General features: G+C 45.8%; 56 protein-coding genes and 1 riboswitch (2 of these 57 running past the window's edge). Of the genes, 36 read left to right on the top strand and 20 right to left on the bottom strand.

Annotation, left to right across the window (positions count from 1 at the left end; all coding sequences use genetic code 11):
- The 3 genes from gatA to ACKA06_RS01965 all read left to right on the top strand — a co-directional run.
- On the top strand, positions 1 to 1,083 hold the 3' portion of the coding sequence (gene gatA / locus ACKA06_RS01975; RefSeq protein ID WP_032085467.1) for an Asp-tRNA(Asn)/Glu-tRNA(Gln) amidotransferase subunit GatA. 378 nt of this gene lie to the left of the window's left edge; 1,083 of the gene's 1,461 nt are visible here — the last part of the coding sequence; its start codon lies beyond the left edge, outside the window; its stop codon occupies positions 1,081 to 1,083.
- A 12-nt stretch (positions 1,084 to 1,095) separates the two neighbouring features.
- Positions 1,096 to 2,526 carry an Asp-tRNA(Asn)/Glu-tRNA(Gln) amidotransferase subunit GatB gene (gatB, locus tag ACKA06_RS01970; protein ID WP_032085468.1) on the top strand — a complete coding sequence of 477 codons (1,431 nt, stop codon included), beginning with the start codon at positions 1,096 to 1,098 and terminating at the stop codon, positions 2,524 to 2,526.
- Between the two features lie 327 nt (positions 2,527 to 2,853).
- The gene (locus ACKA06_RS01965) at positions 2,854 to 4,467 is read left to right on the top strand and encodes a M4 family metallopeptidase (RefSeq protein ID WP_411158957.1); all 1,614 of its coding nucleotides are present in this window, start codon (positions 2,854 to 2,856) and stop codon (positions 4,465 to 4,467) included.
- Between the two features lie 366 nt (positions 4,468 to 4,833).
- Here the strand turns inward: ACKA06_RS01965 and ACKA06_RS01960 are convergent, their stop codons facing one another.
- Positions 4,834 to 4,986 carry a hypothetical protein gene (locus ACKA06_RS01960; protein ID WP_156416147.1) on the bottom strand — a complete coding sequence of 51 codons (153 nt, stop codon included), beginning with the start codon at positions 4,984 to 4,986 and terminating at the stop codon, positions 4,834 to 4,836.
- A gap of 101 nt (positions 4,987 to 5,087) precedes the next feature.
- On the opposite strand from ACKA06_RS01960, the gene ACKA06_RS01955 reads away from it, so the two are divergent.
- The 5 genes from ACKA06_RS01955 to ACKA06_RS01935 all read left to right on the top strand — a co-directional run bounded on the left by ACKA06_RS01955 (position 5,088) and on the right by ACKA06_RS01935 (position 8,291).
- Positions 5,088 to 5,516 (top strand): DUF4257 domain-containing protein, encoded by a 429-nt coding sequence (locus tag ACKA06_RS01955; protein ID WP_032085470.1) that lies wholly within the window; start codon positions 5,088 to 5,090, stop codon positions 5,514 to 5,516.
- Positions 5,482 to 5,667 carry a hypothetical protein gene (locus ACKA06_RS01950; RefSeq protein ID WP_032085471.1) on the top strand — a complete coding sequence of 62 codons (186 nt, stop codon included), beginning with the start codon at positions 5,482 to 5,484 and terminating at the stop codon, positions 5,665 to 5,667. The genes ACKA06_RS01955 and ACKA06_RS01950 overlap by 35 nt, the downstream gene beginning before the upstream one ends.
- Before the next feature lie 375 nt (positions 5,668 to 6,042).
- Complete coding sequence (locus ACKA06_RS01945) at positions 6,043 to 6,609, top strand: thioredoxin family protein (protein WP_411158929.1); 567 nt, start codon at positions 6,043 to 6,045, stop codon at positions 6,607 to 6,609.
- Positions 6,610 to 6,842: 233 nt separating this feature from the next.
- Positions 6,843 to 7,223: a helix-turn-helix domain-containing protein gene (locus ACKA06_RS01940; RefSeq protein ID WP_032085473.1), complete on the top strand. Its 381-nt coding sequence runs from the start codon at positions 6,843 to 6,845 to the stop codon at positions 7,221 to 7,223.
- Between the two features lie 270 nt (positions 7,224 to 7,493).
- Complete coding sequence (locus tag ACKA06_RS01935; RefSeq protein WP_058299098.1) at positions 7,494 to 8,291, top strand: arylamine N-acetyltransferase; 798 nt, start codon at positions 7,494 to 7,496, stop codon at positions 8,289 to 8,291.
- Positions 8,292 to 8,361: 70 nt separating this feature from the next.
- Here ACKA06_RS01935 and ACKA06_RS01930 read toward each other — a convergent pair whose 3' ends face one another.
- The gene (locus ACKA06_RS01930) at positions 8,362 to 8,817 is read right to left on the bottom strand and encodes a DUF2269 family protein (protein ID WP_032085475.1); all 456 of its coding nucleotides are present in this window, start codon (positions 8,815 to 8,817) and stop codon (positions 8,362 to 8,364) included.
- 728 nt (positions 8,818 to 9,545) lie between these two features.
- Between ACKA06_RS01930 and ACKA06_RS01925 the strand changes: the two genes are divergently transcribed.
- Positions 9,546 to 10,460 (top strand): diacylglycerol kinase, encoded by a 915-nt coding sequence (locus ACKA06_RS01925; RefSeq protein ID WP_197669982.1) that lies wholly within the window; start codon positions 9,546 to 9,548, stop codon positions 10,458 to 10,460.
- 392 nt (positions 10,461 to 10,852) lie between these two features.
- On the opposite strand, the gene ACKA06_RS01920 is transcribed toward ACKA06_RS01925, so the two are convergent.
- Positions 10,853 to 11,203 carry a hypothetical protein gene (locus ACKA06_RS01920; protein ID WP_032085478.1) on the bottom strand — a complete coding sequence of 117 codons (351 nt, stop codon included), beginning with the start codon at positions 11,201 to 11,203 and terminating at the stop codon, positions 10,853 to 10,855.
- 294 nt (positions 11,204 to 11,497) lie between these two features.
- Between ACKA06_RS01920 and ACKA06_RS01915 the strand changes: the two genes are divergently transcribed.
- Both ACKA06_RS01915 and ACKA06_RS01910 read left to right on the top strand, forming a co-directional pair.
- Complete coding sequence (locus ACKA06_RS01915) at positions 11,498 to 11,803, top strand: antibiotic biosynthesis monooxygenase family protein (RefSeq protein ID WP_032085479.1); 306 nt, start codon at positions 11,498 to 11,500, stop codon at positions 11,801 to 11,803.
- Positions 11,803 to 12,174: a globin family protein gene (locus tag ACKA06_RS01910; RefSeq protein WP_064562578.1), complete on the top strand. Its 372-nt coding sequence runs from the start codon at positions 11,803 to 11,805 to the stop codon at positions 12,172 to 12,174. The genes ACKA06_RS01915 and ACKA06_RS01910 overlap by 1 nt, the downstream gene beginning before the upstream one ends.
- Positions 12,175 to 12,245: 71 nt before the next feature.
- On the opposite strand, the gene ACKA06_RS01905 is transcribed toward ACKA06_RS01910, so the two are convergent.
- Positions 12,246 to 12,407, bottom strand: a complete 162-nt coding sequence (locus ACKA06_RS01905) for a hypothetical protein (RefSeq protein ID WP_411158928.1) — start codon at positions 12,405 to 12,407, stop codon at positions 12,246 to 12,248.
- Positions 12,408 to 12,471: 64 nt separating this feature from the next.
- Here ACKA06_RS01905 and rlmD point away from each other — a divergent pair, with 64 nt between their 5' ends.
- Complete coding sequence (gene rlmD / locus ACKA06_RS01900; protein ID WP_032085481.1) at positions 12,472 to 13,845, top strand: 23S rRNA (uracil(1939)-C(5))-methyltransferase RlmD; 1,374 nt, start codon at positions 12,472 to 12,474, stop codon at positions 13,843 to 13,845.
- A 68-nt stretch (positions 13,846 to 13,913) separates the two neighbouring features.
- Here rlmD and ACKA06_RS01895 read toward each other — a convergent pair whose 3' ends face one another.
- Entirely contained in the window at positions 13,914 to 14,030 is a 117-nt protein-coding gene (locus ACKA06_RS01895; protein ID WP_411158927.1) for a hypothetical protein, read from the bottom strand.
- A 12-nt stretch (positions 14,031 to 14,042) separates the two neighbouring features.
- On the opposite strand from ACKA06_RS01895, the gene ACKA06_RS01890 reads away from it, so the two are divergent.
- From ACKA06_RS01890 to ACKA06_RS01880, 3 genes are all read left to right on the top strand, one after another.
- The gene (locus ACKA06_RS01890; protein WP_197669986.1) at positions 14,043 to 14,537 is read left to right on the top strand and encodes a spermine/spermidine synthase domain-containing protein; all 495 of its coding nucleotides are present in this window, start codon (positions 14,043 to 14,045) and stop codon (positions 14,535 to 14,537) included.
- A gap of 73 nt (positions 14,538 to 14,610) precedes the next feature.
- Positions 14,611 to 14,841, top strand: a complete 231-nt coding sequence (locus tag ACKA06_RS01885; RefSeq protein ID WP_032085482.1) for a helix-turn-helix domain-containing protein — start codon at positions 14,611 to 14,613, stop codon at positions 14,839 to 14,841.
- A 240-nt stretch (positions 14,842 to 15,081) separates the two neighbouring features.
- The gene (locus ACKA06_RS01880) at positions 15,082 to 15,276 is read left to right on the top strand and encodes a YwbE family protein (RefSeq protein ID WP_032085483.1); all 195 of its coding nucleotides are present in this window, start codon (positions 15,082 to 15,084) and stop codon (positions 15,274 to 15,276) included.
- Positions 15,277 to 15,381: 105 nt separating this feature from the next.
- On the opposite strand, the gene ACKA06_RS01875 is transcribed toward ACKA06_RS01880, so the two are convergent.
- Genes ACKA06_RS01875 through pxpB form a run of 3 tightly spaced genes read right to left on the bottom strand, consistent with a single transcriptional unit; the run spans position 15,382 to position 18,307 of the window.
- Positions 15,382 to 16,566, bottom strand: a complete 1,185-nt coding sequence (locus ACKA06_RS01875) for an NRAMP family divalent metal transporter (protein WP_064562563.1) — start codon at positions 16,564 to 16,566, stop codon at positions 15,382 to 15,384.
- A 35-nt stretch (positions 16,567 to 16,601) separates the two neighbouring features.
- A complete protein-coding gene (locus ACKA06_RS01870) occupies positions 16,602 to 17,603 on the bottom strand; it encodes a 5-oxoprolinase subunit C family protein (protein WP_032085484.1) in 1,002 nt (333 codons plus the stop codon).
- Entirely contained in the window at positions 17,600 to 18,307 is a 708-nt protein-coding gene (gene pxpB, locus ACKA06_RS01865) for a 5-oxoprolinase subunit PxpB (RefSeq protein ID WP_411158926.1), read from the bottom strand. Before pxpB ends, ACKA06_RS01870 begins: the two co-directional genes overlap by 4 nt.
- A gap of 326 nt (positions 18,308 to 18,633) precedes the next feature.
- Here pxpB and ACKA06_RS01860 point away from each other — a divergent pair, with 326 nt between their 5' ends.
- Complete coding sequence (locus ACKA06_RS01860; protein WP_052011266.1) at positions 18,634 to 19,794, top strand: MFS transporter; 1,161 nt, start codon at positions 18,634 to 18,636, stop codon at positions 19,792 to 19,794.
- Positions 19,795 to 20,174: 380 nt separating this feature from the next.
- Entirely contained in the window at positions 20,175 to 22,919 is a 2,745-nt protein-coding gene (locus tag ACKA06_RS01855) for a GTP-binding protein (RefSeq protein WP_411158925.1), read from the top strand.
- 584 nt (positions 22,920 to 23,503) lie between these two features.
- Here ACKA06_RS01855 and ACKA06_RS01850 read toward each other — a convergent pair.
- Genes ACKA06_RS01850 through ACKA06_RS01835 form a run of 4 tightly spaced genes read right to left on the bottom strand, consistent with a single transcriptional unit; the run spans position 23,504 to position 27,327 of the window.
- Positions 23,504 to 24,040, bottom strand: coding sequence for an RNA polymerase sigma factor (locus ACKA06_RS01850; protein ID WP_411158924.1), 537 nt, complete (start codon positions 24,038 to 24,040; stop codon positions 23,504 to 23,506).
- A gap of 30 nt (positions 24,041 to 24,070) precedes the next feature.
- Positions 24,071 to 26,071, bottom strand: coding sequence for a DUF6449 domain-containing protein (locus tag ACKA06_RS01845; RefSeq protein ID WP_411158923.1), 2,001 nt, complete (start codon positions 26,069 to 26,071; stop codon positions 24,071 to 24,073).
- A complete protein-coding gene (locus ACKA06_RS01840) occupies positions 26,043 to 26,945 on the bottom strand; it encodes an ABC transporter ATP-binding protein (RefSeq protein ID WP_411158922.1) in 903 nt (300 codons plus the stop codon). The genes ACKA06_RS01845 and ACKA06_RS01840 overlap by 29 nt, the downstream gene beginning before the upstream one ends.
- Positions 26,938 to 27,327, bottom strand: coding sequence for a GntR family transcriptional regulator (locus tag ACKA06_RS01835; protein ID WP_198258846.1), 390 nt, complete (start codon positions 27,325 to 27,327; stop codon positions 26,938 to 26,940). The genes ACKA06_RS01840 and ACKA06_RS01835 overlap by 8 nt, the downstream gene beginning before the upstream one ends.
- 269 nt (positions 27,328 to 27,596) lie before the next feature.
- Here ACKA06_RS01835 and ACKA06_RS01830 point away from each other — a divergent pair, with 269 nt between their 5' ends.
- From ACKA06_RS01830 to ACKA06_RS01820, 3 genes are all read left to right on the top strand, one after another.
- Positions 27,597 to 28,385, top strand: coding sequence for an ABC transporter ATP-binding protein (locus ACKA06_RS01830; protein WP_411158921.1), 789 nt, complete (start codon positions 27,597 to 27,599; stop codon positions 28,383 to 28,385).
- 3 nt (positions 28,386 to 28,388) lie between these two features.
- Positions 28,389 to 30,011 carry a hypothetical protein gene (locus ACKA06_RS01825; protein ID WP_411158920.1) on the top strand — a complete coding sequence of 541 codons (1,623 nt, stop codon included), beginning with the start codon at positions 28,389 to 28,391 and terminating at the stop codon, positions 30,009 to 30,011.
- Positions 30,012 to 30,248: 237 nt separating this feature from the next.
- Positions 30,249 to 31,061 carry a ZIP family metal transporter gene (locus tag ACKA06_RS01820; RefSeq protein ID WP_058299079.1) on the top strand — a complete coding sequence of 271 codons (813 nt, stop codon included), beginning with the start codon at positions 30,249 to 30,251 and terminating at the stop codon, positions 31,059 to 31,061.
- A 160-nt stretch (positions 31,062 to 31,221) separates the two neighbouring features.
- On the opposite strand, the gene ACKA06_RS01815 is transcribed toward ACKA06_RS01820, so the two are convergent.
- Complete coding sequence (locus ACKA06_RS01815) at positions 31,222 to 32,187, bottom strand: nuclease-related domain-containing protein (protein ID WP_411158919.1); 966 nt, start codon at positions 32,185 to 32,187, stop codon at positions 31,222 to 31,224.
- A 306-nt stretch (positions 32,188 to 32,493) separates the two neighbouring features.
- On the opposite strand from ACKA06_RS01815, the gene ACKA06_RS01810 reads away from it, so the two are divergent.
- Positions 32,494 to 33,042 (top strand): histidine phosphatase family protein, encoded by a 549-nt coding sequence (locus ACKA06_RS01810; RefSeq protein WP_411158918.1) that lies wholly within the window; start codon positions 32,494 to 32,496, stop codon positions 33,040 to 33,042.
- Positions 33,043 to 33,214: 172 nt separating this feature from the next.
- Here the strand turns inward: ACKA06_RS01810 and ACKA06_RS01805 are convergent, their stop codons facing one another.
- Positions 33,215 to 33,538 carry a general stress protein gene (locus ACKA06_RS01805; RefSeq protein ID WP_032085495.1) on the bottom strand — a complete coding sequence of 108 codons (324 nt, stop codon included), beginning with the start codon at positions 33,536 to 33,538 and terminating at the stop codon, positions 33,215 to 33,217.
- Between the two features lie 112 nt (positions 33,539 to 33,650).
- Here ACKA06_RS01805 and ACKA06_RS01800 point away from each other — a divergent pair, with 112 nt between their 5' ends.
- The 8 genes from ACKA06_RS01800 to ACKA06_RS01765 all read left to right on the top strand — a co-directional run bounded on the left by ACKA06_RS01800 (position 33,651) and on the right by ACKA06_RS01765 (position 43,216).
- On the top strand, positions 33,651 to 34,010 hold the full coding sequence (locus ACKA06_RS01800) for a thioredoxin family protein (RefSeq protein ID WP_156522393.1): 360 nt from the start codon (positions 33,651 to 33,653) through the stop codon (positions 34,008 to 34,010).
- Positions 34,011 to 34,257: 247 nt separating this feature from the next.
- Entirely contained in the window at positions 34,258 to 34,557 is a 300-nt protein-coding gene (locus ACKA06_RS01795) for a hypothetical protein (protein ID WP_032085497.1), read from the top strand.
- An 85-nt stretch (positions 34,558 to 34,642) separates the two neighbouring features.
- Positions 34,643 to 34,747, top strand: a riboswitch (TPP riboswitch).
- A 68-nt stretch (positions 34,748 to 34,815) separates the two neighbouring features.
- Positions 34,816 to 35,412, top strand: a complete 597-nt coding sequence (gene thiT, locus ACKA06_RS01790) for an energy-coupled thiamine transporter ThiT (RefSeq protein WP_411158917.1) — start codon at positions 34,816 to 34,818, stop codon at positions 35,410 to 35,412.
- Between the two features lie 118 nt (positions 35,413 to 35,530).
- On the top strand, positions 35,531 to 36,292 hold the full coding sequence (locus tag ACKA06_RS01785) for a threonine/serine exporter family protein (protein ID WP_058299075.1): 762 nt from the start codon (positions 35,531 to 35,533) through the stop codon (positions 36,290 to 36,292).
- Between the two features lie 31 nt (positions 36,293 to 36,323).
- Positions 36,324 to 36,779, top strand: coding sequence for a threonine/serine exporter family protein (locus ACKA06_RS01780; RefSeq protein ID WP_032085500.1), 456 nt, complete (start codon positions 36,324 to 36,326; stop codon positions 36,777 to 36,779).
- Between the two features lie 124 nt (positions 36,780 to 36,903).
- Entirely contained in the window at positions 36,904 to 39,078 is a 2,175-nt protein-coding gene (locus tag ACKA06_RS01775) for a beta-propeller domain-containing protein (RefSeq protein ID WP_411158916.1), read from the top strand.
- A gap of 681 nt (positions 39,079 to 39,759) precedes the next feature.
- Complete coding sequence (locus ACKA06_RS01770) at positions 39,760 to 41,472, top strand: ABC transporter ATP-binding protein (protein ID WP_052011267.1); 1,713 nt, start codon at positions 39,760 to 39,762, stop codon at positions 41,470 to 41,472.
- Positions 41,435 to 43,216, top strand: a complete 1,782-nt coding sequence (locus ACKA06_RS01765) for an ABC transporter ATP-binding protein (protein WP_411158915.1) — start codon at positions 41,435 to 41,437, stop codon at positions 43,214 to 43,216. Before ACKA06_RS01770 ends, ACKA06_RS01765 begins: the two co-directional genes overlap by 38 nt.
- Positions 43,217 to 43,637: 421 nt before the next feature.
- Here ACKA06_RS01765 and ACKA06_RS01760 read toward each other — a convergent pair whose 3' ends face one another.
- Positions 43,638 to 44,060 carry a pyridoxamine 5'-phosphate oxidase family protein gene (locus ACKA06_RS01760; RefSeq protein WP_411158914.1) on the bottom strand — a complete coding sequence of 141 codons (423 nt, stop codon included), beginning with the start codon at positions 44,058 to 44,060 and terminating at the stop codon, positions 43,638 to 43,640.
- A gap of 166 nt (positions 44,061 to 44,226) precedes the next feature.
- Here ACKA06_RS01760 and ACKA06_RS01755 point away from each other — a divergent pair, with 166 nt between their 5' ends.
- Entirely contained in the window at positions 44,227 to 44,877 is a 651-nt protein-coding gene (locus tag ACKA06_RS01755) for a uracil-DNA glycosylase (protein WP_411158956.1), read from the top strand.
- 15 nt (positions 44,878 to 44,892) lie between these two features.
- Positions 44,893 to 45,420, top strand: a complete 528-nt coding sequence (locus tag ACKA06_RS01750) for a DUF421 domain-containing protein (protein ID WP_032085504.1) — start codon at positions 44,893 to 44,895, stop codon at positions 45,418 to 45,420.
- 85 nt (positions 45,421 to 45,505) lie between these two features.
- On the opposite strand, the gene ACKA06_RS01745 is transcribed toward ACKA06_RS01750, so the two are convergent.
- Positions 45,506 to 45,754 (bottom strand): alpha/beta-type small acid-soluble spore protein, encoded by a 249-nt coding sequence (locus ACKA06_RS01745; protein ID WP_032085505.1) that lies wholly within the window; start codon positions 45,752 to 45,754, stop codon positions 45,506 to 45,508.
- A 231-nt stretch (positions 45,755 to 45,985) separates the two neighbouring features.
- On the opposite strand from ACKA06_RS01745, the gene ACKA06_RS01740 reads away from it, so the two are divergent.
- Both ACKA06_RS01740 and ACKA06_RS01735 read left to right on the top strand, forming a co-directional pair.
- Positions 45,986 to 47,395, top strand: a complete 1,410-nt coding sequence (locus tag ACKA06_RS01740) for an alanine/glycine:cation symporter family protein (protein ID WP_232353907.1) — start codon at positions 45,986 to 45,988, stop codon at positions 47,393 to 47,395.
- A 186-nt stretch (positions 47,396 to 47,581) separates the two neighbouring features.
- Complete coding sequence (locus ACKA06_RS01735) at positions 47,582 to 48,751, top strand: acyl-CoA dehydrogenase family protein (protein ID WP_411158913.1); 1,170 nt, start codon at positions 47,582 to 47,584, stop codon at positions 48,749 to 48,751.
- 47 nt (positions 48,752 to 48,798) lie between these two features.
- Here the strand turns inward: ACKA06_RS01735 and ACKA06_RS01730 are convergent, their stop codons facing one another.
- From ACKA06_RS01730 to ACKA06_RS01720, 3 genes are all read right to left on the bottom strand, one after another.
- Positions 48,799 to 49,872: an aromatic acid exporter family protein gene (locus ACKA06_RS01730; RefSeq protein ID WP_411158912.1), complete on the bottom strand. Its 1,074-nt coding sequence runs from the start codon at positions 49,870 to 49,872 to the stop codon at positions 48,799 to 48,801.
- 119 nt (positions 49,873 to 49,991) lie between these two features.
- Positions 49,992 to 50,318: a cyclic-phosphate processing receiver domain-containing protein gene (locus ACKA06_RS01725; protein WP_411158911.1), complete on the bottom strand. Its 327-nt coding sequence runs from the start codon at positions 50,316 to 50,318 to the stop codon at positions 49,992 to 49,994.
- A 189-nt stretch (positions 50,319 to 50,507) separates the two neighbouring features.
- Positions 50,508 to 51,443 (bottom strand): glycerophosphodiester phosphodiesterase, encoded by a 936-nt coding sequence (locus tag ACKA06_RS01720; RefSeq protein WP_411158910.1) that lies wholly within the window; start codon positions 51,441 to 51,443, stop codon positions 50,508 to 50,510.
- A gap of 282 nt (positions 51,444 to 51,725) precedes the next feature.
- On the opposite strand from ACKA06_RS01720, the gene ACKA06_RS01715 reads away from it, so the two are divergent.
- Together ACKA06_RS01715 and ACKA06_RS01710 are read left to right on the top strand one after the other, a co-directional pair.
- Positions 51,726 to 52,772 carry an ATP synthase beta subunit C-terminal domain-containing protein gene (locus tag ACKA06_RS01715; RefSeq protein WP_411158909.1) on the top strand — a complete coding sequence of 349 codons (1,047 nt, stop codon included), beginning with the start codon at positions 51,726 to 51,728 and terminating at the stop codon, positions 52,770 to 52,772.
- A gap of 29 nt (positions 52,773 to 52,801) precedes the next feature.
- A complete protein-coding gene (locus ACKA06_RS01710) occupies positions 52,802 to 53,737 on the top strand; it encodes an acetamidase/formamidase family protein (protein ID WP_411158908.1) in 936 nt (311 codons plus the stop codon).
- A 97-nt stretch (positions 53,738 to 53,834) separates the two neighbouring features.
- On the opposite strand, the gene ACKA06_RS01705 is transcribed toward ACKA06_RS01710, so the two are convergent.
- Positions 53,835 to 54,437 carry a YczE/YyaS/YitT family protein gene (locus tag ACKA06_RS01705; protein WP_058299067.1) on the bottom strand — a complete coding sequence of 201 codons (603 nt, stop codon included), beginning with the start codon at positions 54,435 to 54,437 and terminating at the stop codon, positions 53,835 to 53,837.
- 101 nt (positions 54,438 to 54,538) lie between these two features.
- On the opposite strand from ACKA06_RS01705, the gene ACKA06_RS01700 reads away from it, so the two are divergent.
- On the top strand, positions 54,539 to 56,661 hold the 5' portion of the coding sequence (locus ACKA06_RS01700; protein ID WP_411158907.1) for an ATP-dependent DNA helicase. It continues 157 nt past the right edge of the window; 2,123 of the gene's 2,280 nt are visible here — the first part of the coding sequence; the start codon lies at positions 54,539 to 54,541; its stop codon lies beyond the right edge, outside the window.

The following is a 56,661-nucleotide window of genomic DNA, read 5'->3' as shown; positions in this document are numbered from 1 at the left end:
TTCGCCATGGGTTCATCCACTGAGAACTCAGGTTTTCAAAAGACAAGCAACCCTTGGAACCTTGAAACGGTTCCCGGCGGATCTTCAGGCGGTTCAGCAGCTGCGGTTGCAGCCGGGGAAGTTCCATTCTCACTGGGTTCAGATACAGGCGGATCAATTCGTCAGCCTGCATCTTTCACAGGTACTGTCGGTTTAAAACCAACTTACGGACGTGTATCCCGTTTCGGTCTTGTCGCATTCGCGTCTTCTCTTGACCAAATCGGACCGATCACACGGAATGTTGAAGACAATGCATACTTGTTACAAGCCATTGCTGGTCTTGATCCTAACGATTCCACTTCAGCGAACGTTGAAGTACCTAACTATGCAGAAGCATTGACAGGCGATATCAAAGGTCTGAAAATCGCGGTGCCGAAAGAGTATCTTGGTGAGGGTGTCGGGGAAGAAGCACGCCAATCCGTTCTTGCTTCACTTAAGGTGCTGGAAAGCCTTGGAGCGACTTGGGAAGAGGTTTCACTCCCTCACTCCAAATATGGTGTAGCGACATACTACTTGCTCGCTTCATCGGAAGCGTCTGCAAACCTTGCCCGTTTTGACGGTGTCCGCTACGGCTACCGCACGCCGAACGCAGACAACCTTCTTGATCTTTACAAGAAGACGCGCGCCGAAGGATTCGGGGACGAGGTAAAACGCCGTATCATGCTCGGTACGTTCGCCCTCAGCTCGGGATACTATGATGCTTATTATAAAAAAGCGCAGCAGGCACGTACGCTGATCAAGAAAGACTTTGAAGACGTATTTGAAAAATATGATGTCATTGTCGGCCCGACAACGCCGACTCCTGCATTCAAAATCGGTGAAAAGATCGATGATCCGCTTACCATGTACGCGAATGATATCCTGACGATCCCTGTCAACCTTGCAGGTGTGCCGGGAATTTCCGTTCCGAACGGTTTCTCTTCAAACGGACTTCCGCTTGGACTGCAAATCATCGGGAAGCACTTTGATGAAAGTACAATTTACCGCGTAGCTCATGCATTCGAACAGGCTACAGATTTCCATACAAAAAAACCACAACTGTAAGGGGTGAAATCAATGAACTTTGAACCAGTAATCGGACTAGAAGTCCACGTAGAATTAAAGACCGACAGTAAAATGTTCTCACCGGCGCCGAACCACTTCGGGGCAGAGCCTAACACGAACACGAACGTCATCGACCTTGGATACCCGGGGGTACTTCCGGTGGTGAACAAGCGTGCCATTGAGTTCGGAATGAAAGCGGCAATGGCCTTGAACTGCGAAATCGCACAGGATACCAAGTTTGACCGTAAAAACTATTTCTATCCGGATAACCCAAAGGCATATCAGATTTCTCAATTCGACAAGCCGATTGGTGAAAACGGCTGGATTGAAATCGAAGTCAACGGTGAGAAAAAACGCATCGGGATCACCCGTCTTCACCTGGAGGAGGATGCAGGTAAGCTGACTCACTCCGGCGACGGATATTCCCTTGTCGACTACAACCGCCAGGGTACGCCTCTCATCGAGATTGTATCAGAGCCGGATATCCGTACCCCGGAAGAGGCGTATGCGTATCTTGAAAAGCTGAAATCCATCATTCAATATACAGGTGTTTCAGACTGTAAGATGGAAGAAGGTTCCCTGCGCTGTGACGCGAACATTTCCCTCCGCCCGATCGGACAGGAGAAGTTCGGTACGAAAGCGGAGCTTAAGAACCTGAACTCCTTCAACTTTGTTAAAAAAGGACTGGAATACGAAATCGTCCGTCAGGAAAAAGTCCTCCTATCAGGCGGCCTGATCCAGCAGGAAACACTTCGTTTCGACGAATCAACGGGTAAAACGATCCTCATGCGTGTAAAAGAAGGATCGGATGATTACCGTTACTTCCCTGAACCGGATTTGTTGAACCTCCACATCGACCAGGAATGGATGGACCGTATCCGCGCCGAAATCCCTGAACTTCCTGATGCTCGTAAACAGCGCTATGTGGAAGAATTGGGACTGCCTGCATACGATGCGATGGTACTGACACTGACTAAAGAAATGTCTGATTTCTTTGAAGAAACGGTGGGTGAAGGTGCAGAAGCGAAGCAGGCTTCCAACTGGCTGATGGGAGAAGTATCAGCCTATATGAATGCCCAACAAAAAGAACTTCACGAGCTGAAGTTGACTCCTTCAGGTCTTGCCGGCATGATTCAGCTGATTGAAAAAGGAACGATTTCTTCCAAAATCGCGAAGAAAGTCTTCAAGGAGCTTGTAGAAAACGGAGGAGACCCTGAACAGATCGTGAAAGATAAAGGCCTTGTTCAAATCTCTGACGAAGGGGCCCTTCTAAAAATCGTCACCGAGACACTGGATAACAATCCACAGTCGATCGAAGACTTCAAAAACGGTAAAGACCGTGCAATTGGATTCCTTGTCGGACAAATCATGAAAGCAACAAAAGGCCAGGCAAACCCGCCGATGGTTAATAAATTGCTTCAGCAGGAAATCCAAAAACGATAAATCCAATCATTTGAAGGCCCGTCCCTCACCGCTTTAAAGCGGAAGAGGGACGGGCCTTTTTATGTGGGATTTGATGGAAATCAGAAAAGAATGTACTTGTAGCAGGTTTTTTTGTTCAAGTTTTCCTGAAATGAACGATTTTTTAGCTTTTTTTGTAGGTATTGAGATATAGGTTTGAGAAAGTTATTTTTTGGGTATTTAGGCTCATTCGTTTGGTGTCAGTCTTGTACTATAGTTTTATCTACAGTTTGAAAAGTTAGAAAATTCTAAAAAGAGGTGTTGTAATTGAAGAAAAAAGTCGTAGCGTTAGGGTTAACTGCAGGTCTGATGATGAGTCCCGTATTATCCGCGGATGCATTGGGTGCACCCGATCTGAGCCAGAAAGTGAACTTCAATGAGAAGATTGGAGCCCCGCAATTCATTTCAGGGAAGCTGACCCAGCCTTTTTCCAATGCTCCTGAAAAAATCGTGATGGATTATTTCAATCAAAAACAGGATGTATTTAAGTTCAAGGGCGATGCAAGCCTTTCTTTTAAAGTAGTAGAAAAGAAAAAAGATAAACTCGGATATACATATCTCCGCGTTCAGCAAATGTACAAAGGGACACCGGTATATGGAGCCGTTTTGACTGCGCATGTCAATAAAGATGGCGTATTGACGGCAGTATCCGGGGCACCGGTTCCGAATCTTGCAGACAAGCAGTCTCTTAAAGCTTCTAAGAGCCTGTCGAAAAATGATGCCCTCGCTGCAGGGGAAAAGGATTTAGTGGCTGAAATCGGCAGTGAGCCGGCTTATGAATATGTCCCTAAAGCAAAAACAGTGATTTATGTAAAAGGCGGGGAGGCACATCAAGCTTATCTCGTAAACTACAATTTCTTAGATCCGAAGCCGGGTAACTGGAACTATTTCATCGATGCGGCAAGCGGGGAAATTTTGGATAAAGTGAATGAGATCCATGAAGCCGGCGGAAAGCCTGGTGGTAATGGTATTACAGGAACTGACGCGGTAGGTACTGGTACAGGAGTACTTGGCGATTCGAAGTCTCTGAATACAACTTTTTCTTCCTCCACTTATTATTTGCAGGATAATACAAGGGGCGGCGGTGTATTCACGTATGATGCGAAAAACCGTCAAAGACTGCCTGGGTCTCTCTGGGCGGATGCGGACAATAAATTCAATGCTTCATACGACGGTGCTGCGGTCGATGCCCATTATTATGCAGGAGAAACATACGATTATTACAAAGACGTCCACAATCGCAACAGCTATGACGGCAACGGGGCAGCTCTGAAATCAACGGTCCACTATTCACGAAGCTATAACAACGCATTCTGGAACGGCCAGCAAATGGTTTACGGTGATGGGGATGGATCTACATTCGTTCCACTATCAGGAGGACTTGACGTCGTGGCACATGAACTGACCCACGCCGTGACGGATACAACGGCTGACCTTATCTATCAAAACGAGTCAGGTGCCATCAATGAATCCATGTCCGACGTATTCGGAACACTGCTTGAATACCACACAGGGAACAACCCGGACTGGGAGATCGGGGAAGACATCTATACGCCGGGAGTGAGCGGGGACGCACTTCGCTCCATGTCAGATCCGACGAAATATAATGACCCTGACCATTACTCAGTCAGATACACAGGTACCGGCGACAACGGCGGTGTCCATATCAACAGCGGAATCGGGAATAAAGCGGCTTATCTGTTGAGCCAGGGCGGTACACATTATGGAGTGAACGTAGCGGGTATCGGGACGGATAAAGTAGGCGATATCTACTACCGTGCACTTACGCAGTATCTGACTCCATCTTCAAACTTCAGCCAGCTTCGTTCAGCTGTGGTACAGTCCGCTTCTGACCTTTATGGTTCAGGAAGCTCCGAAGTGGCAAGTGTCAATGCTGCATTTGACGCTGTGGGGGTAAACTAAGTTAAGGTAGATGAAAAAGGGAGGGCTTAGGCTCTCCCTTTTTTATGTATAGTGAGGTTGAAAGATGAGGGTTCTGTTCAAAAGAGAAGTTTTTTTTATGATGGAGGTGGACAATTCCTGGACCGAATCCAGTCCGCCGAAGTTGACTCAACAGAAAATCAATCACCAAAATCCAATCCGTCAGTCAATCCGCGCCGGCTCTCGGTACAGGATACTAACTGTCCACCCCGTCCACATCAAAAAACCAAGTATCTCATACTTGGCATACAAAACCCCATTCCCATGAAAGGACAAAATTAAATTGAAGCCTCTATATATTCCTATTTGTAAGAAATCAGGCCGTCAAAATCGTTTACCGGAAAAAATCTATGCCTGCTTTCTGCCTTTTTCCAGGATCTTTTTTGCCATGCGGTAATACATATCTGCTTCCGCTTTGGATTCGGCGCTTTTTAACTGCATCATATAGTTCTGAAATCGAAGTTTGTCGACAGACGAGACTTTCATCACAATTTTCCTCATTTTTGCTCTCCTTTGGTGGACAAATATGTGTCCAATTATCTATTCTGAATATTCTGTAAATAATATATAATAATAGTAAATGATTCCAGAGGGTGGATAGAATGTCCTTAATTGAAGTGATCTTGTTGCCAATGTTGATGGGCGGTATCGGGGGCTTAGGACATATTCTGATTTTCAAAAATGGTCATTTCACCTTTCCACGGAAATTTATCGACGACAAGGGTGAGAAGCATTATCTTTTTGGCTCAACGAAGGATATTATCATAGGTGTTCTGGCAGGTTACCTTTCAGTACTTCCAGTCATCGATACAATCCCGATGTGGTATGCAATCTATATCAGCTTATTATCCGGAATCGGGGGAAGTTCCGTCATTACCAGGAAAATGGAGCAAAGTTTGGCTACGACGAAAGAATCCTATATCCAAGAGCTATCACAATATCAGCTCGAATTGACCTCTAAGGGAGGATCTTCAAATCACAATGAGGTGAAACCTGTTGGCAAAGTGGAAGAAAAGAAGAATCAAGGTTGAACTGCCGCCTGAAGATTATGAGAAAGCGAATCTTTACATGAAAAGACTGAAGGAGGCAGACAGTGTGATCGAGCTGAACTACTACTATAAAAAAGTCGCACAGATAATAGAGAATTCCAGACATTTTGAAGATGGTTCAATTGAAAAGTAATCCTATAATCATATACATTAACCAAATTGAAGAGGATTAAACTGACTATTGAGTCAGCTTTTTTTGTGAGAATCCATTTTTCGTTTTTCTGTATATACCCAAATTTCAATGAGGACTGAATAAAAAATCACCCTATTCCCCGCTGGATCTCCTTTTGAATAGCCCGATGGCTATTCATTTTTTTCTATAGCTGACAACCTCAGATGAAATTGCTTTCTTTTATTATATTCCTGCAGGCATAATCGCACAATTGAAATTTATGAATCAGCCAGAATAGATATTACTTGTGGATTCAGGTAAAGATGAATAAGATATAAAGAGAAAATGAGAAAGAATAGTGATGTTTATAGCTATGCACGATTAGGAGGAGTTCATATGACCTTGCAAGATTGGTTCAATAAAGGAATGTCATCAAGTGAATATTTAGAATATATGAAAACCCACAGAGAAAATACATTGTCTATCTTAAATAAATTTACCATCCCCGAAGAGGATAAAGACGTCTTGAAGTCGCTTGCCGATCATTCTTTACGTGTCATCGCGCTGACTGAAGACTGGTGCGGGGATGCGATGCTGAATATCCCGATCCTCTTGAAACTGGCAGAGGAGGCGGATATGGAGGTGAAAATGATCCTCCGGGACGAGAACCTGGAGCTCATGGATCAATATCTCACCAACGGCACATCAAGGGCGATCCCGATTTTTATCTTCATTGACGGGGAGGGTGAAGAAAAGACCGTTTGGGGACCGCGGGCGCCGATGGTGAAAAAAATCGTCGATGATGAAAGGGCGAAACTGCCTCCGAAGGATCATGAAGAGTTCCCTGAAAAGCAAAAAGAAATGATTGCACGACTGACAACGCAATATACAAGCGATAAAAACATCTGGAACGAAGTATACGAAAGCCTTAAAACAACCCTGGTCCAGAAAATATTGATGTAATCCGCATCACAGCAGCCGAGGAGACTTTTTTCTCCCGGCTTTTTCTATACTGCCGATTGGATGACTTCACCCTTTGATGAAAAAACAGGAAGAATTATGCAGTTTTTTGTGTAAGGGAGGCATTGCCACATTTATGGGTGTGGTAAAAAGTGCCCTCGTGATTGGAACTTTTTGCCGGTTCACGAATGACGTAATTCACGGTACTATGGTATAGGATGAGGAGTTGAAGCATCATGATTCACCAAAAAACAAATACAATTGTCATTGAGACATTGGATAGATTTCCCCATAAAATTCACATTAAATTGGGAGAGATCCTTCGTGAACGAGGATTGACACAAGGTGACCTGCACCGTTTGACCGGTTTGCGTGTAGCGACCATCAATGAATTAGTGAATTTCAAGAAAAAATCACTGACGGTTGCCCATCTTGTTTCAATCATGATCGCTCTTAGAATCACGGATATCCGTGATCTTATCGAAATAGAATTCGATGAAGAGGTACAAGCCTACTTCAACGAAGAGAACGAGCGAATGAAGAACGGGTTCACTCCAGACCTTACAAAAACAGCAGAAACAAACGTAAAGCGTATCGCAGCTGGAGTCAAAAACTAAATCACCCGTATGTATCGAGGCCATCTTTGATCGGCCTTTTTTTTCTTGCATTTGATGGCCTGGTCCTTCAATGTGATAGAGCACAATCCCTTTTTCTGGGAGAGATGTGAAGATGACATGAAAACGTAACGTGATTTGGAAGGGATTTGTTCTATGATAGGAGAAGAAGTAGTAAAGACGATTTTGGGCCGACAGGGCGTAAATTGGTTGAATTTGACCTTTTAGGGAATTAACATTATATACATAGCATGGTTTAGAAAGAGTGATAGGATGAACGCTGTAGAAAAATACGTGAATTACCTGAACATGGAGATCGAGGAGCCGACGATTAATTATCTGCAACGACTGATCCAGCAGCATCTTATTCGGATTCCATATGAAACCTTCAGTAAATTTTATTATTTTTCAAAAGGGGGCACGTATGTCCCGTCGCTTGAAGATTTTACGGAACATTTGTATTCAAAGGGCTGGGGAGGCACCTGCTTCACCCTGAATATCAATTTTGGTAGGCTTCTGAAAGAATTGGGCTTTGACTGCCGGTTTGTGAGGGTGAAACCCGGACACCTCGGCCTGATGATCACCATCGACGGTAAAAAGCTGTACGTTGACGTCGGGTATGGCTCGCCCATCATGAAGCCGGTTGAACTTGAAGCAAGGCATCGCCACCTCCTGCACGGGTTCGGGGAAGAAATCATTTTCACCCACAGAGATCAATTCGTGTTTGAAGTGGACCGCCGTTCAAACGGAAAATCCTTCGTGAAAAAGATGATTGAATGGATCCCGCTTGAGGAAGATGATCTCATAAAGGATATTGAAGCATCCTATCAGGACACAGACGACAATATCACGATGAGGCGCATCACCGCCGTCCGGTTTCAGGGGAATCAATGCTATTTTCTCCGCAACCAGACCCTGAAGGTCATGACGTACCGCAATATCCGGGAATATCAGATGAGAGACCTCGACAAATGGAGGGAAATGATCCAGGAGGTTTATCAATTCGATGACAACTCCCTTCAGGATTCCCTGCAGTTCCTGGAACACCGTAATATCAAACTGTTTTCTTAAGCCGCCCTGCGATGATTCGTCCAGGACGGCTTTTTTGTATCTATATACTGATTCCAAAGGACTACTATAATCACGGTTTCATAATCATAAAAATAAAGAGAAGCACTCCCAGGGCCGACGCAAGATAGAACCATCGATCTATGGTTATCAGTGCATTCTGAATCTCTTCTGGCGGAGCTCCTGTGAGATCGAGGTTTTCAGGGCGTCCGAGCCATTCATTCACTTTTCTAGTTGGAGGAGTGATCAACACGATCACGATGAGTTGAATGAGGACATAGAGAATCAAAGAGCCAAGAAGCCACAGTTGTGTGAACGGACCGTAATTCCCCAGGAAGAAAAGAGCAATTCCCGTCAAAACAGCAATACTTCCGCCTATTTTTGGGAAGAATTCTAAAGACCTGCTGTATTTCATGGCGATGCGCAATTCATCCACATCTTTACCCGGCCTCGTCAACAGGTGGGCAAAAAACGTCGGACCCACCCCGATCACAGCAGAAAGCACATGAACCAATATCAATACCTTCATAACGAACCTCCATCACTGCGTAATGTATAATCTCTTAATCGTACGATGGGTGGAGTGGTTTTATGAAAGTCTTTTTTAGGATGCTTGTCTGCAGCATACTTTTATGCGGAAGATAAAGAAAGTTAGTTTAAATCGGAGCTTGTTTAAAATAGAATTTTACTCCTTAGTCCAATCCCGCTGTTGGTTGGAGTGGAAGACGAAGACTCCTGCGGGAAGAGTAGGTAATTAGAAAAGCGGAAGGGCTTTGAACAGAGGCGTGTGGCATAAGACGAATCGGCCACGAAGGTGTACTTTGCCTTCTTGGCCGGTTTGGCTTATGACATGTGCCTCTAAGCCCTGCAGCTGGACAGGTGAGACCCCGCAGGAACGCAGTGACGAGGAGGCTCACGGGCTACCCGTGGAAAGCGAAGTCTTCCACGTAAACCATCAGCGGAGTTAACATCATTAACTTAGTCGCCGGTCTTTTGTAATAAATCAAAGAGCCAAATGTCATAAAACCTTCTTTTATTTCATCTAATTTCATTAGATTTTTTTTCGGAAAAGAGTTATGATATGGAGCGGTAGATGCTTGTTTGAAGAAAGGCATCTATTTTGCCATTTTTAAACAAACAGCAGGAATCAAAGCCATATTGCATGTAAACACTTATTTTAATATGATGTTAAAAGATGGAATTCTAATATAATCTCCGAGATCGGGTAATTCAAACTAAAGATTAGGATGATGGGGTATGAAACGCGCAAGAATTATATACAATCCTACTTCAGGCCGGGAGCTTTTCAAAAAGCATCTTGCCGAAGTGTTGATTAAATTGGAACAGGCAGGATATGAAACATCCGTGCACGCAACGATCTGTGAAGGCGATGCAACAAAAGCGGCCCAAATCGCTGTAGAACGGAAATACGATATCGTCGTCGCAGCAGGCGGGGACGGAACGCTGAACGAAGTGGTGAACGGACTGGCGGAACAGGACTATCGTCCGAAGCTTGGCATTGTGCCGATGGGGACGACCAATGACTTCGCGAGGGCCCTTCATATTCCGAGGGACATCGGACAGGCCATTGATGTCATCACGAAGGGTGATTCCATCCCTGTCGACATCGGCCGGATGAACGAACGTTATTTCATCAATATCGCAGGCGGGGGACGTATCACAGAGTTGACGTATGAAGTCCCAAGCAAGCTCAAGACGATGATGGGACAGCTTGCCTATTATCTGAAAGGCATTGAAATGCTGCCATCGATCAAACCGACGGATGTATCGATCGAATATGACGGCAAGCTTTTTGAAGGCGAAGCGATGCTGTTTTTAATCGGATTGACCAATTCAGTTGGAGGATTTGAGAAGCTCGCTCCTGACGCTTCAATCAACGACGGCTTGTTCTCGCTTCTAATTTTGAAAAAGACAAACCTGGCGGAGTTCATCCGTATCGCTACGCTTGCCGTCCGCGGTGAACACGTGAAAGATCCGAACGTCATTTACACACAGGCGAACCGTATCAAAATCCATGCGAAGGAAAAAGTGCAGCTGAACGTGGATGGTGAACTCGGCGGCGTCCTGCCGGCTGAATTCGAAAACTTATACCGCCACCTGGATGTATTTGTCCCGCTGGACAAGATCCGCCCTGAAGATAAGGCGATTTGAATGTGAAAAGGAATGCCCGTTATTGCGGCGTTCTTTTTTTTATGGAGTTAGAGGTTTGGGGGGGGGTGTGGACGTTGATTTGTGGAAGTATTTGGTAATTGACGGAATTATTTTGAAAATTCAAAGATTATCGGGTGAAATTAAAAGATTTTCAACTGGAATTAAAAGATTATTGAGGTAAAATCGAAGATTATGGCCATAAATCGAAAGAATCACAATGAAAGCCGCGTCCCGGCGTCATTAAAACAACCAAAAACGATGAAAGCCCCGCCCCGGCACCGTCAAAACAATCAAAAACGATGAAAGTCCCATCCCAGCATCAGCAAACAACCAAAAAATGGCCCCCCGATACCAACCTCGGGAAGCCGATTTCCATTTTCACCACAAAATCTCTATTGAACCAATAAAAACACCAAAAACACAAGCGGAAACCCGACTAAAAAGCCCCACCCGATCTGCTGCTTATGCCGGAAAGGCAATTTCCTCACGATGAACGAAAGTACATGGGCAACCATCACGAATACGAACGCCCATATCAGCTGGCCGACGACGAATACGAATAGATAGGACAGGATGGATTGACTGCCCAGTACAAGTGAGAGGCCGAATCCGATGGTCAAGGTTAAAAAGGTGAGCCCCATCAAGATATAAGGGAGCCACCAGCGGCGTGATTTTAAAGTAAAAAGCACACCGAGGAACACATTCCCCACCAGGATCAGGTTTACTAAGATGTCTGGATTCATATGATCTACCTTCTTTTATATGTTCTTTTTTGAAGTCATTATTTTAAGAAAGAAATATACAGCATTCCCTATTTCCTTTTGAGTAAATCTTGAAACGAGGTAAGTTTTGACAGGGTGCAGAGCTGGTCTCTCTTAAAATATCTTTCTATACTAGCAACTATCTCTGATTCTTTTCAAGCGATAACATGGATCTTCCAGAAATCGTCATGAAGAATAGTTTCCATGTGAACCCCGTTGTGTTACAGTGGGAAAAAAGCTTGTCGGCAGCAAAAAGCCAGGAGAGGGGTGGATTTCATGTATATCGTACATTCAACATTCGCTGTACCGGATGATAAGGCGGATGAGGTCATATCCATTTATCATTCGCGTTCGGGGCTCGTGGATGAAGCAGAAGGATTTCAGCGGTTCCTGCTTCTCCAGAATGAAAAGAAGCCCGGCGAAATCACCGTGCATATGGAGTGGGATACGAAGGAACATTTCATGACATGGATACAAAGTGGAGATTACAAACGGATTCATGAGCTTGAAAAAAAGTATCCTGATAAAGATCTTGCATCAATCATCCCGTCGATTGATAAGTATAAGGTGGTGGCTTACTGATGGATATTATGTACAAACCTGTCATAGACAGCGCCGTAAAGAAGCTCTATGAACGTTATCCCGAGCTGCTTGAGAGATTCGGGGAAATCGGTATGCAGAAGTGTTACGAAGATAACGTACACCATTTTAATTACCTTAACACGACAGCGGCGGCGGGTGATGAAAAGATCTTCGTCGACTATGCATTGTGGCTGAACAATGTACTGATCAGCAGGGGCATGAAATCCGATCATTTAATCGATAATTTCCAGTGTATCGTTGAAGCCCTGGAAGAGAGCGACATCGAAGAAGCCGGCCGCTTTCAGGTGTATCTGAATGCCGGAATCACGGCGATCCGCGAAAATGATCTGGCATCGCAGCTAAGATCGTAGAATACGTGCAAGGACATCGGAGACGGAATGTGTCCGGTGTTTTCTTTTTGAATAAAAAATAAGTGTGTATGCTATCCAGCTCCGGCGGCTGCAGGCTTGAGGTCAAAAGCTAAATGGTCCAGGATGGCCAAAAGCTCCTTCACGGTCCATCCATCATATGCTTGTCTGGTCGAGCCGCCTGCGCATTTCGGGTTGTCGAGCTCGGTCGGCTGGCACTTCGAAGTGTATTTCAATTTGACTGACCCGATGTGGTACAATCAGTAGAGTCTAATTAGGAAGCAGAAAAGGAAGATCATAATGAGTAAAAAAGCACCTGTTCAAAAAAATGATTATATAGATGGCGCCTATTTCGAGGATTTGACGCATGATGGGAACGGCGTGACGAAGGTGGACGGCTACCCTTTATTCGTTCCCAATGCGCTGCCTGGTGAAGAAGGCACGGTGAAGGTCGTAAAACCAAGTAAAGGATACGGGTTCGGGCGTTTGATGGAACGGACGAAGGAAAGTCCTTACCGCCAGGAACCTCCGTGTCCAATTTACAGGGAGTGCGGCGGCTGCCAGATCCAGCATATGACCTACGAGGGCCAGCTCAGAGCGAAAGAGAAGAATGTACGCGATGTGATGCAGCGGATTGGTAAGCTTCAAGACGTCAAGATCCATGAAGTGCTTGGGATGGAAGAGCCCTGGAGATACCGGAATAAAGCACAGGTGCCTGTCGGTGAAAAAGACGGGCGCTTTGTGGCAGGCTTTTATCAGAAGCGAAGCCATGAAATCATCGATATGGACAAATGCATCATCCAATATGAAAAAAATGATGAAGTGATCCAGCACGTTAAGGATATCTGTCAAAACCTCGACATACGTCCATATGATGAAAAGAAACATAAGGGGACGCTCCGCCACATCATGACCCGCACGGCATATACGACAGGGGAGGTCATGGTCGTCCTTGTTACGAGAACAAATGAGCTTCCTCATAAGAATGAGATTGTGGAAGAGCTCGTCCGGAATATTGAAGGATTGAAATCCATCATCCACAATGTGAACGGGAAAAAGACGAACGTGATCATGGGTGATACGACACGCGTCCTCTGGGGCGAAGAAGTCATCCACGATAGGATCGGAGACGTGAAGTTTGCGATTTCTGCCCGGTCCTTCTATCAGGTCAACCCTGAGCAGACGAAGGTGCTGTATGACAAGGCACTCGAGTACGCAGATCTCAAAGGTGAAGAAACGGTCATCGATGCATACTGCGGAATCGGGACCATCTCGCTTTTCCTGGCCCAGACAGCAAAGAAAGTGTATGGAGTGGAAATCGTCCCGCAGGCGATTGCCGATGCAAAACAGAATGCGGTCCTGAACAATATGACGAACGTTGAATTCAAGGCAGGACCGGCAGAAGTCGTCATCCCTGAATGGTATGATGACGGGATCAGCGCCGATGTGCTCGTCGTCGATCCGCCGAGAAAAGGATGCGATGAAGCACTTCTCGACACCATCCTCACCATGAAACCGAAAAAGGTCGTATATGTTTCCTGCAACCCTGCAACATTGGCACGCGATCTGCGCATTTTGGAAGACGGCGGGTATAAAACAACTGAAATCCAGCCGGTCGACATGTTCCCGCAGACGATGCACTGTGAGGCAGTCGCGAAAATAGAATTGGTATAATCAAGAAGAGAGGCCGGGGGCTTCTCTTTTTTTAGGTTTTAGAGGACAACGGAGGTTGGACTGCGTATTCAATCCTCACGGAGGGCCAATCTTTTGATCGTCAAATCACTTTGTCCCCGCGTAACTTTTAATGAATTCACTTTGTCTGGTTTTAAGGCTGATAACAGATACTGGATTGATTTCAAAGGGTCGACTGAATGGCCGCAAGTATATCCGTCGATGGCGGCAAATCCTTTCTTATTAAGAAAAATAAGAAGATGTATGATTTGATGATCATAGACTTTCCCGATCCAACAAATGAACTCCTGGCAAGTTTGTACAGCAGGGAGCTATTTGAAGAGTTCTATCATTTGCTGAATGAGGATGGATTGCTTGTATGTCAATCTAATGCCCTGGACGCCACCCCCCCGGTATTTTGGAGTATCGGTTTGACCCTTGAACAAGCGGGGTTTCATACGAAACAGTATCACACGATCATCCCTTCTTTCGGTGATTGGGGATTCCAGCTGGCTGCAAAGAAAGAAATCACTTTAAAGTTCCAGAAAATAGAGGTCCCCCACCGCACCCTGCCCAGAGAACTCACAACTCTATTCGCATTTCCCCCAGCCTACGAAGAGTATAAAAACAAGGCCATCATCAATTCTGAATCTAACCTGAAGCTCCATGAAATTTTCAGGATGGAAAACATTTAAGAGAGGCATGCAGCTGAATAGATTGCGGGTTATGCTATAATAGTGAAAAATATTCATTATTGAGGCGAACCATATGTATCTCACAATCGCAGAAACAGCAGAATACCTTTCCCTGCCCGAATCGTATATAGAAGCTTTGGTGCATGATAATAAGATAAGATCGGTTCATGACGGAGAGCAGTATTTGATCTACCGTGAACAATTCAACCAGCACCTCGAACAGATGGAAAAAGCGAAAAAACAACTGGCCGAATACCTCAGCGAGCCGATTCCGGAGGATCCGGATGTGAAGGATGAGGATTGATCGAGTATAAGAGGAATCATAGGAGACAGAGCTCAGAAAAACAGGATCGATGATTAAGTAATTGCTCCAGATTTAGATTTATTACGCCTAAATTAGGATTATTGCGCTAAAATCGAAATATTTGCGCCGGAATCCCCGGAATTGCGCCTCTTTTTCATTTATTGCGCCACTTGTCGAATTTTCTTTCATACACACTTTAATCAGAACCCGCCCAAAATAAAAAAAAGACAGGAGAATTCCATGAACGGACAACAGCGAGCAAATATCAAACCAGGACTTCAAGTTGAAATCGTACTGAAAAAAGACCAGCGTACCGGGAATCTGACCCAGGGGGTCGTAAAAGACATCCTGACAAATTCGGCCAATCATCCCCACGGCATCAAGGTCAGGCTCGAGGACGGCCAGGTCGGAAGAGTAAAGAACATATTATCTTAAACATTTCAAAAAAGGACAGCCCCTCGATCACGAGAGGCTGTCCTTCTTTCTTATCATAAAATAGCCCCAAACCGCTATAGGATTTGAGGCTTTAATGATGGCTGGCTAAAACAACTTCGGCAATTCATTGATCATCGTATATACACCCATATACGACATGGCCACCACGATGATGAGGCCGAATACCGTCAGCCAGACCGGATGTTTGTAATCGCCGACGATTTTTTTCTTATGTGCTGCAAGGAGCATGACCCCAAGGGCGATCGGCAGGATCAATCCGTTCAGCGCACCGACGAGAATCATGACGGCAACTGGTTTACCGATCGACACAAACACGAGTGTCGAGATGACGATAAAACCGATGATCAGCCATTTATGGTATTTTTCCAAAAGAGGGCTGAAGGTTCGGATGAATGATACGGACGTATAGGCAGCCCCGACCACGGATGTGACGGCAGCTGACCACATGACGATCCCGAACATTTTATATCCGATGTTTCCGGCAGCAAGATTGAAGACGGATGCCGGCGGGTTTGACGGGTCAATTTGCAGACCCTGCGCAACGATTCCGAGCGAAGCCAGGAATAAGAAAATGCGCATGAGGGAAGCGATCCCGATGGCAGAAACAGAGCTTTTCGTAATTTCAGGAAGAGCTTCCCTGCCCGTGATGCCAGCTTCGAGCAGACGGTGTCCGCCCGCGAACGTGATGTAGCCTCCGACCGTACCGCCTACCAGAGTAATGATGGCCATGAAGTCGATCGTATCCGGCATGAATGTCTTTGTGACTGCTTCTCCGACGGGAGGGCTCGATGTGAACATGACATAAAGGGTAAGAAGAATCATTAAAAATCCGAGAATCTGTGCAAACTTGTCCATCAATCGGCCAGCTTCTTTGAAAAGGAAGATCCCGATGGCGATAAGGCCGCTGAATAAAGCGCCCATCTCGGGGGAAACCCCGAACAATACATTTGTTCCAAGTCCTGCTCCGGCGATGTTCCCTATATTGAAAGCAAGGCCGCCGGCAACAATCAGGAATGCAAGGAAATAGCCCAAGCCGGGGAGGATATCGTTGGCGATGTCCTGGGCCCTTTTTTCAGATATGGCAATGATCCGCCAGATGTTCAACTGGGCCCCGATGTCAATGATGATGGAAATGAGGATGACGAAGCCGAAGCTTGCTGCCAATTGTTCCGTGAACACAGTCGTCTGTGTCAGGAACCCCGGGCCGATGGCCGACGTGGCCATCAAGAAGGCAGCCCCGAGCAATACGCTGAGATTTGAAGTTTTCATGTATTTCTCTCCTTTTCTGCTGATTCTGTGATGGTTTATTTTAGCTTCAGTGCAATCCCCTGCTTAAGATGGCGAAGCTGCTTTTCCCTGTCTATGAGAAGCTTCTGGGCTTCCTCATGGGTGATGACTGTAAAGGATAGCTCTTCTCCCGGTTTTGTCTGGGCGATCAGAGGAAGGTCGACAGAAGCGATCTGGCCGATGCGGGGGTAGCCACCCGTCGTTTGCCGGTCTGCAAGCAGGATGATCGGATTTCCGTCCGAAGGAACCTGGATGGTCCCAAAGGAAACGGCTTCAGATATCATATCCGTATCTTGTTCCAGTTCGAGTGTTGTCCCCTCCAGCCGGTAGCCCATACGGTCGGACTGCGGCGACACTTTGAATGGCTTTTCGAAGAACGCCTGCCTGCTGTCTTCTGTGAAAAGAGGGAACTCGGGTCCTTCCATCACCCTGATAGCCTTTTGTGACCGGTGGATGGAGATGAATTCCGAAGAAATCGACCAGTCGATTTCCGTAAAATGGCCGTCCTCCAAGTAAGGGGTCAAATACTCGATTATTTCCTGTGAATCATCAAGCACTTCACCGGAATGAAGGAGGTCTCCTTCTTTTAAACTGCGGCCGCCATAGCCGCCGATTCCAGCCCGCAAATAGGTGGAACGGCTGTTCATGACAGAAGGCGCGTCAACGCCGCCGGCAAGGGCGAGATATGACCGGGCACCGCTTTTGCATCCGCCGAATTTCAAGGTGGAGCCTTCTTTCACTAGAACGGACCTCCATAATGGGACGGGCTGTCCATCAATGGAAGGGGATAAGTCGCCTCCGCAGATGGAGATGAGGGAGGTCTCCTGGAATTCAAGTACTGGACCGGTAAGGGTCATTTCAATCACCGCTTCGTTTTCATCATTCCCCACAAGCCAGTTCGAAATTCGATGGGCGATCGGGTCCATGCTTCCACTGACGATGACGCCGTATTTTTGATACCCGTATCTTCCGAGGTCCTGTACGGTGGAGAGGAGGCCCGGCTTTACTACATGAATCATGCTTTTCCCTCCATTTCTTTAAATTCATTTTCAGAGATCGAAACAAATTTAATGCGGTCTCCCGCCTGAAGGAGACTTGGGGTCTCTGCATCCGGCTGGAACAATGACAGGGGAGTCCGGCCGATCAGCTGCCAGCCGCCAGGCGTTTCAATCGGGTACACGCCTGTCTGGTCGCCGGCAATCCCCACGGAGCCTGCCGGGATTTTCATGCGGGGTGATTTTTTTCTCGGTGTGGCAAGTTCCGGGTCTAGACCTCCGACATAGGGGAAGCCCGGTGCGAATCCGATCATGTATACAAGGTAATCACCGTTCGTGTGCTTCGATATGACCTCTTCCGTCGTGATTCCGTGGTGGGCTGCCACCTCTTCCAAATCAGGCCCATATTCCCCGCCGTAGCAGACAGGGATTTCTACAACTCTGCCTGAAGCGGAAGTGTGTGCTGCATCCCCGGTAAGCAATTCAGCCAAAATTGAGCAGACTCCTTCATAAGGAAGTTGTCCTTCTCTTTCCTGTAAAACGAGCATCGGATCGTAATATATGGTGACAGTCGTAAAAGCGGGGATGATATCGACCTGCCACTCTTGAGGAGTTTTTTCTAATATGGATGTGACTAACTTTACCTTTTCATGCGTGCCTGCTTCAATTGCATTCCCCAATTGAATGACGACGGCACTGTCTCCCAAAGGCCGTAAAGAATAGTTCAAGCTGCTTCCTCCTTTTGAAAAAATTAATATTTATACAATGATATAAATAAATATTCAAAAATAGATAGTCAAATTAATTTTTCAGAACTTTTGGTCATGTTGTCTATTATAGTATAAATCGATAACTTTTCAATGAGGGAAATCATTGTAAGAAAATAGCAGAAATCTTTGGGGTGAAATGATATCTCTTTTTTTCGGAATGTGCTATTATTTAGTAATTCGAAATAAATTCTTAGAATAGGTTATTCACGTGAATAAATGAATAATAGAAAGGGGGATTTCCTGTGACTAAAACAAAAGAACCTCTATGGACAAGGTCTTTTATTATGTTGATGGTAGGAAATCTTTTTGTGTTCATGTCGTTTCAAATGCTGATCCCGACTCTGCCGCCCTATATCAAGTCACTTGGCGCGTCAGGTCTGGAAATCGGTCTGGTGACGACTTTATTTTCAATCGGGGCGGTTTTGAGCAGGCCGTTCATCGGCTTTATGCTTGAATATAAGGATCGGAAGCCATTGGTCATCATCGGGGTGGTTTCATTGCTGCTCATTACGGTGATCTATCCACTTTCTTCGATCGTCGTGATCTTTTTGATGTTCCGGTTTGTGCACGGTCTTGCCTGGGGCTGGTCGACGACCGTCAACGGGACGGCTGCCGTCGATGTCGTGCCGAAATCCCGCCTTGGTGAAGGGATGGGCTATTACGGATTGTCGATCACCATCGGGATGATCATCGCACCGAGTCTCGGAATCTATCTGTTTCAAGTGACGACCTTCACGAATCTGATTATCACGTCCAGTGTCCTTGGTGTTATTGCCATCATCCTGCTGGCCCTGGTCCGTTATCAGACTCCGGCAGTCGTGAAAGAAACAAAGAAGGAAGACCTTAAATTCTCATATATGGGTTCGCTGATTGAAAAATCAAGCTGGTTCCCTGCATTCATCACGATCATGGTCACATTCGGCTACGGCTCGATTGTCACCTTCATCGTCATTTTCGGGGAAGAGCGCGGTATACAGCATATCTTCCTGTTTTATTTGTTCAATGCCATCATGGCTTCCATTTCAAGGCCGGTTGCAGGGAAGTGGTTTGACGACCACGGTCCAAAGGGACTTGTCCTTTTCTGCATAGCAATCACATTTGCAGGCATGTGGGCATTATCATTCGCCCACTCGGATGCATTGATCATCGTATCGGGAATCCTCTTCGGAGTGGGATTCGGCTCGCTGATCCCTACACTCCAATCATGGACACTCTCGATGACCCCGGATAACCGCAGGGGAGTGGCGAACGGAATGTTCTTCTCTTCCATCGACCTAGGCATCGGCCTGAGCGGACTCGTATTTGGTGTCCTTGCCCAATTCGTCGAAATCGGGATCCTCTTCCAGATCTCAAGCTTCTTCCTCGTGATTGCATTCATCGTGGCAGTCATGCAGGGCCGTAAGCAACAAAAGCGGAGGCGGCTTGCTCAGGCCCGACAAGCATAAGAAGAATCGGCCGGGAAGGCGTTCTATGCCTTCATGGACGATTCAGCTTATGACCTCGAGGGACTAGCCGCCGGAGCTGGATGAACCAAAAGCGGAGGCGGCTTGCTCAGGCCCGGCAAGCATAAAAAACAGAGTTTACACCTTCATAAAAGGTGGTAAATATTTAGGACTATTCAGTTTTCGAAAGGGTGTAGCCTTTTTGTAACGGGTAGTCCTTTCTTGTGTAATGAAAGTGAGTCGAATGAATCACGGAATAAAGAATCAATTAGAAAATGAAAAGGAAATGAAACTTTATAAGGGTGAAATTCTGATAGAATGATAGCAATAGACTAGTCTGTGAGTCCTTTTTCCAAGAGGGATCACATATATCGGAGGACATTATGACTGAAGAAAAATTATTGATGGAGAAGTCGTTTTATGAAACTTTTTTAATAGACAATGAATCAACCCTTCATCCTATTGAAGTGCTGGGGGCTGCGTTTGTGGAGGAGCAGCAGAACGAACCCTACGACCTGACGTACATCCGCTATGCGCAGGGTGAGGTGTATTTTCACAGCAAAGATTATGAAGCGGCCATCTTTAAATGGGAGAGCGTCCTTAACGAGCTCGAGCCATGGGCCAAGAAGAACATCGCCGATTCGTATTATGCACTGGGCATGCTTTCTTCAGCGGAGGATGTCTACACAGGCATCTCGACCGAAAATCCGGTGCTGACGATGGAGATTTCCCTTCAACTGTTCCATCTCTATATCGAAAGAAGCAAGCTGAAGTCGGCGTATCGCATCATTGAAAAAGCGCTCGGCATCGACCCTGATTATCCGCATGTTTCCCAACTTGCAAAAACGTTTTATGAAGAACAGCAGGACTGGAAAAATACAGTCGGCCTTGCTGTGGGCGAATCGATCCGGACAGGCAGTGAAATATGGTTCCGCTCCCTGCTGGAGTATGCGGAAATGGGATATACGTCAGTATACACACCGAATTATTTCTACGATGTGCTGATCGCCGTCTATGAAAAAGACCGTCCGTTGTTCAGGGATCTTGTTCAGAGCTTATGGACCTCATTCAGGGAAGTTCCGGAGACTCATATTGAATGGATGGCCACGGTGAACACAATCTTTGAATATGTGGAACCGGAAACCGGCGAACGCTGGGGAGAGATCTCGTCCGAGTTCCAGAATGCCTATCTTCACTTCCTGGAAGAAGGGTATCTGGTAAAAGAAATCGAAGGCTTCATGCCTGCTCTATTGGCCAACTGGCTGAAAATCAGCAAGCAAGAGCAGCCGCTGTTTGCATCGGCAGCAGTGATGGCCTGGAGTGACGTCTTTGCTTATTCCATGGATCCCGAGGTTGTAGAAGAAGCGGAAAGGCTTCTCCTGCAAGGGGAATATCCTGCTTTCAAAATGGAAGAGACCCTGCTCCTGTTGAATAAAATCATCAGCTGGTCCGAGGGGAACGGTGCACCTGTCTCTTATAAAACGAAGTGGATCGCCGAGCAGCTCCTTGACACAAGCCAGCAATACCTTGTGGTTGCGGGCAGCGAATCCAGCGGTAAATCTTCCTTTGTACAATCCGTGCTTGGGGAAAGCGTGGGTGAGGCAGAGCATGCGACTGTCGTATACAGATATCACCGCGACCAGGTCGAAGTAACCGAGGTCCATGAGCGCGGTGCGGAGAAAGTGGAAAGCATCGCTGACTTCGAGGAGTTAATGGAGAGGGAATCATTCGTCGAGTACCGGCTGCCTTCCGATTTCCTTCAGAAGAATGGAAGTGCGCTGATCGACGTACAGGCTAACAGCAGGGGAATGAAAGATCTGACTTCCTTCTATCCCGCTGCAGACGGCCTTCTCTATGTGCTGAATGCAGACGCACCATTCAATGCTGAAGACCGCAAGACACTGAGGACATTGAAGGAGATCGGTCAGCACGTAAATGTCCATTTCCTTTTGAATAAGATGGATAAAATCGACCATGCCGGCCATTCTGAAGAAATCATTGAATCGGCCCGTACCAAAGCCAGGGAATGGTTCCCATCTGCTGAAGTGCTTCCGTATTCATCACTTGAAGCGGTACACCTTCAGCAGCGCGATGTGGAAGCATTTTTGAAAAATCATTACTTCCATAATCCGGGCGAGCTGAAGCGTGAGCGGAGAGTGAAGCTTTTCTATCTTGTTAGGAAAACGCTGAAAGATTTATTCTCCCAGCGAAAGAATCAGGAGCTTGGTTTACAAGAAGCAATCGAAAAAAATAAAGATATCCTTGTCCGCCTGAACGGCTTCCATACTTACCTGGAAGACATGCAACATGATAAAACAAAGGATATAAAAGATTCTTTCCGCAAAAAGAAAGAAGAGATGAAAAAAGAAATCTCGAGGAAAGTCCCTGAGATCCTGAGCGGTTGTTCGGATCTGATCACGGAAGAAAGTGACTTCAGACAGATTCACACCGAGTTGAATGAAGCAATGAACGCCAGGATCCAATCGTATATCCAGGAAGATCTCATGCCGCGCTACATGATCTTACTGGAAAACTGGCTTCAGTCCTCAAGGCAGGAGCTGCAGGACGGCCAGGACTATTTACATGAAATGAGCACCACCTTCAATGAGTTATTCGGTAAAGACCGCGTTGTCCTGCAGTGCGATTTCCAAGTCGTCGACGACTGGAAAAGGGATGTAAGCAGGATGGGAACCAGGGCGCAGATCGATAAGGAGAATATCCTTCTCAAGTTCAAGCCCGGTCAGTTCCTGCTGAAGAGTGCCGGCAAATTATTCGGAGGGATCCCTCAGAACAAGAACCTGCTTCACACTCAGTACAAACGCTACCTGGAAAACGAAGATTATTCAGAAACTGCCGAATCGGTCGCGAACAAGTTTTTCGTCCAATTCGATTTGTTTGAAAAATCACTGGACCAGGACATCCAATCATTCTTTGCAGAGCCGTTCAATCAGCTTGATCTTACGATTAAAGAGACAGAAGCAGAAGTGGCGGCAGAAGAAGAGACATTGAAAAAAATGAAAGAACATCCGGAACGCTATTTCGATCCGATTACCCTGTTCGAAGTGAAATTGCTTCATGATGAGTACAGGATGAAGGCAGGGGCAGGGAGTACACGTCCGTCTTATTGATCTGAATAGTGGGAAGAGCCGATTCGCTTTTGGTGAATCGGCTTTTTGTTGTTTTATAGGGAGAGAAGTGGACCGGGGAGGAGGCTGGTGAGGTGTTTTTGGGTGGATGGAATTTGGGTGTTTTTAGTAATAGATGAAACTAACTTCATCAGAGCAGTTGAAAATTGGTCATTTTTGGTAAGTGACGGAATTAATCCTGAAATTCGAAGATTATCCATCAGAATTCGAAGATTAATGCCTGGAATTCAAAGAAAAAGTCCAGTTTTCGAAAGATTATACACCAAAATTAAAAGATTCCACCGATTCCCGCAGTTCCGGCAGCAACGTGATAGCCTCATTGAGCTCACAACGTTGATTACACGCCAACCTGCATTGCAATCAATACGCACACTGCCTCAAAAATGCCGATAACGTCAATAAAACCACAGCAAACCTCAACAAAACACTAATCACGCCCAACCACCGGTTACAGACGCAGCTCGGTCCACCCCCGCAACGCCAATTCCCCCCATTCAGCCCCTAATTAAAATAAAAACCCCCAAAGCGACGCACGCTCCGGGGGTTCTACCCAATAATTCAACAAATCAAGCTGTCTTATTCAATAATACATTCAACTGTTTCCTCGCCCGGTGGTACCGGGTCTTGACCGTGGCAGGATTAAGGTTGAGCCTGCGGGCGATCTCCTTATCACTGAGACCGTGGATTGCTTTTAACCGGAGGACTTCCTGCTGCGCAGCAGGAAGCATCCCGATTCCTTCTTCAATTTCTTCTTCCAACAGGTGAAAGTCGACTTCGGATTCTACCAATCTGGCTTCACGCGAGATAAATGGAGAATCATAGGTTTCCTGATCGTCGACCAGCTCTTCCCGGCGCTTTGATTCCTTCCGGATGAAGTCGATGGCTGTCCGGCTGGCAATCGATGAAAGCCATCCCTGAATCTTTCTGAAATCAATCAAGGTGTCCCATTTCCGGTATGCTTTCATGAACGTTTCCTGTACGATGTCTTCTGAAAGATGGGCATCCTTCGTCAGTTTATAGGCGATGTGATAAATCAATCGGTGAAATTGAATATATACATCCTCGAATGTTGGGGATTCAATGTGTATGAGTTTGGCACTCACTGGATATCACCTCGATTCTTTCTCATTACATTATTCAAGAGCTTGTTTTACAAAGGAAGGAGCGTCTTCTTCGGTCAGGCCCATCACTTCGACATGCTGCTGTCCTTTGTATTTGATGCCGACGAGATACGGATTTTGCTGTCTTTCATAGCTGAGCTTCTCCAGTATTTCATTCAGCTTTTCTTTTTCATTAATCTCAAGTCCGGTTCCTTGTTCCTTCAGTTTAGGGAAGATGTCGCCGGGGTAATCTGCTTTCATCAATTCACGAGTATGTTCTTTTTTATCAATGACATAGATCCAATCGATGTCATCCGCTGTCACTTTGATTTTCTCCAGGTATCCTTTATCGCGAAGCCATTGTTCAAATTCATCATATGTGTTGCGGATGCTGATGCCTGTTCGCTGGTTATTGGATAACAGAACCTCAACGGAGAATGTGCTCAATCTGTTTTGATCGTCGAAGCTCTCATTATAAATCTCTTTCTTTAAGATATCGATTGCTTCTTTGATTTCTTCAGGGTCAACAATCGTGACCGCCTTACCAACGGTGTATTCCTGGTGAAGCGTCAATTTATCGATTTTCTCTTCATCGATGTGGAAGATGTCGTTCGTCGCTTCTTTGTATTCCCGGGTTTCGTATAAAGCCGAGTAATACTCTTCCAGATCACCTTGCTCGATTTCGTAGCTTCGGACCAGCGTACTTCCGTCTTCCATTTCATAGTAAAAGAATGCAGGCATCCGCTCGTAGTAGCCCGCGGGCGCTTCTCCCTTTTCAATGATCGCTTTGTGCAGATTACGTACGGTCTTGATGGAAGCGGCTTCTTTCAGCATCGGATCGCGTTTGATTTCGGGAACGAACCCGTTCTCGCTGCTCATCATGATCTCACTGTCGCTGTTAAATAAGTCATAATAGCTGTAACCGACATACGCTTCCTTGATGCTACCTGCTTCAGGTACTTTCTTTTCATATTGAAAAAGGTCGAATTGGAACAGGAATGAAGCGGCGCCGATCACAAGCAGGTAAACGACGTATCCTTTCCAGTGGTGAAAGACCCTCCAATGCTTTTGTAGAATCATTTCCGCAACATAATAACCGATCAGGGCTCCAACGACATATCCGAACCACATCCAGTAGCCTTGACCCTGCACTTCAGTGAAATACATACCGCCGACAAGCATGGCACAGAAAGTCACGCTGTATTTAAAAATCGGCTGAAGGATTTTGAATGTGATTGGCTGTGATGCTGTCTCGATTTTTCTATTTTTATAGAGTAGAAGAGCGAGTACATAGAATAAAATCGTCAATCCTGCATAAATCAGTGCGTCCCATCCCGAAATCATTTTGTTTTCGAGCATGGCCGCCTTGACGATCGGAGAATATTCTTCAATTTGGATGTTGTAATAGTATTCGGTCGGATAGCCGAACAAGATCTGCTTCAGGCTGAAGGTAACCAATAAGAACATTCCTGCCGGCAATAACAGAATGATGTAGGTCAGCGCGCCTTGCACCGCCGAAAGGCCTGTAACCATGGCGATGAACGTTCCCGTCAAGAAGAAAAGGAAAGACATCAGCAGTGTGATTCCGGCCCAGGCGAAGATGTCTGCTGCATCAATGTAAAGATTGAGTTCAGTAATCCAATAGAGTCCCAGAAGGAATAGTGTATTCAGCAGGATCGGAATCAGCAGGATGCCCAGTCCAGTGAGCAAAGCATGATGGAAAATCTTGTCCCGTTTAATCGGCAGACTGTGAATGAAATCCGCCGGGTGTTTTACGTGCAAGTAGCGGAACAGAAACACTGCCAGTAACACCGGGATAAGGAACAGCAGCCCCATTTGAATCGGATATTGCATTTTAAAAAGATTTTCATAGATATTGTTGTAATAAGTAAGATTTGGGTTCGTCAGTTTACCCAGGATGTCAATCGGAAGCGCAAACAACAGCCCGATAAAATAGACGATTCCCAGCCAGCCTACACTCCGCAGGCTTTGCATGATTAGTTCCTTATTGATCCAAGATGTTTTGGATGGCATATCCAACATCCCCCATTTCATATATAAAGATTTCTTCCAGTGTCAGCGGCAGTAAGTCGAAAATGACCGGATGGTAGGAACGAATCAGGCGTTCGACCTCTTCATGTTCACCGCGTACGATACATAATAGTACACTGCCCCTCGTTTCTTTATGAAGGACATCCAGTTCATTGAATAGTCCGACGGGGACTTCCCCTTTAAAGGCGAGCTGGATTTTATGGATGCCTGATTTGAGGTCATCGAGTTCTTTTTCAAGCAGGAACCTTCCTTGATGCAGGATGGCGATATGGTCGCAGATATCCTCGACCTCTCTCAGGTTGTGGGAGGAAATCAGGATCGTCATTTCCCTCTCGGCCACTTCTGTAATCAGTACATTTTTTAATTTCTTTCTGACAACAGGGTCAAGTCCGTCAATCGGTTCGTCCAGCACCAGCACATCGGGCTTGGCAGACAGGGCGAGGATAAAGGAAGCCTGGCGCTGCACCCCTTTTGAGTACTTATGAAGCTTTTTATTGGAATCGATTTCAAAGAACGCGGTCAGCTGATGATAATACTCATCATCCCAGCGGCTGTACGTATTTTTATAAAATTGAGCCATCTGTTTCAGTGTATAGTGGGTAAAAAAGAACGGCTGATCCGGAAGGAAGACGACTTTTTCCTTGATCGCGGTCTTTTCGAATACCGGCTGGCCATCCACCGTGATTTCTCCTTGATCTGCCTTTAAAATCCCGGCAATCGTCCGCAGTAACGTGGTCTTACCGGCACCATTTGATCCGAGTAGTCCGTATATGGATCCCTTTTCAATGGAAAATGAAATATTATGAATGATTTCGGTTTTGTCAAACGCTTTACTGACACCTTTAATCTCAATCATCAGCTTGATTCCCCCCGACTGATGCCTCGATTTCGGCGATCATTTCTTTTAAATCTTCAGCGGTGATCCCTAAATAAAGGGCTTCCGATAAGAGTCTTGTAAGTTCTTCTTTCACTTTCATGATTTTCTCCGCATTTTGGATGTGACTTGAAGGATTGACAAAGCTACCTCTCCCTTTCACTGAATAAATATATCCTTGAGATTCAAGTTCCCTATATGCTTTCTGGATTGTGTTTGGATTGATCGTCAGCTGCTGAGCCAATGTACGCACTGACGGGAGCTGCTCATCCGGCTTCAGCACTTCGTTGATGATCAGTTCTTTGAGCTTTTCCACCAATTGTTCGTAAATGGGCTTCCGGCTTCTTAAATCGAGTTCAAACATATCCACCCTCCCAACTGTATACAGTGTACTATCTGTCTTAATACAGTTAAAGTATATAACATGTTCTTCCATTTTAGAAGAGTTTTTTTGGGAAAATTTTCGGGGAGCGTGACAACGGTGATGATTTCCGCGGCCGGCGTGTTGAAATATTTTAAATATCGCACCCAATATCCTTTGGAATCCGTCCAATATCATAAGAAGGTACATATTCCAAATAAGGTAACTTATGTTAGCGTGGAAAAATACTGCATAAGGAAAGAGGGGACATCATGCAAGAGAGAGAAGAGCCGATATTGTTGATTAAAGGGCTGCGGAAGAGATATGGAAGCAAGGAAGTGTTGAGAGGTGTCGATCTGGAGGTGCATAAGGGTCAGATCATTGGATATATCGGGCCGAACGGGGCAGGGAAGAGTACGACGGTCAAGATTATCCTCGGTCTGGAGGAGGGGTATTCCGGAGAGGTGCGTCTTTTTGGTGAGAATATTTCTTGCCAGTCGGCAGCGTATAAAAAGAGGATTGGATATGTACCGGAAATGGCCGACTTGTATGATAATCTGACAGCCGAGGAATATTTGACGTTCATCGGTGAGCTGTACGGGCTTGAGCCGGATATAGCCGGGGAGAGGGCTGGAAAGTTGACTGCTTTATTCGGGCTGGAGGAAGTCTATCAATCTCGCATCGCATCCTATTCGAAAGGGATGAAGCAGAAGATCCTGATCATATCCAGTCTCCTGCATAATCCCGACATTCTGTTTTTTGATGAGCCGATCAACGGACTTGATGCCAACTCGGTCATGGTCTTTAAGGAGCTTCTTGCCCAGTTGGCTGCTCAGGGAAAAACCATATTCTATTCTTCCCACATCATGGATGTCGTCGAAAAGATCAGCAGCCGGATCATTCTTTTACATAATGGTTTGATTGTGGCGGATGGCAGTTTCGAAGAATTAAAGAATACGAACAGTGAAGGGACGCTGGAGGAAATCTTCAACCAACTGACCGGTTTCAATGAACATAAAGAAACGGCAGAGAAGATTGTTTCGGTTGTCCAAGGGGTGTAGGGGATGAAGGAATTTCATACACTTCTGTTTCTGGACTGGTTCCGGGTGATTTTTGAAAAAATGGGCTTCGACTACCGAGCTTTACGGAGGATCCTCCAGGTGAAATTCACTATGGACCAGCGGCGGGTCCCGACGATCTTTCAACAGCAGGGAAATAAGGGGAAAGAGTCCAAGGATGAGAACCGATTTATCAAATCGCTTTGGATTTATGCCCTGTTTGGATTGTTCCTCATCCCGTTTGTCTTGATGGGGGAAAATTATATTTTTCAGATGAGCATCAGTTTTGCCGTGATCATGTTTATCATCATGATGTCGATGATTTCTGATTTTTCGGTTGTCATCTTGGACATCAGGGATAATAATATTCTGTTCACAAAACCGGTGGAGAAAAAGACGATCAGCCTGGCGAAGTCCATACACGTATGTGTATATCTGTTCTTTTTGACCGGAGCTATGACCGTCATCCCGCTGATTGTCGCGTTGATCAATCAGGGGTTTTGGTTTTTCCTCCTGTTCCTGGTCGGGATCATCCTGTCCGACATCCTGATTGTCGTATTCACCGCACTCCTTTATTATCTTATCCTGAAATATTTTGACGGGGAGAGATTGAAGGATATCATCAACTATGTCCAGATCGGCCTGTCGATCGGGCTTGCTGTCGGTTATCAGGTCGTCGCCACATCCTTTGAATTGGTTGATCTGCAGGTGAACTTCACCGCAGAATGGTGGCAGATCTTTTTCCCGCCGATGTGGTTCGGTTCCTTATTTGAGTGGGTATTAAACGGAGCGGATAATCCTTTGATCATCCTGTTCTCGGGTCTGGCCGTTTTGTTTCCATTTGCTGCATTGGCTCTTTATATCAAAATCCTTCCCTCCTTTGAGAGGAATCTGCAGAAACTCAATTCTCATGGGGGAAAGAAGGCAAAGAAGTCCAATTTGATCGGAAAAAGCCTGATGAATCTCATGTGCAGCAAGGAAGAGCGTGCATTTTACCAATTTGCACATTATATGATGAAGAATGAGCGGGAGTTTAAACTGAAGGTTTATCCCGGACTCGGATTCGCAATCATCCTGCCGTTTATTTTCATCTTCAACTTTTTGAGGACGTCTTCTTTTGACGACCTTTCTGTAAGCATGGTGTACCTCTCCATCTATACAAGCCTGACCGTCATCCCGACGGTCGTGATGCAGCTTGGATATTCAGGAAAATACAAAGGGGCGTGGATCTATAAAGTGGCGCCTGTGGAAAAGAATGCACCGATCCACAAAGGGACCCTGAAAGCGTTCCTGGCAAAACTTTATATCCCATTGTACGTGGTGATGGCGGTATGCTTCCTTTATCTGTTCGGCCTTAAGCTGCTCCCGGAGCTCATCATTGTCCTGATCAGCGCGCTCATCTACACGGTTGTTTGTTACAAGCTGCTGAGCAGCGGTCTTCCGTTTTCGGATAGTTTCGATGGGGTAAAACAAAGCGACGGCTGGAAGGTGCTGCCGTTTTATATCATCATCGGTGCATTTGTCGGCCTTCATTTTTTGGCAGTGAAAATGAATTATGGTGTGTATGTCTATTTGCTTCTCCTGTTGGTTGTGAATTTCTTTGTATGGAAATTTTCGTTCAAGGATTGAGATATGGACGGAACATAATTGAGGTGCATAAAAAACAAAGAGCTGGGCATCCCTGTATGGGTGCTTAGCTCTTTGTTTTTGAGGGAAGTATATGGAGAGGATAGACACAATCTGGAGCGGATGTCATATATATAGGAATGCAGACATTTGAGTTTACGCTTAAACATTTCCTTTGACGAAGAAAGTTTCCTTGATGCAAAATAGACGTATCAGAAAAAAGATGGGAGGAACGGGTATATGATGGATTGGTTTACAGCATTGAATCCGACCATGCAGGCGCTGCTGGGCGGAACGATGACGTGGGGACTTACAGCGCTCGGAGCGGCCACGGTATTTTTCTTCACGAAAATCGAAAAACACACGATGAACATGATGCTCGGATTTGCGGCAGGGGTCATGATTGCGGCGTCCTTCTGGTCGCTATTGGCGCCGTCCATAGAATTCAGTGAACAGAACGGACATATTCCATGGCTCGCACCGGCAATCGGATTTCTGCTCGGAGGAGTCTTTATCAGGCTTCTTGACTTCGTGGTTCCCCATCTTCATCTCGGTAATGCCCAGGATAAGGCGGAAGGACCGCAGACGAAGTTCAAGAAATCGACGCTCTTGTTCCTGGCCATCACTCTTCACAACATCCCTGAAGGCCTGGCCATCGGTGTCGCCTTCGGGGCTGCGGCGCTCGGAATCGGTGATGCAACGGTAATCGGAGCCCTCGGTCTTGCAATCGGAATCGGAATCCAGAATATGCCCGAGGGGGCTGCGCTCTCAATCCCATTACGGGGAGAAGGAATGTCACGTGCGCGTGCTTTCAATTACGGCCAGCTTTCTGCCATCGTGGAGCCGATCTCAGCCGTCCTCGGGGCGGCCGCCGTCATCCTTGTCCAGCCCATCCTGCCCTATGCACTGGCATTCGCGGCAGGAGCGATGATCTTCGTCGTCGTCGAAGAGCTCATCCCCGAATCACAATCCTCCGGAAGCACCGACCTGGCAACGCTGGGTCTGATGGCCGGGTTTGTTGTGATGATGATTTTGGATGTTTCGTTGGGGTGAATTAATTATAGTTTGTTAATGAGGTGTGCAGGTTGGGCTGCACGCCTTTTTTATGGTTTAAGAAATGTCATCAGCAAGGTGGACCCTTGAGGTGTTTACTAAACGGACTGCAGCAATAGATCATGGAGGGTTTGTTGGGTGTAAGGAGATATGACGTTTCTTAGGGTTTTGTGTAAAAAGCTCCTTTACCTTTACCATGAGGGATCAAGCCGGAATTCTGAAGGATATGAAAGGCCACTTTACGGGAAGGAAGGCAAAGGAAGCGTCTTAATTCATTGTTTGTCATTTTACTGTTTACCAAAAGGAAATAATCTTCAATGGCTTTCAGGTGACCAGATGGGGACTGCTTAGAACATTTTGGACATAGCCAGGATTTACTGATTCTTATCATCGGGAAGTTTCCGCAATGTTCACATTGGACCCCCGGGAGGATTTCCTCCTTCGTAAGGTTATACGTTTGCAAGTAATTCGAAGGGGCATCTTCGTGATGGGTAAGAATGAGCTTCTTGATCTTTTTCAGTGTTTTATCTGTCAAAGTGTTCGTTTTGTAGAGATGGTTTAATTGTATAATCCGGTCGATGACATTTTGAGAATGAATGATATTAAGATATGGAGATTGGGCTTCCGGGCGGGAGGTATACTCAATGGTAGTGGATGGATTGCTGATGACGACGAGGTATTCGATGGGGAGCAGGGGTATCTTATGAAGCGATAACCACTTTTGAAGGAAGTGCTTTTGCCGTCTGACTTGGGAAATCGGATCGATAAATCCTTCTTGTGTGTCTTTGTAAATCCTTGTACATTGTTTGATCTGTGGGTCGATCCTGACGATTCCGGAGACGTTTTTCACTTCAATAGCCAGGATGTAGTAAGGAGTCAGCAGGAGGGTATCGATTTGAAAGTAGTGGGGGTCGAGGGGAAGGCGGATGTCGAAGAAGAGCCAGTAATTTTTCCCGGTCAGGAAGCTCAAATGATAATCGACGGCTTTTTCACCGTTGTAGCCGGCCTTTCTTTTCTTCAAATCAAGCTCGATCAGGGGCTTTGTTTCATGAAAGGGGGCGAGCCGCGTCAATAAAGCTTCGTTTTCCAGTATTTTTAACGGGATTGTTCGTTCTTTTAGTATCAAAACATCACTCCTTAAAGGTTGATATAGGTTTATTCGCCATAGAGAGGGAAAATCCCTCTATTAAATTTGTAATAAATGGAATATTATTGTAGATATGATCCATTTTAAGGATTTATGTTCCATTCTGGAGAAATATGTTCCATTCTGCGAATTTATGATCCTTTAAGAATGATTCTAATTAACAGAGGTCGGCCATGCTATGCGACCTCAACTATGGGGCTGGGTGACAAGCCGGAAAACACCAATACGAACCAAACCCAAAAGGAACATACATATTCACTACAAAAACCCCAAAAGGAGCACCCAATGAAAATAGGACTAATCAGACACTACAAAGTAAAAAGGGGATATCCGAATTCAATCGTGTCCTCGGCTGAATTGATGAAGTGGGTGGAAGAATATGAAGCTTCAGATGTAGAAGAAAATGATGTGGATCTGAACGGGATTGAATGGAAGTCCTGCTATTCGAGCAGCATGCAGCGAGCAGAAATCACGGCACGCAGCATCTACGACAGGGATATCATTTTCCTGGATGAATTAAGGGAGGTTCCGTTATCACCGCTCTTTCCTCCGAAGCTGAAGCTGCCGCTGTTCATTCATTTGCTCGGCATCCGCCTGGCTTGGTGGTTCAACCATCCGTCGCAGGCTGTAAGCAAGAAAGAGGTTCTGGAAAAGATAAATAAAGTCTTAGACAGGGTCATCTCAGAGAATCAGGACGTATTGATTGTAGGGCACGGCGGAGTGATGATGTTCATGAGAAAGGAACTGATCAGGCGCGGGTTTTCGGGTCCTGCATTCAGAAGGCCGCAAAATGGTGTGGTCTACCTTTTTGAAAAAGAAAATGAAAAAGGATGATCCCAACCCGCGGGCTCATCCTTTTGTTCATTATTAACTATATCACGCGGACCCCGGAGACGCTTCACAGAGTCTAAACACTCAAATCAAAACAGCCGGGCCGTTCAAGGAATCGATTTATCAAGCAGGATCAGCTAGGCCGTTGTGACGCCTAGAATTTTCGCGCCAAAAATCAATCCTGAACCAACAGCAAAATCTTGCCTTCATCCAGCTTTTCTTCGTACTGATCGGCTTCCTCTTTGGAAAAGCCCATCTCCTGAAGCTGGTTGCGCAGTTCGTCGCCTTTGCTTAAGATCATATTTCCGACAGCTGTACCGATGCCCGTTTCCCTTGCGCCGATTTCATTCGCGTTCGCATTGTCGGCCACACGCTCTGTGCGGTCATCGTCATGTGATAGTACATATAGGTTCTTTTTGCTTATGCCTTGAGAAGATAATTTTTCAACTTCAGAAATCAGTTCCTTATCATTGTAGAATTCCTTAACAGTTGGTTTCAAGTGAATCTCCTCCATAGTCATTTTCGTTTACAGTCGTTCTTTTCCCGTTTTGTAAAAAGATAAACATGGCCGCCTCGCGATTTCAGAAGGGCAGAATGGGGAATAGTTAACCATATCAGTTTATACAGAAAGGAAGGGATGGAAGGTGAAAGAGCAGCATACCCTTGAAGAAATAAAGAATACGATACATTCAGAAAAAATGGTGCTTTTATATATTTCACGGCCGAATTGCTCTGTGTGTCATGCTTTGCTGCCGCAGGTGGAAGAAGTGTTGAAAAAGTATCCAAGCATAAAAGCTGTACATGCGGATGCGGAAGAAGTTCCTGAGATTGCAGGAGAGTATTCTATTTTCACCGTACCTGTTTTGATTGTGTTTATCGAAGGGAAAGAGATGATGAGGAAGGCCCGATTTGTCCCGATCGATGAACTGGACAGCGGATTATCGAGGATGATCTCCGCTCTTGAAGATTAAACAAACGTTTGATTAAAAGAACCGGGTCCTTGCGCTGCAAGGGATGAGGGAGTTAAACGATCGTTTAAGATTATTCTGGAGGGCTGCCTCCTCGTGGCAGCCCCGTCCTGTCAGTAATAGTGACACTGCATGCTTATTCTAAAAACAGTTCAAAAAGTAGCTCTTTTGTCATGTCCTGCTGAATAGGTATATAATAGAGATAATACACGGAAGATTCAGAATTATTTCCGTAGGAAGGAGGGAATGGATGCTGAGGTTGTCCAGAGCAAGTAAAGTTACCATTTCAGTTGCTGCTATTATTCTATTTATCGCTGCCAACCAGATTACGTTTGTTCAACACTTTACTGCCCGAGCGGCCACCAAACTTTATGTGGGATGGAAGTATAACCATCTCGACCTTGAATACGAAGACGTGGAGTTTTCTCCGCAATTCGGCGATTACTCGGTTGCCTATAAAGATAAAGAAGGCAGAGTCTATGGTTTCATGGTTGCCCCTAAGTCGATGCCGGTTATCATCCTGCACGATCCGCTTAATGAAAGTCCTTGATCGTTTCCTTCAATTTCATGTCCGCAATTTCTTTTACTATTGGATGTTTTCGTGTATAATACGTACTGAATTATAATTTAATAAACGTGACCACAAGGGGAGCGATTTGCTGAGAGTGAACGGCACTGCCTGTTCTGACCCTTTGAACCTGTTAGTTAGTACTAGCGTAGGAATGTGGATGATATAGGATCACTATGCCTATTTGAATTGACTGACTCTCCCTTATGGTTTCGTTTTAAAAAAGGGGAGATTTTTTTTATGAAATCTTTAAGTTTGGTCGTCATGATCGAAGCTGCATTGATGGCTGCATTTGCGTTGATTCTGGACCTGCTGCCGTCGATTGATCTTTCGCCGAGTATTTCCATTTCGTTCTCGATGGTGCCTATCTTCATCCTGGCATTCCGAAGAGGGGTGAAAGCGAGCCTGCTGGCCGGATTTGTGTGGGGTGTCCTGCAGGTGGCGCTCGGCAATGCGTGGATTGTCACACCTGTTCAAATGATCATTGAGTATTTCATTGCCTTCACGTTCATTGGATTTGCGGGTGTCTTTGTCAACCGCATCCAGCAGTCACTGCGTTCCGAAAATAAATCCAAGGTGTATGCCTGGATTATCGCGGCAACCGTACTTGGAAGTGCGGCCCGTTATTTCTGGCATTTCATCGCCGGCTTCATTTTCTTTAAAGAGTATGCGCCGGAAGGCATGTCGCCGGTCCTGTTCTCACTTTTTGCAAACGGGGTGACGATGCTCGGTTCGGCAGTGTTGTGTTCAATCGTGCTTGTCCTCTTGAGTGCCACTGCTCCGCGCCTGATCAGGCAGGGTGTGAATGCACAGCATGATCAGCGGAAAGCTTCATAAATACGTGTAAGGCCAGCCGATCCCAAATCCGGGGTCGGTTTTTTCATGTCTTCATTGCTTAGAGGCACACTTATCCTATAAACTATACCTATTCAAAAAATGCGCATGGAGAGATCTTATGGAAGCAAAAATGATAAGAAGGTATGACATAATGGAAGTTTGTCTGCTGGCAGGAAAGATCATGCTGCAGAGCGGGGCGGAAACGTATCGGGTCGAGGATACGATGATGAGGATTGCGGCTTCCTACGGGATCAAAGAATCGCACAGCTATGTGACACCGACCGGGATCATCTTTTCCATCGAAACGGATGAACCGACCAAAACCAAGCTGATCCGCATCAATGAGCGGTCGACCGATCTTGAAAAAGTCACCCTTGTGAACGGGATTTCAAGGAAGATCAGCGAGGGCTTATACAGCATAGAAGAGGCTTACAGCGAGCTGGAGGAACTTGAGAAATCGGATCATTCCTATTCCTTTTTGGTTCAGGTTTTTGCCGCATCAATCGCGAGCGGATGTTTTCTGATTATGTTCCTTGGAAGATGGGATGATTTTATCCCAGCGTTCATTACGGGAGGTGCCGGCTATATGAGTGTCGTGTATTTGCATCGGTTCGTACCGATTAAATTCTTTGCAGAGTTCCTTGCGTCGTTCATTATCGGGATTCTATCCTTTATGTTTGTCCACTTCGGGGCGGGACAGGAGCTGGATAAAATCATCATCGGTTCGGTCATGCCGCTTGTACCCGGGCTTCTGATCACAAATGCCGTCCGCGACCTGATGGCAGGCCATCTGGTGTCGGGATTATCTAAAGGGGCGGAAGCGTTTTTGACCGCGTTTGCGATCGGGACAGGCATCGCGGTGGTATTCACCATCATATAGTGCCGAACATGATTAAAAGGAGTGAATAGGGATGTTCATCATCAACCATCTGATTACCAGTTTCATCGCCGCTGCAGCATTCGGCATCATTTTTAATGCTCCGAAAAAGTCCCTGTTCAAGTGCGGGATCGTCGGAATGCTCGGCTGGGTCATCTATATGCTGATGTTTCTGAATGAAACGGATGCGGTCCTCGCCACGCTGCTCGCGTCATTTGTTGTAGCGGTCATCAGCCAGTTCTTTGCTAAAATGTATAAAACACCTGTCATCATCTTCAGTGTGGCAGGGATCATCCCCCTTGTGCCGGGCGGCCTTGCTTATGATGCCATGAGAAACTTCGTGGAAAATGACTACAATGCGGCAATCACCCTTGCCGCAAAGGCGTTTATGATTTCGGGTTCGATCGCGGTCGGGCTTATCTTTTCGGAGGTCATCAACCAAATCATACGCAATGCCAGGTTCAATGCAAGTGCTCGGAGAATGAGATAGACATTAAAATGACCTTGGGTACAGGGTCTTTTTTTTATGGAGAATTATCCGTGAGCTTGTCCTGTAACTTTCTTCCACCTTATCCGTCTAATGTGAAAATAGAACATAAAGGTGGGTCAACCATATGAAGAAACCCTATTTCTATCTCTTAATCCTTGCGGGAATCGTGTTGTGTGCTGCTTCTGGACTTTATATTTATCTGCAAAAGCCATCGGTCATGGCAGAGGGAAGTATTGATGGAAAGCTGATGGTGATGGAGGGAAATCCGTGGAGCCTTCAGTTCTCGGCCCCGGTCAGGAAAAGTACCGTCAATTCGAAAAATATTTCAGTCAAGGATTCCGATGGCCGTAAAGTCAACGTTTCATTCAAACTCGACGATGATCTTAAAACTCTATATATCGAGCCCCCGGCCGGCGGTTATCCGGATGAGCCCCGCCATTTCACTCTTTCAGTCACCTCCGGCCTCAAGACGAAAATGGGATTTTCCTACAGTGGAGACACGAATTTGACCTTTGCCGTTACGGAAACCCTGCCTGCATTCGATTCAACCAAAGAATTAACCAATTATTTTAAAACCATCGTAAAAAGACAAAAAGCACAGCAAAAAGCAGAGTTCAGCCTTTTCCGCAACAGCAGGACCGAATCATCTGAAGACAAGGCGGCATCCGGGGAAAGTTCCGGATCAGCCCACTCGGAAACGAATAACCAGGTTCAGGGTGTGGATGAAGGGGATATCGTCAAAACAGATGGGACATATATCTATCAGGTGAAAAACGGGGAACTTGTCATCTCTAAGGCAGTTCCGGCTGACAGCATGGAGGTTGTCTCTAAAGTGCCCTTCAAAGAAAATATCAATCCCCGGCATTTATTCCTGGACAGGGACAAGGTGGTGGTGATTGGTGACAGCTGGACTCATTACGTTGAGCCCAAAGCAGCTGAAGACATCATCCGCCGCCCGGTACAAGGCTCAGCATTTGCGATGGTTTATGATATCTCAGATAAAGATAAGCCGGTATTTGAACGGAAGGTAGAAGTGGAAGGGCATTATATGACGTCCAGGAAAATAGGAGAGAACATTTATTTTATTGCCAATTTATATCCCGATTATTGGATGGCCGACAAGAATTCAGATATCGATTTGAGACCGAGGGTGATGGATAGTGAATCCGGTGAAAAACTTACACCCATTCCACTCAGCCGGATCAAATACTTCCCGCAGTCGATGCAGCCGAACTATACAATGATTGCATCTCTCAACATTGCTGATCCGAAAGGAGAATTCAACGTCCAGACATATCTGGGAAGCGGAAACGGGATGTATATGTCAAAAGAAAATCTTTATATTGCCGTTGAAAAGGTTGGGGATCCGGACAAATGGGACGTATCAAGTACGGAAGTATATAAATTTGCCGTGAAAAATTCAAATGTAACATTTAAAGCTTCCGGAAATGTGCCGGGAAGAATTCTGAATCAGTTCTCCATGGATGAACATGAAGGGTATTTCAGGATTGCCACAACGGATGGAGAGGTATGGAACGACGACCGGCCTTCTTCGAATGCCCTTTACATTATGGACGGAAACATGAAGAAAACGGGTGAAGTCACCGATCTAGCGAAGGGTGAGCGGATTTATTCTGTAAGATTCATGGGGGATAAGGCGTATATCGTCACATTCAAGCAGGTGGATCCGTTGTTTGTCATCGACACGGCTGATCCTGAGCAGCCAAAGGTACTAGGGGAATTGAAGATTCCCGGTTTCAGTACGTATCTCCATCCAATCGGAGAAAATCATTTGATCGGTTTCGGGTTCGATACCAAGATCATGGATGATGGTAAATCATTTAACGGTGAGCCCCGGATCACACGGAACGGTATGAAAATCTCATTGTTTGATATTACGGATTTCAATAATCCCAAGGAAGCTGACACAGAGATCATCGGGGGTGCAGGCACCCATTCACCCCTCTTGGAGGATCATAAAGCGCTCTTTCGTGAGCCTATAAGGAATTTATACGGATTTCCTGTCTCTGTCTATCATGACAAAGAAGGAAGCGAATATGAGCAGGTATTTGATTACCAGGGTGCGCTGCTATATGAAATCACGCCGGAAAACGGTATTGAACGAAAGGCAGTGCTGACTGCGGAAGAAGGTAGGCAGAAGGATATCTATGAAAGCTGGGAGAATAATGTCCAGCGCCTTCTCTATATCGACGATCATGTGTATACTTTATCCAATCAAAAGATTGACGCGTACTCGCTGGGTGATTTTAAAAAAGAAAGCTCGCTGATGATCGAGTAAGCCGGGGGGAAGGGACTAAACTAAAAAGCTACAATATAAAGACGAACAATATCAGTATAGGTTTTTTTATACCGCTAATGATTTCCGTGCAAGACTTCGCTTTCCGCGGGTAGCACGTGAGCCTCCTCGTCGCTGCGCTCCTGCGGGGTCTCACCTGTCCAGCTGCAGGGCTTAGAGGCACATGTCATAAGTCAAACCGGCCAAGAAGGCAAAGAACGCCTTCGTGGCCGATTCGTCTTATGCCACACGCCTCTGAACAAAGCCCTTCCGCTTTTCTTATAAGCTACTCTTCCCGCATGAGTCTTCGCCTTGCACTCCAATCAACCGCTAGATAGGCTGGAAAAGCTAAATGTAATGTGAACAATTATAAACCCGAACTGATTTGCCTCATCGTGTGCAAATTAGTTCGGGTTTTACTTTGATTCAAATACCTTGGTCCCGGCCACTTTCCTTATACAGCAGGTTCTACACTTGAAAGTTCAGAAAAAGTTTCACGTGAAACCTTTCCTCTGTGTCATATGGGAAGAGGGGGGGCTTGTGAACCTATTATTGAAGTCACCAAACTACCCACCAACATTAAAAAGCGATATCATGGTACATATATACATATGATAAGAACGAGAGCGTGAGGGGTGTGTGAAATTGAGGATAATCGGTTTTTTGAAGCCCTATCGGTGGGCGATGGGGATTGCTTGGACATTGATGCTTGTAGAGCTCGCTGTTGAGCTTTTGAATCCATTATTCATGGCGAAGATCATTGATCAGGGAATCTTGAAGGAGGATATGGATGTGGTGCTCTTATGGGGCGGGATCATGGTCGGAATGTCATTTCTTTCATTTCTCTCCGGAGTGACGAATTCCTTCTTTGCTGCCCATACGAGCCAGGGCTTCGGATATGATGTGCGTGAAAGTTTATATAAGAAAATACAATCGTTTTCGTTTGCGAGTTTCAACCGGCTGCCTGCATCATCGCTCATCACGCGGCTGACAAATGATGTGAGGCAGCTCCAGAATACGATTTTTATGAGTTTACGAATCATGCTCAGGGCACCGCTGCTTGTCGTCGGATCAACAATCATGGCTTTGATTGTAAACGTGAAGCTGGCCGTCATTCTGCTCATCGTGATCCCTGTCCTGTGGCTGTTCTTATTGTGGGTCCTTAAGAGAGGGTGGAGTTTATTTGAAAAGGTACAAAAGCGGCTTGACCGGGTAAATGAAGTGATGAAGGAAAATTTGTCCGGCATCAGGCTCATCAAAGCCTATACAAGGGGAGAGCATGAGGAAAAACGATTCCACGGCGCCAATGAAGATTTAAAAGACAGGACTGTGAGCGCCCTAAGGTTCATGGAAATCATCATGCCCTTGTTGATGCTGGTGATGAACGGCGCCATCCTGGTCATCCTCTGGTCGGGGGGGACGGCGGTGAATACCGGCAGCGCGCAGGTGGGCGAGGTCGTGGCAATCGTTACATATGCGACGAGGATTTCTTCCGTATTTTCCATCTTTTCATTTATCATCACGAGTTTCTCGCGGGCACGTGCTTCTGCGGACCGGGTGGAAGAAGTGCTGAATACAGAAGTTGATTTAAGGGACGGACAAGAAGCGAGAATTGAAAATAAAGTCACCCGCGGGGATGTTGTGTTCGATGGAGTTTCCTTTCAATATCCTGAAACGAGGGGGCTTGTCCTCCAGGATGTCTCATTTCATGCCGCAGCAGGGGCGACCGTATCCGTGCTGGGGGCGACCGGTTCAGGAAAGTCGACTCTGTTTCAGCTGCTCCCGAGAATGTATGACACGACGGAAGGTGAAATTAAGGTAGACGGCCATCCGCTGCGAGCGTTTACGTTGGAAAATCTGAGAAAAAGCATCGGGTATGTTCCTCAGGAAGCGGTCCTCTTTTCCGGTTCGGTGAGGGAAAATCTTTTATGGGGAAAAGAGCATGCGTCTGATGAAGAAATGATCGAGGCTGCCAAGGATGCACAGATCCATGATACGATAGTGAATCTGAAGGATGGGTATGAAACGGAACTGGGGCAGAAGGGAGTGAATCTTTCGGGAGGTCAGAAGCAGAGGCTGTCGATTGCGAGGGCGCTGATCAGAAGACCGAAAATCCTCCTGCTGGATGACAGTACGAGTGCACTCGATTTGAAGACGGAAGCGAAACTGCAGGAAGCGATCAAGAAATATGATTGCACCACGATCATCATCACACAGAAAATCAGCACGGCGATGGAGTCGGATTCCATCCTTCTTCTTGAAGACGGAGTGGTCATCGGGAACGGATCCCATGAAACCCTTCTGAAAGAATCGGAACTCTATCAACGGATTTATCAATCTCAGTTCGGGGAGGTGCACCATGTCCAGGCATATGAGAAAAAAGCTCGGCAAGGATGACAAAGCAAGGGATACGAAAGGGACGCTGCAAAGATTATGGGTTTATCTCTCAAAGATGAAAGGCCTCCTTTATCTCGTCATCCTGATGGTCATCATCAGTTCTGCAGCCTCCCTTCTGGGTCCGTTTTTAGTGGGCAGGGCCATCGATGATTTCATCGTCACGAAAGATGCCTCTGGGATCATCACCCTTCTTGCAGGCCTGGTGATCGTCTATATCCTTCACTCGGCATCTGTCTGGTTCCAGAACTACTGGATGATCGGTGTGGCCCAGGACACTGTCTACCGGTTGAGGAAGGATTTGTTCCACCGGCTGCATCTGCTGTCGATCCCTTTTTTTGATAAAAGAAAGCACGGGGAGCTCATGAGCAGGGTCACGAATGATATTGATAATGTCAGTAATACATTGAATAGTTCCTTCATCCAGATCATTTCCAGTGTGCTGACACTGGCAGGAACCGCAGTAGTCATGCTGTGGCTGAGTCCCCTCTTGACGCTGATCACGCTCACGATCGTCCCTCTCATGGTACTCGGGATGAAATGGATCACGAAGAGGACAGGGCCGCTGTTCAGGCAATACCAGCACAATATCGGTGAGCTGAATGGGTATATTGAAGAAACGATTTCGGGACACAGCATCATTAAGACGTTTTCGCGGGAAGAGACCGCGATTGATGAATTCCAAGGGAAAAACAAAAAACTCCGGACAGCAGCATATTGGGCAGATACATATTCAGGTTTCATCCCGAAATTGATGAATATGCTGAACAACCTGAGCTTTGCCGTCATAGCCGGCGTCGGGGGGATCTTTGCGCTGAATGGCATGGTCACGATCGGTGTGATTGTGATTTTTGCTGAATATGCAAGGCAGTTCACCCGTCCGCTCAATGAACTCGCCAATCAATACAACACATTGTTATCAGCCATTGCAGGAGCTGAGCGTGTTTTTCAAATCATTGATGAAGAAGAAGAAGCAAGGGATGAAGAGAATGCGGAAGAAATACATTCACTCCATGGGAAAATTGAGTTCCATCACGTTCATTTTTCTTATGGACAGGATGATTCGACCCTTCAGGATGTTACGTTTTCCATCAACCCGGGTGAAACGGTGGCCCTCGTCGGACCGACCGGCGCCGGGAAGACGACGATCACAAACTTGTTATCCCGATTTTATGATCATAATCAAGGCAGGATCCTGATTGACGGCCGGGATATCGAGACGCTCACTCGTAAAAGTCTTCGAAGGCAGCTTGGATTTGTGCTTCAGGACAGCTTCCTCTTCCAGGGGACGATCATGGAAAACATCCGCTACGGAAGGCTTCACGCATCTGACGCGGAAGTGGTGGAGGCTGCGAAATTGGCAAATGCGCATTCCTTCATCGAGAAGATGCCGAAAGGATATAACACGGTTCTCAGGAACGACGGAAGCGGCATAAGCCAGGGACAGAAGCAGCTGTTGTCGATTGCACGGGCAATCCTGTCAGATCCATCGATCCTCATACTTGATGAAGCCACCTCAAGCATCGATACCATTACGGAGCTGAAGATCCAGGATGCGCTGAAAAACCTGATGAAGGACCGTACATCAGTCGTGGTCGCCCACAGGCTGAACACGATCCGCCAGGCCGACCAGATACTCGTCCTCGACCAGGGGCGGATCATCGAAAAAGGAACCCATGAAGAGCTCCTGGCGCAAAAAGGCTTTTACCACGGCCTCTATCACAGTCAGTTGAAAGAGACGAGTTAATAAGAAAAGGCCCATCCCTCAGTCAGGACGGGCCTTAAAATGGACAAAGCCCCCAGTAAGCGTCGGCGCTTCCTGAGGGCTTTTAAAATTGGTGAGGGACTGAACTTCCTGTCAGTGCTCCCTCCATCATGCCTTAATCGGAAAGGCATGTTCTGTAACTTGCAACATCACAAGTAATATATTTATTTCCTTTAAACGTATTCAGATAATAAACAGCCGCGGGCAATTCCTTGAGTCGTTTGATGAACCTAAACGACGTAAGCCCTACCTCTCTTACATCCTTACGGCTCCGAAGCCGATCCAGTGTGAATAAGTACATATCAAAACCGAATAGAATTACAGATTATCTGCTCTAGTCGTTTTAATTATGTCACAAGTTAACAATGATTAAATATATCATGCATTTGACTACTTGTCAACATTATAATTCAAGTGTGTGCGGCGACCCTTCATCATCATTCATCAATCGGATGGTATCAGGAGTGATTTTCAACACGATATAATTGGGATCATCCTTGCCGTCGAACCACTTTTCCATATGCTCATTCCAAAGCTTCTCCTTATATTCCCGGGACTCTTCGATCGATGCCTTTCCCTGAATTTCAACAAAAGTATCCCCGTATCCTTCGCCTTCATACCCGAGGAGGATATGGACATTCGGGTTCTCCTCAATTTCTTCCGTTTTATGTGTTTCTTTGCTTGTTGGTGTATAAAGAGTCAGATCATCATTGAAAAAAGTCATATAGCGTGAATGGGGTTTCCTGCCTTTTACCGTTGCCAGCGTCCCCACCTTGCTTTCCTCAAGGACTTTCGTTATCTGCTGTTTAAGCTCAGTTTGATTCATCAATGCCATCTCCTTGTTCTGGTATATCCATACTATTCCTTAACAAAAGAAGAAATAAACATATGGATGTGTAAAGCGGGAGGCCGGTTGGGTATAAAGAAACTAACAGAGATGCGGCCGTTTCCGCCAGAGCGTTCCGCAGGCGGAGGGGCGGCCGATGAAAAGGATGATGGAAGTGCTGCCGAAAGATTTGGTTGAACAATGCAAAAAAAGAATGGAGCAATACAATTGTGAAGGGTTTGTTTATGGCCGCGGTCCTGAGAATCCAGAAATCATGATCGTGGGGGAAGCCCCTGGAGAAACGGAAATTCATAATGGAATTCCTTTCAGCGGCAGGGCGGGGAAGGTCCTGAACGAATTTTTTGAATACCTGGGTGTTTCGCGGGATGATATTTATTTTACTTCTACAGTGAGGAGCAGACCTTTTAAAATCGTACACAAAGAGGGCCCGGATGGTGAAATCATCGAAAAGAAATACAACCGGGCACCGAATATGAAGGAACAGCTTGCCCATGCGCCGATTGTCGATTATGAAATCCGCCATGTAAAGCCGAAGCAGATTGTAACCCTCGGCAACATCGGCCTGCAGAGGCTGCTTGGTAAGAACTATAAAATCTCGGAAGTCCATGGGAGACTGATTCAGGCGCCGGTCCGCAGGCTAAAAGATATGAATACAAACGAATGGACTCTCAGCGAAGAGGAATATTCAATATTTCCGACCTTTCATCCAGCGTCCATCTTTTATAATCGGTCCCTGCTTGAAAAAGTATATGAAGACCTGGATGAGCTGAAGAAAATCTTAACCAGCAAGAAATGATAAAGGAGGCATAAGATGCTTATTGGCAGTCTATATGGCATTTACCGTATCCTGGTCGTCGGGATCCTCGCATATATCTCACTGGTCGCATTGTTGAGGTTATCGGGAAAAAGGACGCTGTCTAAATTAAATGCCTATGACCTGGTGGTAACCGTTTCGATCGGGGCAATCCTGTCACAGATCCTTTTGAATAAGAAAGTGCCCTTGATAGAAGGTGTGGCCGCCATAGTACTGTTAATTACTTTACAGTTTATCGGTACCTGGATGTCTTCCCGCTCTGAAACGTTCAGCACCCTCCTTAAATCATCGCCGGCGCTTCTTTATTACAAGGATCAGTTTCATGAGAGAGTTCTCAGAAAGGAACGCATTACAAAGAGGGAAGTCCTTCAGGTGGTGCGAAATGCCGGTTACGCATCCCTGCAAGACGTTAATATAGTCATTTTGGAAAGTGATGGAGGATTTTCGGTTATCGGCCACACTGCTGAAGAAGATTCTGATTCACTTAAACATGTATTTGGATATGGGGAAGGGAAAAAGGACTGAATTCGTAAATTGAATTCAGTCCTTTTTCATGGATTATATGTGCAGGCAGCACTGCTGCTTCGACCTGTACATGCTTAAGCACCCTTCATTTCTTATTTAAATTTTCCTGAGCCATCCTCACTAACTCCTTGACCATATTCCCGCCCATCCGGCCGCCGATCTTCCCAGCCTGTTCGGAAGTCAGTTTCCCGTTGTAGCCGTTATCCAGAGGGATTCCCTGCTCCCTGGCAGCTTCAAACTTCGCTTCCTTCGGGTCGCTTACACCTGAAACCTTTGCTTTCAGCTGATCCATTGCCAGCCGGGCTTCTGGCACTAAAAGTTTTCTTCTCGACATGATATAACCTCCTTTTGACATTAGGGTGCCCAAAAAATTTTTTTATACAGGCCGGGTACTGCTATGAAAGGGTTTTGGAGTATAACGGCTTTTTTACGGAGAAAAAAAGATTGTCTAATTTGTGTCAAATAAAATATAATTCTTAATAGTTAGATAATTTTTGGGAGAAAAGGGGGAAACACTGTGGAAGAAATTGTAGGCAAATTGGTGGGTATTCTTTGGTCACCCGTGATGATTTACTTTTGTTTAGGTGTAGGTCTTTTATTTTCTATCTTAACAAGGTTTTTGCAGGTGCGTCTCATTAAGGACATGGTGGTTCAAATGTTTAAAGGGAGCAGCTCGAAATCCGGGGTATCCTCATTCCAGTCTCTGGCACTATCCTTGTCAGGGCGTGTAGGGACAGGGAATATCGCGGGTACGGCAACCGCCATCGCATTCGGCGGACCGGGTGCGGTCTTCTGGATGTGGGCCATCGCTTTCATCGGGGCGAGCAGCGCCTTCATCGAATCGACACTGGCACAGATCTATAAAGTAAAACAGGATGGGGAATACCGCGGGGGACCGGCGTATTATATTGAAAAAGGGATCGGCGTGAAGTGGTATGCAGTACTATTTTCACTGGCTACACTCCTTGCGATTGGGGTATTGATGCCGGGGATCCAATCAAACTCCATTGCACAGGGACTTGATAATGCGTTTGGAGTTAATACGTCCGTGACAGGAATCGGATTAGTCATCCTTCTTGCCGTGATCATCTTCGGGGGAGTTAAGCGTATTGCAGGTGTAGCTTCCTACGTCGTGCCATTCATGGCTGTTGCTTATATCCTTCTGGCTCTTGTGATTGTGGGGATGAACATTGGAGAGATTCCTGGTGTCATTTCACTTATTTTCAAAAGTGCATTCGGTGCAGACGCAGCATTCGGAGGAATCATCGGAAGCGCGATTGCCTGGGGAGTAAAACGAGGAGTCTACTCCAACGAAGCAGGTCAGGGTACTGGACCTCACCATGCAGCAGCAGCTGAAGTATCCCACCCGGCCAAACAAGGTTTGGTGCAGGCATCTTCCGTTTACATTGATACGCTTCTAGTTTGTTCGGCAACGGCATTCATGATTTTATTTACAGGTGCCTATAACGTAGAAAAACCTGACGGGACTGCGCTTGTCACGAACCTGGAAGGCGTTGAGGCAGGTCCTGCTTATACGCAGGCAGCGATTGAATCGGTCATTCCAGGCTTTGGTGCAGGTTTCGTAGCGATCGCACTATTCTTCTTTGCCTTTACAACCATCATGGCATATTACTATATGGCTGAAACGAATGTGGCGTATTTATTAAAAGGCAAAAACGCCAAGCCGGCCATTTTTATTCTCAAGCTTGTCCTGCTTGGAGTCACATTCTACGGAGCCGTAAAAGAAGCGGCGCTTGCATGGGCACTTGGGGATATCGGGCTTGGCCTCATGGTATGGCTCAACCTGATTGCCATCCTGATTCTTGCAAAGCCTGCTCTTCGTACCCTCAAGGATTACGAAGCACAGAAGAAGCAGGGGCTTGATCCGGTCTTTAACTCGACAAAGCTTGGTATCAAGAACGCTGAGTATTGGGAACAGGAATACAAGGTGGATAAAGAAGAGAACGCTTCATAACACAGGAAAAAACCTGCTGCATCGTCAACATTGCAGCAGGTTTTTTGTGTGCTTTCAAATCTGGCAGGTGTCACGAAACGACGAATAATAATTAATCAGATTGGTTTAATGGGACAAAATCTTTGTTTACTTAAAATAGATTGATTATCATAGAAGTAAGTCAATGTCGGCAGAGGAGGATTTTTAGTGGATTTATATGAATCATATCTTCAAAACGATCGTCAGCGAAAACTGCTGGAAATGGCAGGAAAGCTGGCAGATACATTTTCTGCACGTGCTGAAAGGTTTGACAGGGAAGAGGCTTTCCCATTTGAAAATTTCTCTGATATAAAGAAATCAGGTTATGCGTCCTTGAGCGTGCCGAGGGAATATGGCGGGGAAGAGATCAGTTTGTATGAAATGGTGATGCTTCAGGAAAGGCTGGCCACAGGGGATGCCGCTACATCGCTGTCAATCGGCTGGCATATCGGCGGGTTAATGGAACTCACTGAAAACCGTCCCTGGAAGGAAGAAACGTTCAAGAGCCTATGTGCAAAAGTCGTCAAAGACAAGGCGCTTATAAACCGGGCGGCAACGGAGCCGGCAACCGGAAGCCCGACCAGGGGAGGCCTTCCTGAAACAAAGGCGGACCAAACCGAAGATGGATGGATATTGAACGGACGCAAAACATTCACCTCGATGGCCAGGGTGCTGGATTATTCTTTGGTGTCGGCTCGAATCGGTGAATCCGGTGAGAAAGGATTCTTCCTTATCGATCATACTCAGGAAGGGGTATCGATTGAAGAGACCTGGGATACCATCTCTATGAAAGGTACGGGCAGTGATGATCTCGTCCTTCAGGATGTAACTGTTGCAGGGAATGCCCTGGTAGAACGGGACAGTGATGCACGTGATTCCCGGGAGGAGCTGCCGAAAGCATGGCTGCTGCATATCCCGGCCTGTTACATAGGAGTCGCGATTGCAGCCAGGAATGAGGCCATCAATTTTGCCAAAGAGTACTCTCCCAACAGCCTGCCGGGTCCGATCAAAGACGTTCCGGAGGTCAGAAGGAAAATTGGAGAAATTGAACTGGAGCTCTTCAAAGCAAGGCAGATTCTTTATTCAGTCGCCGATAAGTGGGATAAGGAACCGGATAAGAGGCACGGGATGGCAGCAGAGCTTGCCTCTGTAAAGCATATCGTGACAAACAGTGCTTTCCGGATTGTCGACACCGCCATGCGGATCGTCGGGGCAAGAAGCCTGTTCAGATCAAACCCTATGCAAAGGTACTACAGGGATGTAAGAGCAGGTCTCCATAACCCGCCGATGGATGACATGGTCATCTCCATGCTCGCTGGTAAAGCGTTAAAAGAATAATAGCCGTTATAAAAGGATCGCAGGAACAATGGTTCCACGCGATCCTTTTATACTTGCAGTGATTTCTCCAAGACGTTTTCATGCTGTTTTTCCAATACATGCAGTTCATTCAGCTCCTCCAATAAATCATGGATGGACAGCAGTTCATATAGTAAGATTGTCTCGCAGGAAAAATAATGTCTGATCGATTCCATGGTCCGGTTGTGAAGCTCCTCATGATCCTCCCAGAATTCCTGAAGCAACTCTTTCATCAAGAGGAAATGTCCATCCTCCATGTCATAAGAAGGATGATGGAGAATATTCTTGAGTGAATGAACAGCCTGGAGAATCTTATCCTTCTCCTGAGGAGTAAAAGACTTATCATGCACAGGGAGATAGATGAGATTGCCGATATGAAAATGGATCTGCCTTAACAGGTTGAGCTTCTTGAAATGATAATGATGGTTCCGCAGTGCTTTCCGGCTGGAACGGTGGAGCTTCATTTCTTCTTTTTCATATTCACACAGAAGATTTGTTTTATCGATCTCACGCGTGATGTCAGTGAAGATCATCTTCGTTTCCAGGTGCAGGGAGTTTCCCTTAATAACTTCGTTCACTCTTCTTTCTAATAAGTTCCCCGTTTTTACATATAAGTCATGGATATTCCTGCTTATGATCGGTGAATATTTAGGCGGAAGGATCCACAGATTGACCAGGGTGGATACGATCAGTCCCAAACTGGTTGTACCCAGCCTGATAAAGAATGTTGCAACATAATGATCATGAATCGTGGGGATCATGGCTATACCGGTCAAAGTAGCCACAAGTATCCCGGCATCAAGACGAAGCTTGTGGCAGGTTATGATCGTCAGGATGGCAACCAGTGCATACGCGATTGCGTGATCTCCGAGAAGCGGGGAAATGATCACCGCAAATAACGCACCCAATGCAGATGCGGGAAATCGGACAAACGCTTTTTTTATGGAATCTGCTGCAGTCGGCTCGATTGTCACAATGGCCGTAATGACAGCAAACATAGCGGGCCAGTTTAACAGTTCGCAGACAAAGGCCGTCAAAAAAACCGCAATCCCGGTCTTCGCAATCCGTCCCCCCGCAAACCTGAAACGTTTAAGAAAATTCATATAAGACTACCCTTTCAAAAAATCAATCCTATTACTATTATAAAGAAAATAGTGAAAAAATGAAAAAAACCATAAAACAAAAAAGAACTGTCCGGAATGAACAGTTCCTTTATATGAAATTATCTAAGAGGTAACGGCCGTAATTTGACATGAATCGTCCGGGGCATCAAGTTTTCATTCTGAGCCTCTTTCAAATACGTGAACATTTGTTTTCCGGCAACTGAGTTTGCCGAGTGAATCGTGATGGATTCAGCGAACAATTGATACTTCACCATGTAATGCACGAGCATGAGACCATTTCTCGTCTTGCTCTCCAAGTCATGATCCAATGAAAGATGAGAGATGGGAAATCTCTTCAGCAGGTCTATACATTCATCGATGTCTTTTGCCAGAACGTAACCTTGTGGACAGTGTCGGTAATCATCTAAAAACACATTTACTGTCATCGATATTCTACTTTCGTTGATTTGACTTACCTTCACCCTAACAGACTATGGGTGATACTTATATAGGCACAAAGGACTAATGGGTTTTAAAGTTATTGTACAAGTATAATAATCGATTTGTCACGAATATCAAAAATTGTTGTGAAATGTCGAAGGGAAAATAAAGCTTTTTTCCTTGATTACAATTACTTAGTTATCGAGCAGTTTCAAAAGCAGGTCAGGCCTGTCGGTTATGATCCCGTCAGCGCCGGCGTCAATCAGGCGTTTCATTGTCTGGCGGTCATTAACTGTCCAATAATGGACACGCAGGTTTAAGCGGTGAGCTCCGTTGATGAGAACAGGATCTGTAAAATCGATTTTCCCTTTTTGCAGCGGCAGCTGAAACCCTTGTACTTTCGGTTTATAGAGATTCCTCAATAAAAGCTTGTGCAGAATAACAAATTTTTTCACTTCTTGTGTGCCTGCCTGGACGGCAATCCTGCCTTCGGATACAAGAATGAACCGGTCTACGATGCTTTGGTCGAATGAAGCAATTAGTACGTTGTTTTCCATATCATATTCTTTAATCAGCCCATTTAGCTTTTGGATGATCTCATCCACTCTTTCAGGAGGATTATCGTCTTTAATTTCAATATTCATTTTCATTTCGGGGAAACGCTGGAATACTTCTTCAAGGGTCGGGATATAGACGCCTTTACCTCGAAATGAATGTTCTCTTTCTTCATTCTTAAATGTATATCCGGCGTCCAGACGCTGCAGTTCTTCCAGTGTATAGTCTGCAACCAGCCCCTGCCCGTCGGTGGTGGCATCGACAGTTGGGTCATGGATGGTCACCAGATGCCCGTCCTTGGTTATATGTATATCCATTTCAAGTACATCTACCCCAAGCTTTTCAGCGTTCCGGAATGCTTCTATTGTATTACCGGGTGCAAGCAGCTTTCCGCCTTGATGTGCAATCACAAGCGGCTTTCTCTGTTCATTTTGAAAGAAAGGAAGGGTTTGTCCTTTATCTGCCGGCAGGAAATAAGCGATGCAGAAGAATATCCCGATAAAAAGGATAAGCGAAATCCAGTAAAAAGGTTTGGTCCGTATAAAGGGAGAGGGGCTCGATTTAAGATTATTCATAGACAGTCATCCTTTATTGTAGTAGTTCGTGTGAATTCTTCTTCCTTAATATCTATTAACGAAGGGGCCGGGACATGAATGGTTTTTCTTTTAATTTTCCAAAGGGACTTCTGGATCAGTGAGAGAGGAGTCAGCAGTGAACAGGAAAAAGTGGAAAAGGATATTTGTGGCAATAACGTGAACTTAAATTCTTTTGAGAGTAAAAAAATTACTTTAAAGGGAAATTATTATTGTTTTACAGCGTAATATATATTACTCTATAAAGTAAGGAGGCGATTTCAAATGCAAGATCAATTATCATTGAATGTTTCATTGCTTCGCCGCAGAGTGCCGAATTTGACTACAGCTGCGAAAGCGGTGGGTCTTAGACCCGCGACAGTATCAAATCTTTGCACCGGCAAAATATCCGTCGGCCGTGCAGAAGTGAGAACTCTGGTCACGCTGGCCAATCTTGCCAATTGTTCTCTGGATGAATTGATTATACAAGGAGGGAAATTAAGTATGATTGAAACGGGAATCAAAACAGTGGATTTATTTGCTCCAATCGTAAAAGGCGGAATCAACGGTTTTGTTGCGAGGGCACAGGTGGGGCAGCTCGTTGTATTGGCAGAAATCACCCAAAACTTAAAAGAAAAAGGTTTTGAGACCATCCTGTTAACACCAGATAAAGAATTCACAGGGTTAAGCGATCTTGAAGGGTTTATTGACGCAAAAGTGCATTCCATCGAGGATGCATTTGCTGAGGTCTCATTGAGGGATGAGAAGGCGAAGGTCATTCTGCAGGTAGACCGCTCATTTGTGGTTTCCGGTGATCTTTATCAGCTGCGGGAACGGTTTGAAGCGGAGGGTTATCCTGATATCACGACCATCCTGTTCGACCCAAGCGGAACGGCAGTGGATGAAGACGATCCATACGGCCCGCTTGATACGATGTGTTATTTCGATATCGACTTGGCGAGCCGGGGCATCTATCCAGCTATCCATCCTGTCCAGTCCACATCTTTATTGATGGAAGAGGACTCACTGGAGGATCGTCACAGTAAAGTGAATCGCAAAGCGAAAAAACTGCTAAGACGTTATAAAGAAATCAGGGTTCTATTAAACTCTCTTGGTAAAGATAAGATACCTGAAGCGGATCTTGAGCTTTACGCTATCGGAGAAAGACTTGAAGCCTATCTCAGCCAGCCGTTTCATGTTGCAGAAGAATTCACACGTATTAAAGGAGAACGGGTCTCCGTGCAGGACAGTATAATAGATATCGAAAAAATCCTTTCAGGTGATTACAATCATCTCAAACCTGTAGAATTAAAGTTTAGGGGAAGGTTATGATAAATCACTAAAATAGGAGTGGATTTGAAATGAAAATTCATACTATAAAACCAGAGCGATCTACCTTACATGGCTCATTTTCGAAAGAATTTGAACCGGTTATTACCATTGAGTCCGGCGACACACTTCATATTTCAACACTTGAAGCAGCATGGGGATTAGAGCCGCATCGTAAAGATCGTCAGCGTAAACGATTCGAACCCCGAGAAAATCCGATAGACCAAGGGCATGCTATGATTGGTCCTATCTCAATTAATGGTGCTGAACCAGGGATGGCGTTGGAGATACAAATTAACGATATACGCCCTGGGAGCTGGGGGTGGACATCTGCGGGAGGTTTCCCTTCTGAAAATAATAATAGATTAGGACTGGCTGAAGGGGAAGAATACCACCTTAACTGGCAGTTGGATACGGAACAAATGGTTGGTCAAAGCAATAAAGGTCACCAAGTAACTTTGTCGCCATTTATGGGGATTATGGGGATGCCCCCAGATGAATCAGGAATTCACTCTACATCTCCACCTAGATATTGTGGTGGAAATATTGATTGTAAAGAATTAGTTGCAGGGAGTACGCTTTATTTGCCCATTTCAGTTTCAGGTGGTTTATTCTCTGTTGGTGACGGACACGCGGTGCAAGGTGATGGAGAAGTAGCTTCACCAGCATTAGAATGCCCCATGGAGCACGTAAGTTTGACGCTTAGTGTTCGCGATGATGTGAAAATTGATTTCCCCAGAGCCAAAACCCCCACTGGCTGGGTTACGATGGGTTTTCATGAAGACTTGAATGAAGCGACGATGATTGCTCTAGATGGGATGCTCTCATTAATGACGGAGCTGTTAGAAATGGAACGAAAGGAAGCGATGGCTTTAGCAAGCTTAGTTGTCAATCTGCGCATCACACAAACTGTTAATGGTGTTAAAGGGGTGCACGCACTATTGCCGCATGGGGCAATAAGAAAATAATAACCATTTTCTTTTTTATTACCTTAAAAGAGGGACTATTCTTGTGATAAGGATAGCTCTTTTTTTGATTGGTGAGCCTGGATGAAATGCTTTCGAACTAATTACTCCATTTACCGTACATATGTTCCATGATAGGATAGAAGAAATGAATGATGAAACCTAGCGTACAGGCAACGATGACAGTCCCGATGCCGACTGCTCCGTGAAAGACCATGGCGAGCGTGATGGCTATGGCTTCGTTCAGCAGGCGTGCATTACGGAGATTGAGGCCGAAGCGGCGGTGGAGCGCGATCATGAATGTATCCATCGGACTTGAAGGGAGCTTTGCCTGCAGGTAGATGGAAATGCCTAAGCCGAGGATCAATATGCCGGCGAGGACGAATGACAGCTGCTGAGTAAAGCCTGCAGGCTCAACTTGCGATAGACCGGTTTTAATCCAAAAGTCCACCATCATACCTATAAGAAATATGGACAGGGCAGCGGGCCATTCAATTCTTTCCCTTAATAATAGCGCATTGATGACGATGAGAAGGCAGCCATTCAGAAAGATGCATGTCCCGATACTGAGATGAAACAAGTAAGACTCCCCTACGGCCAGTGCATCCCATGGAGCTGCTCCCAGGTTTCCTTTTATGATGAGTGAGACCCCAAAGGAAAGGCATAGGAGTCCGATGCAGTAAAAGGTGAATCTTACTTTCATTCTATTTTCCTCCGTTCGATCGAAAATGTATCTATTATCAACGATATGAGTTGTCCCAATAAGTTAGAAGAATAATTTAACGAAGGCCGTGGTGAGGCGTGGTGGAAAAAGTGAAAGTGTCCGTCAGGGAACTGGTGGAGTTCGTTTATAGAGAAGGAAGCATCGACTTGAAATTTCAGGCCCGTTCTTCAATGACGATTGGGACAAGACTGCATCAGCTTCTGCAGAAAGGGTACAAAGACGGCGATGAGAAGGAAGTATTCCTGAAGGGTGAAATCATGTCAGATGAGCTTTCTTTTATCCTGGAAGGCCGATGTGACGGGATTTTGTACGAGGGAGAAAAAGTTAAGATCGATGAAATAAAATCCACCGCAAAAGACCTTTCGGATATTGACGGGGGTTCCCGTGTCCATTGGGCGCAGGCAGAGTGCTATGCCTATTTGCTGGCCAGGGACAGAAACCTCGAATCCATCGACGTTCAGCTGACCTATATTCAAGTCGATACAGAACAAGTGAAAATCCTTGAAAGGACATATCGTTTCATCGACCTTGAAGATATCGTCCGAAATACGCTCATTGCATTTACACCATTCGCGAAAGTGATGTTGCAGAATAGAAAAAGATTCAGGGAAAGCATCTCTGAGGTTTCTTTCCCTTTCCCTTCTTTCAGAAAAGGGCAGAAGCAGCTCGCCGGGGCGGTTTATAAAACGGTTGGTGAGGAGAAAACACTTTACGCAAATGCACCAACCGGCACCGGGAAGACGATATCCACTCTTTTCCCGACAATCAAAGGGATGAACGGCGATGGGCCGGAAAAATGGTTCTATCTGACGGCAAAAACGATTACCAGGACGGTGGCAGAGGAGGCGCTTTCCCTTCTTGAGGAAAAAGGACTCCGCCAAACCTCCGTGACGATAACGGCCAAAGATAAAATCTGTTTCAAGGAAGAAACCAACTGTCAGAAAGAATACTGTGAATTTGCGAACGGCTATTATGATCGAATCAATGGTGCCCTCCTTGATATACTTGATCAAGAAACAATTATGACGCGCGAGATCATTGAGCGGTATGCAAGGAAACATAAGGTATGTCCTTTTGAATTTTCAATCGACCTATCTTATTTAGTCGACGGGGTGATCTGTGATTACAACTATGTGTTCGACCCGAAAGTATCGTTGAAAAGATTAAGCGATGAAAGCAGGAAGAACTCTGTTCTTTTAATAGATGAATCGCATAATCTCGTAAACAGGGGGAGGGAGATGTTTTCGGCAGCATTGAGCAAGGACTCATTCCTTGACGTGAAAAATCTGTACCAGGAACACGGGGCCCTGAAGAAAAGCATCCAGGCTGTTAATAAACAATTCATTTCACTAAGAAAAGAAATGCAAGGAAAAGGCGAATGGAAAAAAGATATGGATCAGGAGCTTCTGGAGGAAGTAGAAGCTTTTGTGGAGACGGCAGAAAAGTGTTTGGGAGAGGCAGGCAAAGAGTGGTCCCAGAGTTTTCTGCAGTTATACTTTGATTCCCTTCACTATGTGAGGATATCGAGGATATACGGGGGAGAACACCGATTTGTCCTTTATTCGCAAGGGACGGATCTGACTGTGAAGCTCTCCTGCATCGATCCTTCCAGGTTGATATCCGATGTGAAAAAACCATATCACTCCTCCGTCTTCTTTTCAGCCACCCTGCATCCGTTTTCTTATTACTTCCAGCAGCTGGGGGGAAGTGAAGAAGATTACCGATTCCTCATTCCTTCTCCTTTTGAAAAGGACCAGTGGAAAGTGGAAATCGATCCGATATCGACACGGTACAGGGACAGGGAGCGCACACTGCCGAGAATCGTCCAATCGATTGCCGATTGTATACTGTATAACAAAGGTAATTTCCTCGTATTCTTTTCCTCGTATGCCTATATGAGGGAAGTATATGAGGAGTTGAAGAAACTGTCACTTCATGCAGAAATTCGCATTCAGGAATCCAATATGAGTGAAGAAGAGAGGGAAGCATTCCTGCAGTGTTTTCAGTCAGACCTGGAGAAGAGAGTGATCGGACTAGGTGTACTTGGAGGGATTTTTTCTGAAGGCATCGATTTGAAAGGGGATCGATTGAATGGGGTGGTTGTTGTGGGTGTCGGTCTCCCTCAGCCCGGATTGGAACAGGATATGATGAAAGAATTTTACGAGGAAGACGGAAAGAACGGATTTGATTATACGTACGTTTA

It is taken from the genome of Rossellomorea oryzaecorticis (assembly GCF_045897515.1).
Taxonomy (GTDB): Bacteria; Bacillota; Bacilli; order Bacillales; family Bacillaceae_B; genus Rossellomorea; species Rossellomorea enclensis.
The sequence above is the reverse complement of the archived record's forward strand: the minus strand, read 5'-3'. Positions and strand labels throughout refer to the sequence as shown.

Excerpts from the sequence above, each read along its gene's own strand:
- ACKA06_RS01840 (WP_411158922.1), bottom strand. The coding sequence starts at position 26,945 with ATGATTGAGATTAAAGGTGTCAGTAAAGCGTTTGACAAAACCGAAATC.
- thiT (WP_411158917.1), top strand. The coding sequence starts at position 34,816 with ATGAAATCTTTAAGTTTGGTCGTCATGATCGAAGCTGCATTGATGGCT.
- ACKA06_RS01750 (WP_032085504.1), top strand. The coding sequence starts at position 44,893 with ATGCTTATTGGCAGTCTATATGGCATTTACCGTATCCTGGTCGTCGGG.
- ACKA06_RS01875 (WP_064562563.1), bottom strand. The coding sequence starts at position 16,566 with ATGAAAACTTCAAATCTCAGCGTATTGCTCGGGGCTGCCTTCTTGATG.
- ACKA06_RS01930 (WP_032085475.1), bottom strand. The coding sequence starts at position 8,817 with ATGAAGGTATTGATATTGGTTCATGTGCTTTCTGCTGTGATCGGGGTG.
- ACKA06_RS01755 (WP_411158956.1), top strand. The coding sequence starts at position 44,227 with ATGATGGAAGTGCTGCCGAAAGATTTGGTTGAACAATGCAAAAAAAGA.
- ACKA06_RS01935 (WP_058299098.1), top strand. The coding sequence starts at position 7,494 with ATGAACGCTGTAGAAAAATACGTGAATTACCTGAACATGGAGATCGAG.
- ACKA06_RS01920 (WP_032085478.1), bottom strand. The coding sequence starts at position 11,203 with ATGAATCCAGACATCTTAGTAAACCTGATCCTGGTGGGGAATGTGTTC.
- ACKA06_RS01925 (WP_197669982.1), top strand. The coding sequence starts at position 9,546 with ATGAAACGCGCAAGAATTATATACAATCCTACTTCAGGCCGGGAGCTT.
- ACKA06_RS01880 (WP_032085483.1), top strand. The coding sequence starts at position 15,082 with ATGAACGGACAACAGCGAGCAAATATCAAACCAGGACTTCAAGTTGAA.
- ACKA06_RS01780 (WP_032085500.1), top strand. The coding sequence starts at position 36,324 with ATGTTCATCATCAACCATCTGATTACCAGTTTCATCGCCGCTGCAGCA.
- ACKA06_RS01770 (WP_052011267.1), top strand. The coding sequence starts at position 39,760 with ATGGGGATTGCTTGGACATTGATGCTTGTAGAGCTCGCTGTTGAGCTT.
- ACKA06_RS01830 (WP_411158921.1), top strand. The coding sequence starts at position 27,597 with ATGCAAGAGAGAGAAGAGCCGATATTGTTGATTAAAGGGCTGCGGAAG.
- ACKA06_RS01845 (WP_411158923.1), bottom strand. The coding sequence starts at position 26,071 with ATGCCATCCAAAACATCTTGGATCAATAAGGAACTAATCATGCAAAGC.
- ACKA06_RS01890 (WP_197669986.1), top strand. The coding sequence starts at position 14,043 with ATGGCCGCAAGTATATCCGTCGATGGCGGCAAATCCTTTCTTATTAAG.
- ACKA06_RS01945 (WP_411158929.1), top strand. The coding sequence starts at position 6,043 with ATGACCTTGCAAGATTGGTTCAATAAAGGAATGTCATCAAGTGAATAT.
- ACKA06_RS01965 (WP_411158957.1), top strand. The coding sequence starts at position 2,854 with ATGATGAGTCCCGTATTATCCGCGGATGCATTGGGTGCACCCGATCTG.
- ACKA06_RS01835 (WP_198258846.1), bottom strand. The coding sequence starts at position 27,327 with ATGTTTGAACTCGATTTAAGAAGCCGGAAGCCCATTTACGAACAATTG.
- ACKA06_RS01740 (WP_232353907.1), top strand. The coding sequence starts at position 45,986 with ATGATTTACTTTTGTTTAGGTGTAGGTCTTTTATTTTCTATCTTAACA.
- gatB (WP_032085468.1), top strand. The coding sequence starts at position 1,096 with ATGAACTTTGAACCAGTAATCGGACTAGAAGTCCACGTAGAATTAAAG.
- ACKA06_RS01765 (WP_411158915.1), top strand. The coding sequence starts at position 41,435 with ATGTCCAGGCATATGAGAAAAAAGCTCGGCAAGGATGACAAAGCAAGG.
- ACKA06_RS01820 (WP_058299079.1), top strand. The coding sequence starts at position 30,249 with ATGATGGATTGGTTTACAGCATTGAATCCGACCATGCAGGCGCTGCTG.
- ACKA06_RS01785 (WP_058299075.1), top strand. The coding sequence starts at position 35,531 with ATGGAAGCAAAAATGATAAGAAGGTATGACATAATGGAAGTTTGTCTG.
- ACKA06_RS01725 (WP_411158911.1), bottom strand. The coding sequence starts at position 50,318 with ATGACAGTAAATGTGTTTTTAGATGATTACCGACACTGTCCACAAGGT.
- ACKA06_RS01795 (WP_032085497.1), top strand. The coding sequence starts at position 34,258 with ATGCTGAGGTTGTCCAGAGCAAGTAAAGTTACCATTTCAGTTGCTGCT.
- rlmD (WP_032085481.1), top strand. The coding sequence starts at position 12,472 with ATGAGTAAAAAAGCACCTGTTCAAAAAAATGATTATATAGATGGCGCC.
- ACKA06_RS01910 (WP_064562578.1), top strand. The coding sequence starts at position 11,803 with ATGGATATTATGTACAAACCTGTCATAGACAGCGCCGTAAAGAAGCTC.
- ACKA06_RS01720 (WP_411158910.1), bottom strand. The coding sequence starts at position 51,443 with ATGAATAATCTTAAATCGAGCCCCTCTCCCTTTATACGGACCAAACCT.
- ACKA06_RS01955 (WP_032085470.1), top strand. The coding sequence starts at position 5,088 with ATGTCCTTAATTGAAGTGATCTTGTTGCCAATGTTGATGGGCGGTATC.
- ACKA06_RS01940 (WP_032085473.1), top strand. The coding sequence starts at position 6,843 with ATGATTCACCAAAAAACAAATACAATTGTCATTGAGACATTGGATAGA.
- ACKA06_RS01885 (WP_032085482.1), top strand. The coding sequence starts at position 14,611 with ATGTATCTCACAATCGCAGAAACAGCAGAATACCTTTCCCTGCCCGAA.
- ACKA06_RS01855 (WP_411158925.1), top strand. The coding sequence starts at position 20,175 with ATGACTGAAGAAAAATTATTGATGGAGAAGTCGTTTTATGAAACTTTT.
- ACKA06_RS01710 (WP_411158908.1), top strand. The coding sequence starts at position 52,802 with ATGAAAATTCATACTATAAAACCAGAGCGATCTACCTTACATGGCTCA.
- ACKA06_RS01730 (WP_411158912.1), bottom strand. The coding sequence starts at position 49,872 with ATGAATTTTCTTAAACGTTTCAGGTTTGCGGGGGGACGGATTGCGAAG.
- ACKA06_RS01915 (WP_032085479.1), top strand. The coding sequence starts at position 11,498 with ATGTATATCGTACATTCAACATTCGCTGTACCGGATGATAAGGCGGAT.
- ACKA06_RS01760 (WP_411158914.1), bottom strand. The coding sequence starts at position 44,060 with ATGAATCAAACTGAGCTTAAACAGCAGATAACGAAAGTCCTTGAGGAA.
- ACKA06_RS01705 (WP_058299067.1), bottom strand. The coding sequence starts at position 54,437 with ATGAAAGTAAGATTCACCTTTTACTGCATCGGACTCCTATGCCTTTCC.
- ACKA06_RS01810 (WP_411158918.1), top strand. The coding sequence starts at position 32,494 with ATGAAAATAGGACTAATCAGACACTACAAAGTAAAAAGGGGATATCCG.
- ACKA06_RS01860 (WP_052011266.1), top strand. The coding sequence starts at position 18,634 with ATGTTGATGGTAGGAAATCTTTTTGTGTTCATGTCGTTTCAAATGCTG.
- ACKA06_RS01960 (WP_156416147.1), bottom strand. The coding sequence starts at position 4,986 with ATGAGGAAAATTGTGATGAAAGTCTCGTCTGTCGACAAACTTCGATTT.
- ACKA06_RS01715 (WP_411158909.1), top strand. The coding sequence starts at position 51,726 with ATGCAAGATCAATTATCATTGAATGTTTCATTGCTTCGCCGCAGAGTG.
- ACKA06_RS01870 (WP_032085484.1), bottom strand. The coding sequence starts at position 17,603 with ATGATTCATGTAGTAAAGCCGGGCCTCCTCTCCACCGTACAGGACCTC.
- ACKA06_RS01825 (WP_411158920.1), top strand. The coding sequence starts at position 28,389 with ATGAAGGAATTTCATACACTTCTGTTTCTGGACTGGTTCCGGGTGATT.
- ACKA06_RS01745 (WP_032085505.1), bottom strand. The coding sequence starts at position 45,754 with ATGTCGAGAAGAAAACTTTTAGTGCCAGAAGCCCGGCTGGCAATGGAT.
- ACKA06_RS01775 (WP_411158916.1), top strand. The coding sequence starts at position 36,904 with ATGAAGAAACCCTATTTCTATCTCTTAATCCTTGCGGGAATCGTGTTG.